We start from the raw sequence: 57671 nt of genomic DNA on the forward strand, positions 1-57671 counted from the left end.
GCGGCTCGAGAAAGTCATGTGGGATGCGAAGAAGATGTTCCCGAATCTCGACTGGTTCAGCGCCGTCTCGTACCACCGCATGGGCGTGCCCACGGCCATGTTCACGCCGCTCTTCGTGATCGCGCGAACGGCCGGGTGGAGCGCGCACGTCATCGAGCAGCGCGACGACAACAAGATCATCCGCCCCAGCGCCAATTACACCGGACCGGAAAATTTGAAGTTCGTGCCGCTAAATAGGAGAAAATAGCGTCCGCTGTGCGCTTCCGGGGCGCGCGCAGTGCAACCGGCGGCCGCAAACCGGACTTCTCGCGCGGCCGCGCACTGTCCAACTGATTTGAAATATAGGAAAGGTTTAGCTCCATGAAAAAACTGCTGATCGCCACCGTGATCGGGGCGCTGTCCTCGACGATGCTGGTGGCCGCGCCCGACGCTTTCGCGCAGGCTTCCGCGCCTGCCGCGGCAAAAAAAGCCACGGCGAAGAAGCCGACGCCTCACCGCCGGGCCCGCGCGCGCGCGCCGGAACCCCGCCATCGCCTCGTCCGGCGCTCGACCAGGGTCGCCGCGGGCGACCCGATTCCGGAAGGTTCGGTGCGGTGGACCTGCGAGGACGGCCTGTCGTTCCTGCTCAAGGGCGACATGAAACGTGACCAGATCGTGACGGTCCACTGGGGCGACAGGAACTACAACCTGCCGCGCGAAACCACGACGACGGGTGCCGACCGCTTCCACGACGCAGCGAGCGGCCTCGACCTCGTCGTAATCCCGACCAAGGCCATGCTGCTCTCCGACAAGGACGACACGCGGCTCGCCGACGAGTGCAAGACCGCCGAGATGCTGCAAGGCTCGCCGGCGCCGACGCAGTCCAACGAGCTGAATCGTACCGGCCAGTAAGCCGCCCACAGGCCGGCCCCGGGGGGAAGTTCCGGGGCCGGCCGCCGATCAACCCAGGAAACCCCGATGTCCGCACCGATTTCCAACGTTCGTCCGAGTCCCGATCAGGTCCTCGTCGACATCGTCGACTACGTGCTGAACTATCGCGTCGACAGCGCGCTGGCCCTGCATACCGCCCGCCTGTGCCTCATCGACACGCTCGGCTGCGGCCTCGAGGCGCTTTCCTACCCCGCCTGCACCAAGCTCCTCGGGCCCATCGTGCCCGGCACCGTCGTGCCCCACGGAGCGAAAGTCCCCGGCACGCCGTTCCAGCTCGATCCCGTCCAGGCCGCCTTCAACATCGGCGCCATGATCCGCTGGCTCGACTTCAACGACACCTGGCTCGCCGCCGAGTGGGGACACCCGTCCGACAACCTGGGCGGCATCCTCGCCACGGCCGACTGGCTCTCGCGCACCGCGATCGCCGCCGGCAAGGCGCCGCTCACCATGCGCGAGGTACTCCTCGCCATGATCAAGGCCCACGAGATCCAGGGCTGCATCGCGCTCGAGAACGCCTTCAACCGCGTCGGCCTCGATCACGTCATGCTCGTCAAGCTCGCTTCCACGGCCGTGGTCGGCCAGCTCGTCGGCCTCACGCGCGACGAGCTCGTCAACGCCGTCTCGCTCGCCGTCGTCGACGGACAGTCCCTGCGCACCTACCGCCACGCGCCCAACGCGGGCTCGCGCAAGTCGTGGGCCGCCGGCGACGCCACCTCGCGCGCCGTGCGCCTCGCCCTCATCGCGAAGACCGGCGAGATGGGCTATCCGTCCGCGCTGAGCGCGAAAACCTGGGGCTTCTACGACGTCTCGTTCGGCGGGCAGCCGTTCCGCTTTCAACGGCCTTACGGCACCTACGTCATGGAGAACGTGCTGTTCAAGATCTCGTTCCCGGCCGAGTTCCACGCCCAGACCGCCGCCGAGGCCGCCATGACCCTGCACGCGCAGATCGCCGCGAAGGGCCTGCGCGTCGAGGACGTCGCGAAGATCACGATCCGCACCCACGAGGCGGCCGTCCGCATCATCGACAAGAAGGGGCCGCTCTCGAACCCGGCCGACCGCGACCACTGCATCCAGTACATGGTCGCCGTACCGCTCCTCTTCGGCCAGCTCACGGCGGCCGACTACGAGGACGAGCGCGCGCGCGACCCGCGCATCGACGCACTGCGCGCGAAGATCGTCTGCGTGGAAGACCCGCAGTTCACGAAGGATTATCACGACCCCGAGAAGCGCTCGATCGCCAACGCGATCACCGTCGAGTTCGCCGACGGCACGAAGCTCGACGAGGTCGGCGTCGAGTACCCTATCGGCCACCGCCGCCGCCGCGACGAAGGCCTGCCCCTGCTCGTCGAAAAGTTCCGTACCAACCTCGCGCGCCGCTTCCCGCAGAAGCAGCAGCAGGCCATCCTCGACGTCTCCCTCGACCAGGCTCGCCTCGAGGCCATGCCTGTCGACGAGTACGTCGACCTGTACGTGATTTGAAGCATCTGCCCGCCAGTCCAAGGCACAGAGAAACGTGTAGCAACGTCATTTCCGCGATTAACGAAGGAAAACACCATGGCCCACAACCTCCACAAAACGCTCAAGGAATTCGATAGCGGCTCCGGCAAAGGCAAGTTCTACTCGCTGCCGCAACTCGGCAAACAGCTCGGCGTGAAAATCGACCGGCTGCCCGTGTCGATCCGCATCGTGCTCGAATCGGTACTGCGCAACTACGACGGCAAGAAGATCGCGGAAGAGCACATCGAGCAGCTCGCGAACTGGAAGCCGACCGCCGCGCGCGTCGACGAAATTCCGTTCGTGGTTTCGCGCGTCGTGCTGCAGGACTTCACCGGCGTGCCGCTGCTCGCCGACATCGCCGCAATGCGCGGCGTCGCGAAGCTCGCCGGCAAGAACCCGAAGGCGATCGAGCCGCTCGTGCCCGTCGACCTCGTCGTCGACCACTCGGTGCAGATCGACTACTTCCGCCAGAAGGACGCGCTCGACCTGAACATGAAGCTGGAATTCCAGCGCAACAACGAGCGCTACCAGTTCATGAAGTGGGGCATGCAGGCGTTCGACACGTTCAAGGTCGTGCCGCCGGGCGTGGGCATCGTCCACCAGGTCAACCTCGAATACCTGGCCCGCGGCGTGCACAAGAAGAGCGACGGCGGCGACACCGTCTACTACCCCGACACGCTCGTCGGCACCGACAGCCACACGACGATGATCAACGGCATCGGCGTGGTCGGCTGGGGCGTGGGCGGCATCGAGGCCGAAGCCGGCATGCTCGGCCAGCCCGTGTACTTCCTCACGCCGGACGTCGTCGGCGTCGAGCTGAAGGGCAAGCTGCGCGAAGGCGTGACCGCGACCGACCTCGTGCTCACGATCACCGAGCTGCTGCGCAAGGAAAAGGTCGTCGGCAAGTTCGTCGAGTTCTTCGGCGAAGGCACGGCCTCGCTCTCGCTGCCCGACCGCGCGACGATCGGCAACATGGCGCCCGAGTACGGCGCGACCATGGGCTTCTTCCCCGTCGACGAAAAGACCATCGACTACTTCAAGGGCACGGGCCGCACGAAGGCCGAGATCGACGCGTTCGCGAACTACTTCAAGGCGCAGGAGCTGTTCGGCATTCCGAAGGCCGGCCAGATCGACTACACGAAGACGCTCACGCTCGACCTCGGCACCGTCGCGCCGTCGCTGGCCGGCCCGAAGCGTCCGCAGGACCGCATCGAGATCGGCAAGGTCAAGTCGACGTTCTCCGACCTGTTCTCGAAGCCCGTCGCCGAAAACGGCTTCGCGAAGAAGGCCGCCGACCTCGACGCCGGGTACAAGACCTCGGACGGCATCACGGTGAAGAACGGCGACGTGCTGATCGCCGCGATCACCTCGTGCACGAACACGTCGAACCCGAGCGTGCTGCTCGCGGCCGGCCTGCTCGCGAAGAAGGCCGTGGAAGCGGGCCTCACGGTCGCGCCGCACATCAAGACCTCGCTCGCTCCCGGGTCGCGCATCGTCACCGAATACCTGACGAAGACGGGCCTGCTGCCCTACCTCTCGAAGCTCGGCTTCGAGCTGGCGGCCTACGGCTGCACGACCTGCATCGGCAACGCGGGCGACCTCACGCCGGCGCTCAACGAGGCGATCACGAAGAACGACATCGTCGCGGCCGCCGTGCTTTCGGGCAACCGCAATTTCGAGGCGCGCATCCACCCGAACATCCGCGCGAACTTCCTCGCCTCGCCCCCGCTCGTCGTCGCCTACGCGATCGCCGGCAACATCACGCGCGACCTGATGACCGAGCCGGTCGGCAAGGGTAAGGGCGGCAAGGACATCTTCCTCGGCGACATCTGGCCGACGAGCGACGAAGTCAACGCGCTGCTCAAGTACGCGCTCGACGCCGACGCGTTCCAGAAGAACTACAGCCAGCTCACGAAGAAGGGCGACCTGTGGAGCAAGATCGAGGGCGAAGCCGGCCAGGTCTACAACTGGCCGAAGTCGACCTACATCGCCGAGCCGCCGTTCTTCGGCAAGGACTTCTCGATGCAGCCGGCCGACTCGATCCCGCAGGTGAAGGGCGCACGCGCGCTCGGCATCTTCGGCGACTCGGTGACGACCGACCACATCAGCCCGGCGGGCTCGATCAAGGAGGATTCGCCGGCCGGCAAGTGGCTGAAGGCGAACGGCGTGCAGAAGGCCGATTTCAACAGCTACGGCTCGCGCCGCGGCAACCACGACGTGATGATGCGCGGCACCTTCGCCAACGTGCGGATCAAGAACCTGATGATCCCGGTGAAGGCGGACGGCACGCGCGTCGAGGGCGGCCTGACGATCCACCAGCCGAGCGGCGAACAGCTCTCGATCTACGACGCCGCGATGAAGTACATCGCCGATGGCACGCCGACCGTCGTGCTGGCCGGCGAAGAGTACGGCACGGGCTCCTCGCGCGACTGGGCCGCGAAGGGCACGCAACTGCTCGGCGTGAAGGCCGTCGTCGCGCGCAGCTTCGAGCGGATCCACCGCTCGAACCTCGTCGGCATGGGCGTGCTGCCGCTGCAGTTCAAGGGCTCGGACAGCATCCAGTCGCTCGGCATCACGGGCGAGGAGACGTTCGACGTCGAAGGCCTCGGCGACGACTTCAAGCCGCAGCAGGAAGTGACGCTCGTCGTGCACCGCAAGGACGGCAAGACGCAGCGCGTGCCGGTGCTGCTGCGTATCGACACGCCGATCGAGGTGGACTACTACAAGCACGGCGGGATTCTGCCGTTCGTGCTGCGCTCGCTGCTGGCGGCGTAAGCCTTTGCAGGCGCTGCCTTCTTTCGGGAAGGCAGCGACACTTGGAAGCCCGACACGTTTGTGTCGGGCTTTTTTTTCGGGCCGCCGGGTCGGCCGGCCCGGAGCCGTCTTGCCGGAAAAACCGGACCGTTATCTGGCCTTGCCTTATCGGGTATTCGGATTCAGCGGTTGACGTTCGCCATGCATGCTGCATCGCGAAAATCAGGCATTGTAGGAATCTGCAGAACATTCGGCGGTTGCCGACCCATAGCGGTCTGTCAGTCTTCTCAATAACGGACGGTCGGTGACAACAGATTTTCATTCAGCGCACGGAATTCTGGCCACATTTGGCTTGTTCTACGATGTCGATATAATGATGCTGCGGTGGGGGGAAGGACACTCCCGCAAGGGACACCAGTGGGTAATGCTGACCGCGCCCAGGGCCTTGGGCACCGTCTGCGTAATAGTCAGGCGCAGACCTTGCCCCGCCACACCGCTCGATTCAAGCTTGTCACTACCGTATCCGGTAAATCTTGGTTTTCCAGTCGAGCAGGAATTCTGCAACTCGCTTGGAACGCTCCGGATTCCCGTTCAGTCCCATCCTCTCAGTCGCAACGTTATCCAAGTATGCTGCGATGGATGAAACGCCTACTCCCTCCTGCAACATCGAGAATACTTTCGGCAAATACCTTTGGTATTCGTCACGTGTAACGGGATTGGGTGCAACGCCAATAGGGTCCCATACGTAGTACAGAACCTCATCCACTCTTCGGTATAGTTCAAGCTCGGTATCGCCCAGTTTCTGTCCCATAGTGCCTCGTTTCACTTTTCCTTGATCGCTCTCCCTGCGAAGGGGTATGTCATTGCCAACGATCTAGATTTTGTCGACGACTGAGCGTTCTTGGCCGGGCGACCTCACGGCTGGGTCCGAAGTGGTCTCTCGTATTTCTTGAATCCGCTCAGATCGACGGCCTGCCTCGTGCATCTTGCCAACTAACATACGCAGCGGTATCCATCGCGTCAATGTTCGGCATTTCATTAGTTTGAACGTGCTGGAAAAAGTCCAAACAATGGCCCCAGAATGATTTTTCCGGATTGGGCTCAATCCAGCACGAATACCCCAATCGACTCCAATCTAACGACCTGTCGTCATTGCAGCGCCGTAGAAGCTCCTGTGCGATTGCCTCACACCAAGCCAAAGCATCTTCTACCGCCTCTGCTTCGATGAAAACCCCAGTCGTTGATTCGTAGTCTTCGATCACTCCACGCTCGAATAGCTTTCGCGGCTCGGGCTCGTGATACTGGAAAATTACGAGGTATTCATGTGGCATGTTGAGGAGAGGAGTTTAGTGACTTCTCGGACATGTTCGTCGCTACGGATTGTCGATGATCTTGGCAGATACGTCGACCGTCCCTTCATGGCCGACTACAGACCGGGTCTCGCGGATAAGCCTCCAGGCATACCGCCAGAATTTCCGCGCGCAGCCAGCGATGAGCCGGGTCATGATCGAGACGCGGATGCCAAATCGCCGAGACATTGAAAGCGGGTGTCGACAAGGGCAGCTCGAACCATTGCAAGCCATTTAAGGCAGCGTAATCGGGTGCGAACGTGTTGCCCACGCAGGAGTGCGGGATGACGGCGAGCAGGTCGGAGCGACGGGCCAACTGCATCGCGCTGGTGAAGGACGGCACGACTATCGATACCCTCCGTTGCATGCCGCGATCGGCCAACGCCACATCGACAGAATTTAAGCTCTCTCCGGGTCGCGCAGTCAGTATGTGACCGGACTCGACCCAACGTTCCACGGACACACCAACGCTGCTCAAAATCGGATGGTCGACGCGGCACACGCCGACATACCGATCGCGAAGAAGCAGGCGCGTCAGCATCTCGGGAGCGGAAGTTCTCACGGTGCCGATTTCGAGGTCAATTTTGCCGTCACGCAGCGGTTGCGCATCCCAGTCCGGCTTGGGCGTGAAGCGGAGTTGCACGCCCGGCGCTGCGCGACTGATCCGGGCCATCAGAGGAGCGCCGACCAGATCGATGAATCCTTCACCCGCTCGCACGGTAAAGCTGTGCTCCAGGGCCGCAACATCGAACCGGTACTCCGGCGGCCTGAGTAAAGCCTCCGCTTCGCGGGTCAAGGCGGGAAGGCGTTGGCGCAACTGCTCTGCATAGGGCGTGAGGACGAGCGAGCGGCCTGCCTGCAGCAGCAACCGGTCGCCCGTGACCGTGCGCAGGCGTGCCAGCGTACGACTCATGGCTGAAACGCTGAGGTTTAGACGCTGCGCGGCTGCTGTGACGCTTCGCTCGGTCAACAGCGTGTCAAGGGCAGTGAGAAGGTTGAGGTCGACGCGTGACATCTGTCCAGCATAGCGGATCGCGGCGTGGCATGGCGTTCCGTTCAATCGTGGTTTGCAGGCAGGGCGTCTGGTGCAAATCCGGTGCGGGTCTCAGAATTGAAACCATCGCATCGACCAGCAAAGAGAAGACTCATGTCCCACGCTGCAATCCCGGTTCGCACTCCAACGATTCTGATCATCGGCGCTTCGCGCGGTCTCGGCTATGCGATGGCCGTAGAGTTTCTGGCAAAAGGGTGGCACGTCGTGGGCACCGTCCGGGCCACCAACGGCCCTACGTTGCTACACGCTTTGGCTGACTCACATTCGCAGAGTGTCGAGGTCGAAACGGTGGACATCACCCGGCCTGACGAGATCGATGCGTTGCGGGTTCGTTTGTCGAACCGGACGTTCGACATCCTGTTCGTCAACGCCGGCACGACCAACCCCGATCCGACGCAGACCATCGGCGAAGTATCGACCGTGGATTTCGTCGATCTCATGATCGCCAACGCGCTCAGTCCGATGCGGGTTGTTGAACGTCTGTCCGGCCTGGTTCCCGCAGATGGTCTGATCGGCGTGATGTCGTCCGGGCAAGGCAGCATCGCCGACAACGAGTCCGGGCAGCGGGAAGTCTATCGCGGCAGCAAGGCAGCACTGAACCAGTTCATGCGAAGCTTCGCGGCACGCCAGGCCAAAACGAAACGCGCGATGCTGCTGATGGCGCCCGGGTGGGTACGTACGGATCTGGGCGGACCCGACGGGCGACTATCAATTGAAGAGAGCGTACCTGGAGTCGTGGAGACGCTCTTGGCCAAACAGGGTCGTCCCGGCCTCGAATTCCTCGACTACCGCGGTAGAACCGTCCGATGGTGACGGACGCCGCGCAAGACAATCGAAGCGAGCGTCCGCGCTTGACGGTTCGATGTCAAAGGAACAGAAGACGTTCGAGCGTCTGCAAGCGGCTCGCGTCGCATGACGACTTCTGGCCGCACTTGGCCACTTCTACGCCCCCAGAATGAAACATCGCTATACGCAGCAACTGCCGCGGCGCACAAACAGAAATCAACCACAGAATCTGATACCCGCCTTATCCGGCCATTGCCTAGCCGTTCAACCCGAAGTCGACGCGCGTCGTCGCGCCCTTGTCCTGGATGCCCTTCGCGTCGAGCTTCGGCGCGACGACGAACACGCGGCTCGCGTCGACCTTGCCCTGGAAGTATTGCTGCACCGCCTGGGCGCGACGCTGCGCGAGGTCGCGCAGCGCGGCCTCGTCGACCGGCGCGTGGGCCTCGAGCGCCTGCTTCATGTCGGCCGCGGGCAGCGTCTTCGTCATGCCGACCAGGTTGCGCGGCTTTTTGAAGTCAGCTCCTTTATAGGCCTTCGTCAGGTACTCGTCGTATTCCTTCGGATCGACCGTCACCGTCGAGAGATCGACGCTCTCGCCGTTGCCGACGACGCTCTTCACCTTCTGCTGCCGCACCAGACTGTCCACGTACTGCTCGCGCAGCGCCGGGCTGTCGACGGCCGGATCGACGCGGCCGATCAGATCGATCTTCACCGCGGGCTTGTCGGCGAGCGCGCGGGCGATCGTGTCGAGCTTCTTGTCGTCCGCGTCGCTGAGCGTCGCCGAACCGGGCGCGAATGCCACGTAGCCGAGATCCTCGCCGCCGCCCCCGCTGAACGCGTTCGCGAGCAGCGAGAACGGCGCCGTCACCGCCCGCTCGATCAGGTTCAGGAACGCATGCCAGATCAGCCCGCCAACGCTGAACTGCGGGTCCGAGAGCGAGCCCGACACGGGAATGTTCACGTCGATCTGGCCGCGCGAGTTCTTGAGCAGCGAGATGGCGAGCCGCACGGGCAGCTTCGTCTCGGTGCTGTTCACGACGTGGTCGCCGAACGTGAGCTGGTCGATGAAGATGTGGTTGTTGGCCGTGAGCTGGTTGTTCGCGAGCTGGTAGTGCAAATCGACGTTGAGCTTGCCCTTCGTGATCGGGTAGCCCGCGTACTTCGCCGAATACGGCGTGAGGTTGGTCAGCTCGATGTCGTTCGCGCTCGCGGTCAGATCGAGCGACGGCTGGGCGATCAGCGGATCGACCGTGCCCTTGATGGACAGCGGACCGTTCGCGGAAAGCTGCGCCGACACGTCGACGGGCGCGGGCGTCGTGGACTGCGTGCCGAACGCGCCGACGCGACCGTGGATGTCGACGAGATCGGCCGAGTAGTTCGGCGTGATGAAGTGGTCGGTGTAATTCACGCTGCCGTTCTGCAACACGAGCTCGCCGAAATGCAAACGGACGGGGGGATGCGCCGCCGCTGCCGCCGCAGCGCTCGCCGCAGCCGGAGCTGACGCCGGCACCGAAGCCTGGGCGGCGGCCGAAGCCGTGGCCTGCGTGCCGGCGGTACTGGCCGCGATGGCGGCACTGGCACTGCCACCGGCGCCGGCGACATTCGCCGGCGTGCCCAAAGCCGCCCGCGGCGTCAGCGACACGGCCTCCTTGCCGCTCGAATCGCGCGTGAGCGACTGGGGCGCGCTGCCCTGGCTCGCGACGACGCCGGTCAGGTTCAGCCGGCCCTGCGGGTCGAGCAGCACGCGCCCGTAGAAACCCGCGAACGTCACGCGCGAGGCGCTGACGTCGGTGCCGCGCCGCGCGTCGTAAGTCGCCCTCAGGTTCGAGAGCGCGAGCGAGCGCCAGCCCGCGAACGAATCCGAGGTCGCCTTGTCGAGCATCCGCACGTCGACGAGCGCCGCGTTGCCGCGCCAGTTCGCCCGCATCGCGCTCCCGCCGTCGAACGCGAGCTGGCCCCGCGCATTCAGGAGCGCGCTCGCGATCGTCGCGTTGAGCTGGCTGCCGAAGTACGGCTCGAACGCGGCCACGTCGAGGCGGTTCGCGTCGATGCGCAGCGTCGTCGCGAGCGGCGTCGGCTTGATCTCGCCGTTCAACGCGAGCGTGCCCTTGCGGTTGAGCGTGGCCTTCAAGTCGATGGGCAGTGGATGGCCGAGGTCGTCGCTAATCTGCTGGACCTTCAGTTGCAGCGGCTTGATGCTGAGCTTCGCCGGCCGCGGCGTCGTGCGATCGACGAACTCCACGTCGCCGTCCTGCACGCTCACCTCGTCGACGCGGTAATGCCACGGCGTCGGCGCGGCCGGCGCGGCGGACCGTGCCGCTTCGCGGGTCTCGCGAGTCTCGCGCGCCCCGTGCGTTTCCCGGGTCCGCGCATGCGCCGCTTCGCGGCGCGGCGGCGCGGCCAGCTCGGTCAGGTCGATGCTGCCGTCCTTGCGCCGCTCGACGTTGATTTGCAGGCCGGTCGTATCGACGGCCGAAATCTCGGCGGTGTGGGCGGCCAGATCGACCTGGTTCACCTGCACCTGTCCCTGGCCGAGCGCGATGGCGGGCGTTTTCGTGCCGTGCGCCATGACCTTCAGCCCGGTCAGCGTCAGCACGCTCTGGCCGACCTGCACGGCGGCCGGCGAGTTCGCCCAGTTCGCGCTGAGGTTCACGTTCGCCCCGAACTGGCCGGCGCCGATCTGCGCCGACGTCGCGCCGTCGAGCCACGGTTGCAGCGGCGGCAGCGACAGCGCCGTCACGTCGATCTTCGCGTCGGCATGCTTCGCGGCCATGCCGAACGCGCCGGACACGGCGACCGATCCGCCGCTGTCGAGACCCGTGCCGAACGTGTACCGCGCGTCCGTTTTCGCCGTGCTCGAGAAGTTGTCGAGCGTGGCGGCGACGTTCGAGAGCCCGAAGTCGACGGGCTTCGCCGGCGTTTCGTCGTGCAGATGGACGGTCCCGCCCGTGATCGCGAAATGGCGGATCGCGAGGTCGAGCGGCGCGGCCTTCGCGGCAGTAGCGGCGGCAGGCGCCGCGCCCGAAGCCGCCGCGCTGGCCGCTGCCGGCGCGCCCGCCCCCTGCGAGGCGAACATCCGCTCGACGCTCAGCGTGCCCGTTTTATCGCGCGAAAGGCTGAGCGACGGGCCGTCGAGCTCGATGTCGTCGAAGCGATAGACGCTGCGCAGCGGCTCGAGCGTCGCCGCGGCCACGTGCAGGCGGCGCGCGCCGAAGAACGGCGCGTTGTCCGGGCCGCTCACGTCGAGCCCGTCGAGATCGGTCGTGCCCGACACGCGCAGCGACGGCGTCTCGCCCGACATCACGAAGTCGAGCTTGAGGTCGGTCGAGAGCTTGCCGGCGCCGACCGTCACCGGCAGCTTTTCCGGCGCATAGGAGAGCAGGCGCGGCACGTCGAGCCCGTCGATGCGCAGCTCGACCTCGGATTCGCGCGAGGCGGCGAACGGCTTGGTCTTGCCGTCGAGCTCGATCGGGCTGCCGTCGACGCGCATGCGCAGAAGCGGCTGCACGAAGATGTCGGTCTTCGAGGGCAGCGTCGCGATGAACGGAATGCCGACCGACAGGCCGTCGATTACGTGCTTTTCGTGCAGCAACTGGTCGTCGAAATCGATTCGGCCGTTGTCGATGCGAATGTTCGAGACGGAGAACGGCGTCGACTTGCCGTTGCCCGGCTTCGAGGGCGTCGAGAACTTCTCGATCAGGTCGGTGAAGTTGAAACGCTGCGCGCCGAGCCGCACGATCGAGACATGCGGCGACTCGAGCTGCACCTCGTTGACGATCGGCGCCATGCGCAGCAGCGAGAACCACGAGGGCCGCACGACGAGGCGCGCGGCGTCGAAGAAACTGCCGTTGCCGCCGGGCTCGCCGATGTGCACCTGGTCGGCCTCGAGGTTCAGCGTATAGGGGTTGAGCGCGATCCGGCCGATCGTGACGGGGCGGCCGAGCAGTTGGGAGAGCTGCTTGTCGGCGGCGTTGCGGATCAAGGGCGGCGCGGCGAAAAAGCCGAGCAGTCCGAACACGACGAGAAAAATCGCGATGCCGACGACGATGCGCCGCGTACGGGGCGCCCGCACGACGGCGCGGGCGGTTTGCAACGAGGAACTCAGCGCGGTTTTGTCGAGACTTGCCATGCTTGCTTGCCGGTGACGCGGCAAGAGGCAGAGGCCCGCCGCGATAGTGGGACTATGAATGGATTGGCTGGCGCCGGAACAGACAGCCCGAAGTATAGGCCCGAAGGCGCGCGGCGCGTGTGCAACTGGTCTGCCTGCTCGGAACCGACGCCGCGCGGCGCCGGCCCCTGCCTTTTACTGGCGTTCGACCGCGGGCGGCAGCCAGCTACCGTCGGTCGCCTGCGGCTTCGGCGCGTAGAGCCTCAGCACGAGCTGGAAATCGCCTTGCGGCGCCCTCACCCCGTTCGCGCCCCTCGGGCGCTCCGCCGAGACCCGCACGTCGAGCGAGCCGTCGCGATTGCGGCGCATGCCGTTGCGCTCGCCGTAGGCGACGCGCACCGGCGCGTCGGCGTCGAGCGCGCCGTCCGTCGTGTAGGCCGTGATCGACCAGAAGCCGCGCACCGGCGGCAACTGGTCCGGCGCGAAGTGGATCACGTAGCGGTTCGCGCCGTTCAGCGCGTGGCCGTCGCTGTCGACGGCCACGCGCGCGCGCACCTCGTCGTCGCGCGTGCCGAGGCCCGGCTCCGACGAGGCCGCGTAGGCGCGCAGCACGTAGTCCTGACCATAGCGGCCGGCCTCGTCGCCAACCCAGGTCCAGCCGTTGCCGGCCAGCAGATCGTTCGGCGGCGTGGCCACGCGAGCCTGGCCGTCCGTGAGCCCGGCGCTTACCGCCGTCGTCGCGTCGTGCGGCAGGTCGACCGGCTCGCCCGGCTGCACGCCGATGTCGGACAGGACCTTCAGCGCGTGCGCATCGTCGGGCGACGGCGGGTTGTCGGCCAGCGCCTGCGCGAGCCGGTCGAAATAGCCGTTCGCGTCGAGCGCCGCCACCTGCGCGACGGGCGTGCCCGACGGCGCCGGATCGCCGCTTTCGCCGGCGCCGCCCGCGGCCGGCTGGGCGTCGTCGTCGTCCGGGGCCGACAGCGGCGCGACGCGAATCGCGCGCTGCAGCCGGCGGATCGCCGCCGCGTCGCCGCCGCGCGTCTCGATGCGCGCGAGGACCCAGACGTAGCGCGTCGGCACGTCGACGCGCTGCACGTGCGCAGGCAGGTCGCCCTTCCAGCCCGCCGGCGCGAAGGCGATCGTCTGCGACTTGAGACCGCCGGATCGGGCCGTGATCTGCGCGCCGCTCGACCAGACCACGTTGGTCCACATGTCGAGCGCCCGCGCGTCCATGTAGCGGCCGCGCGAGTTGGGCAGCGAGACGAGCACGGGTCCGTTCGAGAGATCGAGCCAGCCGCTGGAATCGAGCGTGTCGAGTCCGGGCGTCGGCGGATTCGCGGCGCCGACGGGCGGCAGCGCCCCGGCGCTGCGCAGCGTGTTGGCCTCGGCTTCGCCGGGACCGGTGCCCGTGGAATCCTCGCGCGCCACGTCCATCAGCACGAGCGGATAGCCGAACACGTAGGAGTCGGACACTTCGTCCTTCACCCAGCCGTTGTCGGTCTTCGGCGCGACGCCCGGCGCGGACGCGCAGCCGGCAACGAAAGCCGCGAGCGCGAGCGCGAACGCGGCGCAGGCGCGATGAAGCAGGGGTCGTCTTTGGCGTCTCTTTATCATCTGTCGAGCCTGCGGATACGCACGGTTCATGAGGAGCGTCACCGGCACCGCGCTTCGCCGCCGGCCCCCCGGCTCCTTGCGAACGCGCTTCGTCAGTCCCGATCCCGCCGGGTGGTATCGTATCGTCCGCGCCGGACGGTGAAAAGGCATTCGGCGGAAATCCATCGGAAATTATGCGTTCCCGGATCGGGGCATAGCGGGTAAAGTTTGCAGGGCGAACTCATTCCGACCGGAGCGCCCGCCCATGTACGTCCCCGCCCATTTCGAGGAAAACCGCCGCGAGGTGCTCCACGCGCTGATCGAGGCGCATCCGCTCGGCGCGCTCGTCACGCACGGGCCGGGCGGGCTCGACGCCGACCATCTGCCGTTCGAGCTCGACCGTTCGGGCGGCACGCACGGCATCCTGCGCGCCCACGTGGCGCGCGCCAATCCGCTCTGGCAGACGATCGCATCGGCATCCGGCGCGCCCGAGGCGCTCGTCATCTTTCAGGGTCCCGACGCCTACCTTTCGCCCAACGGCTACCCGGGCAAACACGAAACGCATCGTCAGGTGCCGACCTGGAATTACGTCGTGGTCCATGCGCACGGGCGTCTCGCCGTGCGCGACGACGAAGCGTTCGTGCGCGGGCTCGTGGCCCGGCTCACGCGCAAGATGGAGTCCCAGGTCGGCGAGCCACGCCCCTGGAAGATGGGCGACGCGCCCGCCGACTACATCGCGCAGATGCTGGCCGCGATCGTCGGCATCGAGATCGAGGTGACGCGGCTTACCGGCAAATGGAAGCTCGGCCAGAACAAGGCGCCGGCCGACCGGCGCGGCGCGGCCGAGGCGCTCCTCGCCCGCGGCACCGACGAGGCCCGCGCGGTCGGTCTCGCCATGCAGGCCGCGTTGTCCGGCGACGGCGCATAACGCCGCAGGCGCACGGCCGATCCTGCCCCGGATCGGCCCGCCGGCCGTTCCCGCGCACGACGTCCTGCCCGGATGGCATGGATAGCCATCGTCCGTCTCTATTCCGGTAATCCGCGCAATAAAACACCAAAGTGATGGCCGCCCCTGCCCGCCCTTGACCTTCCCATCATGGGAAGCCAGATACTGCCTCACATCGATCCGATTGCGCCCTCAAGGGCCGCCCCGACCATGAGCACTTCCACCCTCGCCGATCCTGTCGCCGCTCCCCTCGACGCCTCGTCCGTCGCCGAGTTCGACATCCACGGCATGACCTGCGCCGCCTGCGCGACGCGCGTCGAGAAGGCGCTCGCGAAAGTCCCCGGCGTCACGCGCGCTGCCGTCAATTTCGCCACCGAAAAAGCTACCGTCGAAGCCGACGCCCCGGTTACACCGGCCGCGCTCGTCGCCGCCGTCGAGAAGGCCGGCTACGAAGCCGCGCCCGTCACGACCGACACGGCCGAGCTCGCCATCGGCGGCATGACCTGCGCGGCCTGCGCGAACCGCGTCGAGAAAGCGCTCGCGCGCGTGCCCGGCGTGACCGGCGCGGCCGTCAATCTCGCGAACGAAAAGGCCACGGTCAACCTGCGCGGGCCGCTCACCGGCGAGCAGATGGACGCGCTCGTCGCCGCTGTGACGAAGGCCGGCTACGAGGCCACGCCGGTCCTCGCGGACGCGAGCGCGCCGGAACCCGCCCGCGCGCGCGACGCCACGCGCCGCGAGCTCGTCGCCGTGCTCGCCTCGGCGGTGCTCACGGTGCCGCTCGTCGTGCCGATGCTCGCGCACCCGTTCGGCCTGCGCTTCGAGCTGGTCCCGCTCGCGCAACTCGCGCTCGCCACGCTCGTGCAGGCCTGCTTCGGCGCGCGCTTCTATCACGCCGCCTGGAAAGCCGTGCGTGCCGGCGCCGGCAACATGGACCTGCTCGTCGCGCTCGGCACGTCGGCCGCCTGGGGCGTGAGCCTCTACGAGACGTTCGCGCATCCCGGCGACACGGCCCACCTCTATTTCGAGGCCTCGGCCGTCGTCATCACGCTGGTGCGCTTCGGCAAGTGGCTCGAAACGCGCGCGAAGCGCCAGACCACCGACGCCATTCGCGCGCTGAACGCGCTGCGTCCCGAACGCGCGCGCGTGCGCGCGGACGGCGCGGAGCGCGAGGTGCCGCTCGCGCAAGTGCGCGTCGGCACGATCGTCGTCGCGCATCCGGGCGAGCGCCTGCCCGTGGACGGCGTCGTGCTCGAAGGCCGCAGCCACGTCGACGAATCGCTGATCACGGGTGAAAGCCTGCCCGTGCCGAAGGAGCCCGGCGACGCCGTCACGGCCGGCTCGATCAACGGCGAAGGCGCGATCGCGGTGCGGACCACGGCCATCGGCGCGGAGACGACGCTCGCGCGCATCATCCGCCTCGTCGAGAGCGCCCAGGCCGGCAAGGCGCCGATCCAGCGGCTCGTGGACCGCGTGAGCGAAATCTTCGTGCCGGCGATTCTCGTCATCGCCGTGCTCACGCTCGTCGGCTGGCTGCTCGCCGGCGCGCCCGCGGAAACGGCGATTCTCAACGCGGTCGCCGTGCTCGTGATCGCCTGCCCCTGCGCGCTCGGCCTCGCGACGCCCGCCGCGATCATGGCCGGCACCGGCGTCGCCGCGCGTCACGGCGTGCTCATCAAGGATGCCGAAGCACTCGAGACGGCGCACGGCGTCACCGTCGTCGCCTTCGACAAGACCGGCACGCTGACGCTCGGCCAACCGTCGCTGAACGCGTTCGAAACGGCCGAAAACGTCGATGCCGACGCGGCGCTCGGCTTTGCCGCCGCCGTGCAGCGCCAGAGCGAGCACCCGCTCGCGAAGGCCGTGACGAAGGCTTTCGAGGCCGCGCATCCCGGCACGCAGCCGCCGGCCGCCGCCCACGCGCGCGCCGTGCCGGGACGCGGCGTCGAGGCGCGCATCGGCTCGCGGCGCTACGCCGTCGGCAGCCGCCGCTGGCTCGACGAACTCGAGCTCGCCGTCCCGCCCGAACTCGCCGCGCGCGCGCGGGAACTCGAAGCGGCCGGCCACACGATCTCCTGGCTGACCGGCCCCGCTTCCGACGAAAATGCCGATGCCGATGCCGATGCCGATGCCGTGCTCGCGCTGCTCGCGTTCGGCGACACCGTGAAGCCGACGGCGCGCGCGGCCATCGAACGGCTCGCGAAGATGGGCGTGCGCAGCGTGCTCGTGACGGGCGACAACGCCGGCAGCGCCGCCGACGTGGCGGCACAGCTCGGCATTAAGGAAGTGCACGCGCAGGTGCTGCCCGACGACAAGGCGCGCACGATCCGCGACCTGAAGATGCAAAGCGGCGGCATCGTCGCGATGGCCGGCGACGGCATCAACGACGCGCCCGCGCTCGCCGCCGCCGACATCGGCATCGCGATGGCGACCGGCACCGACGTCGCGATGCATGCAGCCGGCATCACGCTGATGCGCGGCGACCCCGCGCTCGTCGCAGCCGCGCTCGACATCTCGCGGCGCACCTGGAACAAGATCCGCCAGAACCTGTTCTGGGCCTTCGTCTACAATCTGATCGGCATACCGCTCGCCGCCTTCGGCCTGCTCAACCCGATGCTCGCGGGCGCCGCGATGGCGTTTTCGAGCGTGAGCGTCGTCACCAACGCGCTGCTGCTGCGCCGCTGGCGCGAGCGCGGCTGAACGCTCTCCCCGCCTCCCCCTCCCCGCCGCCCGCGCGCGACCGGTCCGCTGCACCGGCCGCGCGCTCAAGAATCCCGTCCGCCTGCCGTAAAACGTCCTAATCGACCGTATTCCGCAAACGATTGCGGAATACGGACGGTCCCCGTTTTATTGCAGCCGAATCGATACCATGAATTTCTCCCTCCTGCGCCGCGCAAGCGTCGGCGGACGGCTGGCGTTGCTCTCGTGCACGCTCGTCGCCGTTCTGCTCGCCGCCTTCGCGTGGGCGCTCACCGCCGCGGCCGGCCACCTCGTGGACCGCCAGGTTCGCGCGCGCATCACCGAGAAAGACCAGTCCATCGCCGCGACGATCAAGCTGTTCGACCAGACGCTCACCGCCGAAGTCGGCCGCTCGATGGCGCTGTTCGCGAGCTTTCTTCCCGCCGACTACACGCTCGACGACACGCAGAAAGTCGACATCGGCGGCGTCGCGACGCCCACGCTCAAGGCCGGCGACCAGGTGCTCAATCTCGACTTCCAGATTCCCGACCAGTTCCTGCAGCGCAGCGGCGCGATCGCCACCGTGTTCGCGCGCACCGGCGACGACTTCGTGCGCGTCACCACCTCGCTCAAGAAGCAGGACGGCTCGCGCGCCGTCGGCACGCTGCTCGACCGCGCGAGCCCGGCCTACGCGACGCTCCTCGCGAACCGGACCTACACCGGCCTCGCGACGCTCTTCGGCAAGCAGTACATCACGCAGTACCGGCCCGTCGACGACGCGAGCGGCCGCGTGGTCGGCGCGCTCTTCGTCGGCATCGACATCGGCACGCAAATGGCCGCCATCGAGGCCGGCATCGGCGCGCTGAAGATCGGCGCGAGCGGCTACTACTTCGTGATCGACGCCTCGCCGGGTCCCGCGCGCGGCCGCTTCGTCGTGCATCCGGCCGCGGCCGGCCAGCGTTCCGACGACGCGAACGCGCCCTACACGAAGATGCTCGACGCGGGCGAGGGTCAGCTCGAATACACGTCCGCCGACGCCACGCTCGGCGAAACGCATGCCCGCGCGAAGCTCGTCTCGTTCGTCACCGTGCCCGAGTGGCAGTGGCTCGTCGGCGGCGTCGCGCCCGAGGACGAGATCATGGCGGACGTGACGGCGACGCGCGACCGCTTCTTCGCGCTCGGCTTCGTGCTGGTGCTCGTGTTCGCGGCGCTGTTCGCGCTCTTCGCGCGCCGGCTCGTGAGCCGCCCGCTCGACGCCGCCGCGCACGCGGCCGGACAGATGGCCGCCGGCGACCTCAGCGTGCGGATCGGCGCCGAAGCCGGCGCGCATACCGATACGAAAGCCGGCACACGCCCGGCGCGCGCCGACGAGATCGGCCGGCTGACGCACGCGATCGACGGCATCGGCGAAGGGCTCGCGCGCATCGTCGCGCAGGTGCGCAGCGCGTCGGCGCAGATGCGCGACGGCACCGGGCGGATCGCGGCGGGCAGCGGCGAAATCGCCGCGCGCATCGCGAGCCAGGCGGGCAGCCTCGAACAGACGGCGGCCAGCATGGAGCAGATCACCTCGACGGTCCAGCAGAACGCCGACCACGCGGCGCGCGCGAACACCGTCGCGACGGGCGCGGCGCAGGCCGCGCTCGACGGCGGACGCGCGGTGGAACGCGTCGTCGCGACGATGACCGACATCGGCACGGCATCGCGCAAGATCTCGGACATCACGGGCGTGATCGAGGGCATCGCGTTTCAGACCAACATCCTCGCGCTGAACGCGGCGGTGGAAGCCGCGCGCGCGGGCGAGCACGGCCGCGGCTTCGCGGTCGTGGCGGCCGAGGTGCGCGCGCTCGCCCAGCGCAGCGCGGCGGCCGCGAAGGAGATCGGGACGCTGATCGCCGAATCGACGGCCACGGTCGATGCCGGCTACCGGATCGCGGAGGAAGCGAGCGCGACGATGCAGGGCATCGTCACGCGCGTCGAGGAAGTGCGCACCATCATCGGCGAAATCAGCGTGGCCTCGCGCGAGCAGTCGGGCGGCATCGAGCAGGTCAACGCCGCCGTGACGCAGATCGGCGAAACGACCCAGCAGAACGCGCAACTGGTCGTCGAGGCAAGGCATGCCGCCGCGACGCTCAACGAGCAGGCGGCGCATCTCGCCGAGCTCGTCAGCGTCTTCAGGGTCGGCGACGCGGACTGAAACGCACCGGCAAAATCAGGCGTGCAAGAGCAGTTTCTGCACGCGCCAGTTCAGCAGTTCGGCGACGTAGAGCACGTTCTCGTGCGGGCAGGCCATCTCGTGAATCCAGCCGAACTGCCCGAGCTCCTTGCCCGACTCGCCGAGCACGCCCAGCACCTTGCCGTCGAGCGTCAGCTTGTAGATGCGGCCCGGATACGCGTCCGCGCTATAGAGCACCGGGTTCGGCCCCGGCGAAATGCAGATGGCCCACGGCGAGCCGGGCGCGAACGTGCCTTCCTCGAGCGCCGCCTCGTCGGGCGCGTAGCCGATGGCCGGACGCGCGTTCGGCGGCACCGGCACGTCGATCGTGAACTGGCGCAGGAAGTTGCCCTCGCCGTCGAACACCTGGATGCGCCGGTTGCTGCGGTCCGCGACGTAGACCTGGCCGCGGTGGTCGAGCGCGATGCTGTGCGGCGTGTGGAACTGGCCCGGCCCCTTGCCGCGCTCGCCCCACGACTTGAGCCAGTTGCCGTGCTTGTCGACCTTCGCCACGCGCGAGTTGATGTAGCCGTCGCTGATGTAGGCGTTGTCGTCGGCGTCCCAGGCCACGTCCGTCACCTGGCGGAAGTAGCCCGGCACGGCGGGCAGCGGCGGATTCGGATGCCTGAGCGGCCCGGTGTTTTCGTCCGCCGCTTCCTGCTTGCGGCCGAACACCATCGCGACGCGACCTTCGGGCGTGAACTTGATGACCATGTCCGAGCCCTTGTCCGTCACCCAGATGTTGTCGTACCGGTCGATCTTGACCGTGTGCGCGAACGACCACGCGTAGAGGTTGCGGCCGATCTCGCGCAGATAACGGCCGTCGGGCCCGAACTCGAGTAGCTGGGCCGCGGCCGCGCCGTAGGCCGGCCCCGACGAGTTGCCGCGCGACAACACGAAGACGTGCCCCTTCGAATTGACGGCGACGCCCGAGCACTCGCCGAAATAAATGTCGAGCGGCAGGCGCAGCGGGTTGGGCACGGAATCGAAGGCAATGGTCGGCACGTCGGCGCCCGCCGACCAGGCGAGGCCCGGCGTCAACGCGAGCGCGGCGGCGCTCTCGCCCGCCATCGCGAGAAAGCGGCGCCGGCTGACGCCGCGATGTTGAAGGCCGCCGCAGCACGGACAGGACAAGGCCGGATAGTCGGAACGCATGGGTCGTCTCCCCCTTATGATTCGCCGTCGATGTCGTCCATGCCGGCCGGCGTAACCGGACCCTCGTGCCGACGCGGCGACCGCCCGGAAATCGGGCCGCCCGGTCAGGGGCCGTTTCAGTGTAGTGCATACCGGACGGGGCAAAGCCAGGGCTTGCCCTTCTTGGCACGGCCGGAATTTTTCGCTTCGGCGCGGATACGGCAAAACGGCGGCCGTAAGGAAACCGTACGGAACGGGTCGGCGGCGTGCGCGTCGCGGCAGCACCGGCGCCGCCATTCCGCGTCCACGGATAGGCGTCCGTGAATAGAATATCTGCCGCATCGCACCTGATACCGACGCACCGAGGGAGCCCGGCGACATGACCCACGTCGAGTTTTTCCATTACCTGCTGCTGCTCATCGCCGGCGCGGCCGCGCTGACCTGGCTCGCCGAGCGGCTCTCCCTCGCGCCGGCCATCGTCCTGCTGCTCGGCGGCTCGGCCGTCGCCCTCACGGGCCGGCCGGCGCCCGGCATGGACCCCAACCTCGTGCTCGAAGCCGTGCTGCCGCCGCTCCTGATGTCGAGCGCCTTCTACACGGCCTGGAAGGACTTCCGCCGCGAGCTCGCGCCCATCCTGTCGCTCGCGCTCGGCGCCGTGCTCTTCACCACCGTCGCGGTCGCCGCCGTCGTGCACGCGGTCGAGCCCGCGCTCGGCTGGGCGCCCTGCTTCGCGCTCGGCGCCATCGTCTCGCCGCCCGACGCGGTCGCCGCGAAAGCCATGCTCCGGCGCTTCCCGCTGCCGCCGAGGCTCGTCACCGTGCTCGAGGGCGAAAGCCTCGTCAACGACGCGTCCGGCCTGCTGCTCTACCAGATGGCCGTCGCGGCGGCCGTGGCCGGGCAGCTCACGCCGGGCCACGCGGCCGTGGTCTTCTCGATGCTGATGCTCGTCGGCGTCGCCGTCGGCGCGCTCGCCGGCTACGGCATGGTCTGGCTGATCGCGCGGCTGCGCGAGCCGCTCTTCTGCATCGTGCTGACGTTCCTGATGGCCTGGGCCAGCTACAGCGTGGCCGAGGACCTGCACGGCTCCGGCGTGCTGTCGGTCGTGACCTGCGGCCTCGTGCTCGGCATCCGCCAGCACGAGGTGTTCGACGCGCACGTGCGCATCAAGGCGGAGGCCACCTGGGAGGCCGTCGTCTTCGTGCTCGACGCGCTGGTGTTCATCCTGATCGGACTCGCGCTCAACGGCATGGTCGCGAAGATGGAGCGCGGCGGCACCCTGCTCGCGGCGGGCCTCGGCGTCGCGCTCGCGGCCACGGTCGCCGCCATTCTCGCGCGGCTTGCGTGGGTCGCCGCGGCGGTCTGGTTGCCGTCGAAACTGCGGTCGAAATTGCGATCGAAGCCGGACGAACGCGCCGGCCGGAGCGCGCGCGCCTGGCACTTCGGCGAAGCCGTCGTGCTCGGCTGGGCCGGCATGCGCGGCGTGGTCAGCCTCGCGGCGGCACTCGCGCTGCCCGCGGATTTTCCGGGCCGCGACGTCATCGTTTTCAGCACGTTCCTCGTCATCTTCGCGACGCTCGTCATCCAGGGCAGCACGCTCGCGCCGCTGATCCGCCTGCTGCGGCTGCGTTCGCCACAGCGCACGACGATGTCCGAACTCGAGGCGCGCTCGCACACGTTCCGCGCCTCGCTGCACGAGCTGGAGAAGATCGCGCGCGCGGCCGACGGCGGCAACGACGACGAGCGCGACATCGTCGAGCGGCTGCTCGGCGAATACCGGGTGCGCGTGCACAACAACGAAAAAGCCCATGCGGAAGGGGCCGAACACGTCGAGCGGCGCGCGAAGCACCTGCGGCTCGAACTCGACCTCGTCTCCGCGTCGCGCCAGGCGCTGCTGCTTCTGCATCAGGAAAACCGGATTCAGGACACCGTCCTGCACCGGATCGAGGCCGAACTCGATCTCGAAGAATTACGCCTGCACCGGCTGCTGGAACCCTGAGACGAAAACGGCCGGCAACGAGACGGGCCCCACCCGGCATCGGCCCCCGTCGCGTCTCCCGAATGCACCACATACGCGCATGTCCCGCCGCCGGTTTCACCTGATAGCACAACCGGTTTCGCCAGATAGAACTGCCGTCGTCGCGACGACGCTATTACGCCCGCAACGCTCAAGAGCGCGCCGTCGCGGCCGTTAACTGGACGGGCATTCGCCACAACAGGCCTCCTGAAAATCGCACGCGGCCTGTCCGTGCAGCCACGACAAAACCCGGACGGACCTATCACCATGCACACTCCCTCGGTCGGCAACCGCATTGCGCTCACTCTCAACCAGAAGCTGGCCTCGACGATCGTCGTCCTATGGATCGGACTCCTCGCTATCGGTGCCGTCGGCATCTGGCAGACTCGCGAGGCCATCATCGAGGAACGGCAGCGGCAGCTCTCGGCCGTCATCGACCAGGCAATGAGCGCGATCAACCGCTTCCACGAGGCCGCCGAACAGCACACCATGAGCGAGGCCGACGCGAAGGCGCAGGCCATCGCGGTGCTGGCCTCGCTGCGCTACGGGACGGACGGATACATCACCGTGTGCGATTCGCAGGCCGTCATCGTCATCAATCCGCTCAAGCCGGAAATCACGGGCAAGAGCATGGCGAACATGACGGACAGCAACGGCGAGCACTTCTACACGGACCTCATCTCGGCGGCCGGCAATCCGCAGGGCGGCTTCGTGACCTACTACTGGCCGAAGCCTGGCCACACGAAGCCCATCGAGAAGCTGGCCTACGCCCGGCGCTTCGCCGACTGGGACTGGACGCTCTTCACGGGCGCCTACATGGACGACATCGACGACACCGTCGTCGCCTGCGCGCTGCGCTGGCTGGCCGGCATCGCCATTGCGGGCGGCCTCGCCACGCTCATCATGGCGCTCACGCTGAGAAGCGCCCGCCGCTCGATCGGCGGCCAGATCGAGTTCGCCGTGGAAACCGCGCACCGCGTCGCCGAGGGCGACCTCGCGGTCCACGTGCCGGTCGCGCGCGGCGACACCCAGAGCCTCATGTACGCGCTGCACAAGATGCGCGACGGCCTCGTCAGCGCCATCTCGGGCGTGCGCACGAGCGCCGAGAACATCACGCTCGGCACCTCGGAAATCGCCGCGGGCAACGCCGACCTCTCGCGCCGCACCGAGCAGCAGGCGTCGGCGCTGCTCGAAACCGCGTCGAACATGAACCAGATGACGGAGAACGTCAAAAGCAACGCCGAGAGCGCCGCGCTGGCGTCGCGGCTCGCCGGCGACGCCGCCGGCATCGCGATACGCGGCAGCAGCGTGGTGAGCGACGTGGTCCAGACCATGGACGCCATCACCGCGAGCTCGCGGAAGATCAACGAGATCATCACCGTCATCGACGGCATCGCGTTCCAGACCAACATCCTCGCGCTGAACGCGGCCGTCGAGGCGGCGCGCGCGGGCGACCAGGGACGCGGCTTCGCCGTCGTGGCCGCCGAAGTGCGCAGCCTCGCGCAGCGCTCGGCGACGGCAGCGCGCGAGATCAAGCAGTTGATCGAAGATTCGGCCACCACCGTCGAGCAGGGCGCGGGCCAGGTGTCCACGGCCGGGAGCACGATGGAGGAGATCGAGCGCGCGGTCCGCCAGGTCAACGACATCCTGCGCGAGATCAGCGAGGCGTCGCAGGAGCAGAGCGCCGGCATCGAGCAGGTGAACGTGGCCGTGAACCAGATCGACAAGGTCACGCAGCAGAACGCCGCGCTGGTCGAGGAAGCCTCGGCCGCCGCCGAGTCGCTGAAGGATCAGGCGACGACGCTGCGCGAAGTGATCGGCCGCTTCTCGCTGCCCGGAGCGGTGGCCTGACGCGGCGGCGTAATCCGGCGCCCGGCGCCCGGCGCCCGGCGCGCCGACCCGCGGCGGCCTCACCAGGCGAGGTCGTCGCGCGCGCGTTCCTCGCGCAGCCGCTCGCCGTCCTCGCCCGGCGGCATGCCGAAGAGCCGCCGGTACTCGCGGCTGAACTGCGAGGGACTGCCGTAGCCCACGGCGAAGCCGACGGCGGCGACGTCTTGCGACGCGAGGAGCCGCGAGCGGGCTTCCTGCAGTCGCACCTGCTTCTGGAACTGCAGCGGGCTCAGCGTCGTCACGCGAAGGAAATGCCGGTGAAACGACGTGACGCTCATGCCGACGCGCGCGGCCAGTTCCCCGATCCGCAAGGGCTCGGCGTAATGCTCGCGAATCCAGCGGATGGCGCGGCCGATCTGCGCCACGCGGCTGTCGGCGAGACCGATCTGGCGCACCATCGGGCCCTGCTCGCCGTTGACGAGCCGCCACAGCATCTCGCGCTCGATGGCCGGCGCGAGCACGGGAATATCTTCGGGACGATCGAGTAGCCGCAGCAGCCGGACGACGGGGTCGAGCAGGTCGTCGGTCAACTCGCTCACGGCGATGCCCGGCGCCTCGGTCCCGGCCCCGGTCGCACCCAGGCGCGGGTTCGGACGCGGCGCGCCTGCCTCGACGAGCAGCGCCGCGATCCGCTCGGGCCTGAGCGTCAGGCTGACACCGAGAAACGGCGTCGCCTCGCTGGCCGCGACGACGTGACCGGAGAGCGGCAAATCGACCGAAAAGGTCAGGTACTGGCCGGCCGCGTAATCGAACACCCGGTCGCCGAGCGACACGCGCTTGGCGCCCTGCGCCACGAGCGCGAAGGCGGGTTCGGCCACGTGCCCGAACGGCGGCGTCGGCGCATCCGAGGCCGCGATCCGCACGCCCGCCAGCGCCGGATGCGCGAATGCCGGCCCCGCGTGGCGGGCGATCAGCGCCCTCAACTCGCTCATGAGACGGACATCGGGTTGTTTCAAGCCGGTTCTCCCTCGTTCGGCAATTCGGCAGTCGGTCCGGAGCCTATACCGATCCCGCCGATTCTGGAAGGATTGTGCAACAGGCTGGCAGCTTCGATCTACCGCTTGCCGCCCGCAAAATCGTTCAATAGGAAATGGCGGCACGCATCGGCGCGCGCCGTCCGTCACTTTCCTGGAGATCGACATGCCGCTCAATTCCTTCGTCACGCTGGGCCGTTCGGGACTGCGCGTGAGCCCGTTCTGCCTCGGCACCATGACCTTCGGCGAGGATCACGGCTGGGGCGCCAGCGTCGCCGATTCCGAAGCGATGATCGCCGCCTACCTCGAGCGCGGCGGCAACTTCATCGACACCGCCAACATCTACACGAACGGCCACGCCGAAAAGATCGTCGGCGACTTCTTCGCGCAGGGCAAAGGCGTGCGTGAGCGCGTCGTGATCGGCACGAAGTTCTACTGCAACCTGTTCGAGGGCGACCCGAACGGCGGCGGCGCCGGCCGCAAGGCGCTGATCCAGCAGTGCGAGGCGTCGCTGCGCCGGCTGCAAACCGATTACATCGACCTCTACTGGCTGCACAACTGGGACCGCACGGCACCGATCGAGGAAACGCTGCGCGGGCTCGACGACCTCGTCGCCGCGGGCAAGATCCGCTATATCGGCTTCTCCGACCTGCCCGCCTGGAAGATTGCGGAGGCACAGACCATCGCGCATTTCCGGGGCTGGGCGCCCGTCATCGCCGTGCAACTCGAATACTCGCTGCTCGAGCGCACGGCCGAGGGCGAGCTGTTTCCGATGGCCGCCGCGCTCGGCATGGGCGTCATGCCGTGGTCGCCGCTGAAGAACGGCTTCCTCTCGGGCAAGTTCCGCCGCGGCAACGCCGCGCCTGTCGATACGGCGCGCACGGGGCTCGTCGGCGTGCCGGAGGAACGGCACTACGTCGTCATCGAGGCGCTGTGCGAACTGGCCGACGAGATCGGCGCGACGCCGGCCGCCGTCGCGCTGGCCTGGGTCCGCAGCCGTGCGGGCGTGGCCTCGACGCTGATCGGCGCGCGTCGCCCCGACCAGCTCGCGGCCAACCTCGCCGCGCTCGACCTCGTGCTGACCGACGCGCAGATCGCGCGCCTCGACGCCGTCTCGAAACCGACGCTCAACTTCCCGGCCGATCTCAACGCGCACTGGGCGCCGATGCTGGGCTTTCCGGGCACGACCGTCGACGGCATTGCGGCGCCGTCGTCGCCGCTGCTGGCGGCAAGCGCCGCGCGTTACTGAGGACGCACGGGGGGGCATCGCGGAAGCAGGAACGGCCGGTCACGGCAGCACAAAGTGCCGGCGAGAGCCGGAAAACCCAGATCGAGTCCCAACTGGAAAGCCTGCAAAGCGAGTTGGCCCAACTGATGCTCGCCAACGGACAAACGACGGGCCTCGTATCGACGAGCGCCTGATCCGGCGACGGCCAGCCAGCGCCGGCCCCGTTCACACGCCCAGCGCGGCCTTCGCCATCAAGCCGAGCGCGATGACGATCAGCGCGACGGCGAAACCCATCTGCACGTGCGCCGGCGCCAGCCGACGCGAGACGACGCGTCCGGCCACCATCCCCGCCGCCGTCATCGCGCTGAACATCAGCGTCAGCGCGAGCGGCGGCGAGGCGCCCTGAACCAGCGTCGAGGCGATGCCGCCGCCGCCCACGAGCGCGATCACCATCAGCGAAGTCGCGACGATGCCGTGCATCGGGATGTCGGTGAGCTTGCGCAGCATCGGCACGATGACGAAGCCGCCGCCGACGCCGAGCAGCCCCGTCATCAGCCCGGTCAGCGCGCCGGTCCCGGCGAGCGCGGCGGCCACGGACCAGGTCCACGCGAGCCGTCCCGTGCCCGGATCGAGGTGGCCGACGCAGAAGCCGGACGCCGGATCGGGCGCGCCGCCGCCCAGTGCCTGGCGCAACAGGCGCAGCGCCACGACCAGCATGACGGCGGCGAACAGCGCCATCAGCAGGCGTTGCGGCAGGACGTGCGAGAGACGCACGCCGAGCGAGGTCAGCGGCACGCCGGCCGCCGCCATCAGAAACGCGGCGCGATACCGGACGAGGCCGCGCCGGAACGCCTCCAGCGCGCCGAGAGCCGCGCTGCCGGCGACGGCCACGAGCGCCACCGGCGTCGCCTGCTGCATCGGCCAGCCCATGCCGACGACGAGCGCCGGCACGGCCAGGATGCCGCCGCCCGCGCCGGTCAGGCCCAGCACCGCGCCGACGAGCGCGCCGAGCAGAAGCGAAGTCAACATGGGCGAATCCCCGGACGACGCGCGCAGCGAACCTCGCGGCGCCCAATGCCCGGGCCGGTCCGCGCCGTCATGCGTTCAAAGGCCATCGACCGGAATCCTGAGGTAGGAAATGCCGTTTTCCTCGGCCTCGGGCAGCCGCCCGGCGCGCATGTTGACCTGCACCGCGGGCAGCATCAGCACCGGCATGTCGAGGGCCGCGTCGCGCGCGGTGCGCATCGCGACGAACGCCGCCTCGCTCGTGCCGTCGCGCACGTGGACGTTCCGCTCGCGCTGCTCGGCGACGGTGGTCGAGAACCGCACGGGACGGCCGTCGGGCTGATAGTCGTGGCACAGGTAGAGCGTCGTCTGCGCGGGCAGGCTCAACACCCTGCCGATCGAGCGGAACAGCGTGCGCGCGTCGCCGCCCGGAAAATCGCAGCGCGCCGTGCCGTAGTCGGGCGAGAACAGCGTGTCGCCGACGAACGCCGCCCGCTCGACCCCGTCGCTCACCACGTAGGTCATGCAGGCGGGCGTATGGCCCGGCGTGTGCATCGCGCGCGCCGTCAGCGTGCCGATGCCGAATTCGGCGCCGTCCTCGAACAGCCGGTCGAACTGCCGCCCGTCGCGCGCGAAGCGCGGGCCTTCGTTGAAGAGCGCGCCGAACGTCTCCTGCACGCGGACGACCCCGGCGCCGATCGCGATCTGCCCGCCGAGCGCCCGCTTCAGGTAAGGCGCGGCGGACAGGTGATCGGCATGAACGTGCGTTTCGAGCAGCCAGCGCACGCTGGCGCCGAGCTCGCGCACGCGCGCGACGAGCCGCTCCGCGCTCGTCGTGCGCGTGCGCCCGGACTTCGGGTCGAAGTCGAGCACGCTGTCGATCAACGCGCATTCGCCCGTGCGGGCGTCGAGCAGCAGATAGCTGATCGTGGACGTGACCGGATCGAAGAAGCCTTCGACGACCATCGGACTCGTGGCGCTCATGCCGTCTCCATGGATCAGAACGACTGCATGATATCGCCACGAAATGACGACGGGCGGGCAAACGGGTCGGCGGCGTCGACGATCCGCTCAATACACGTCCGGCCGGCGGTCCCGCAGCACGTGGTTGAAGCTGTTCAACTGACGGTTGCGCCGCGCGGCGACGAGATTCAGGCGGGCAACCAGCACGGCCTCTTCGTGCGCGCCGGCCGGACCGGCCGCGGGCCAGCCGAAGTGATCGACGATCAGGCTGTTGCCGAGGAACGGCTGGCCGCGTTCGGTGCCCACGCGGTCGGCCGCGAGCACGAACATGCCGTTGCTGTGCGCGCCGGCCATCGCCAGCGTGTTCGCCATGACGGGCAGGTTGGCCGGCTGCGCGGGCATCGGCACCCAGTTGGTCGGCACGCACAGCGCGTCGGCCCCGGCCAGCGCCGCCATGCGGAAAACCTCGGGAAACCAGATGTCGTAGCAGATCGCGCAGGCGAGGCGGCCGAACGGCGTCTCGAAGAGCGGCACGCCGAGATTGCCGGGCTCGAAGAACAGTTGCTCTTCGCCCCACAGATGGAGCTTGCGGTAGCGGCCCGGCGCGTGGCCCGGCCGCAGGATCGCGGCGGCGTTGTAGAGCCGGTCGCCGGCGCGCTCGGCGAAGCCCGCCACGATCACCACGCCGAGACGCTCGGAAAGCGCCTGCCAGGCGCGGATCGTCTCGCCCGCTTCGAGCGTCTCCGCGAGCGCGAACGCCTCCTCGCGCGACTCGAACACGTAGCCGGAATTGCAGAGCTCGGGCAGCACGACGAGCCGCGCGCCGTCCGCGTGCGCCCGGCCGATCAGCTCGACGGTGCGCGCGACGTTCTCGTCCTTGCGGCCGATTTTCGGCTCCATCTGGATGCAGGCGGCGCCGATCACGCTTTCTTCTCCGGTTTTCATGAGGTTCTCCGCGGTTCGCCGGGCAGCGTCGGCCGCGCGTCGTTCCAGCGATGCACGCCCTCGTAGGCGTGCGCCACGCGCAGGATCGTCGCTTCGTCGAACGGCCGCCCGGCCAGTTGCAGGCCGGCGGGCAGCCCGCGCGCATCGAATCCGCACGGCAGCGACAGGGCCGGCATGCCGGTCAGGTTGAACGGATAGGTGAGGCGCCACGAGGCCGCGAGCGGGCTTTCCTCGATGCCGCCCGTGACGACGCCCGGCTGTCCGCGCTTCCAGGCCGTGACCGACGAGCCCGGCGTCGCGATGACGTCGACCTTTTGCAGCACGGCTTCGAAATCGCGGATCAGTTGCACGCGCAGTTGCTCGGCCTTCAGATAATCGGAGGCGCTGACGAGCCGGCCGATCTCGACGAGCGTGCGCACGTCGTCGGCCATCGCGGCGGTCGCGCCGTCCTGCAGCGCGCGGTCGTGCCAGGCGCTCGACGACGCCAGCTCGATCGCGTAGATGGCGCCGAGGCCGTACTTCAGGTTCGGAATCTCGAAGTCGACGATCTGTGCGCCGAGCGCCGCGAGGTCGGCGATCGCCGCTTCGACGAGACGCTCGACGTCGGCTTCGTTGCGACCGAAAAAGTGATTGCGGCATACGCCGACGCGCAGGCCCGCAATGCCCGCGTCGAGGTCCGCGCCGAAGTCGGGCACCGGCGCGGCGGCCGTCGCCGGATCGCGCGGATCGGGGCCGGCGAGCACCTGGAGCATGAGCGCCGCGTCGCGCACCGAAAGCGCGAGCGGCCCCGCGTGATCGAGCGACCAGCTATGCGGCACGACGCCCGCGCGGCTCACGCGTCCGAAGGTGGGCTTCAGGCCGACCACGCCGCACAGGCTGGCCGGAATGCGGATCGAGCCGCCCGTGTCGGAGCCGAGCGCGCCGAACGCGAGCCGCGCCGCCAGCGCCGCGCCCGAGCCGCCGCTGGAACCGCCCGGAATCCGGCTCAGGTCCCACGGGTTGCGCGTCGGCGGCGTTTCCGTGCCCCATGCGAACTCGTGCGTGCGCGTCTTGCCGATCAGCACCGCGCCGGCCGCGCGCAAGCGCGCGACGGCGGTCGAATCCTCGAGCGGAAACGCGTAGCCGGGCGCCCGGCTGCCGGCCGTGGTCGGCATGTCCGCGCTCAGGTAGTTGTCCTTCACCGCGATCGGCACGCCGTGCAGCGGGCCGCGGCACACGCCGCGCGCGAGTTCGTCGGTGAGCCGGCGCGCCGTTTCGCGCGCGTCGGCGTTCACGTGCACGAACGCCCCGACGTGCGGATCGACGGCCTCGATGCGCGCGAGCACCGCCTCGGTCACGTCGAGCGGCGAAACCTCGCCCGCGGCGAGGCGCGCGGCAAGACCGGTCAGGTCGTCGGCGAACAGGTCGTCAGCCATGCGAGGCCCCTTCTTCCGGTTCGCGGCCGCGCAGCGGATCGAACACGATGGCCGGATGCAACGCCGCAAGATCGAGCTCGCGCAGCCGCGCGATCTCGCCGGCGATGTCGCGATAGACGGCGAGGTTGTGCGTCACGCGCCCGGGGGCGAAGCGCGTGCCCATCCAGCGGGCGAGCACCGCGCTGTCCGCGGCCGGGTCGCCGTCGGGCAAGCTCGCGCCCGGGCGTTCGGCGGGCGAGGCGAGCAGCATCGCCGTCACGTCGGCCGGCGGCGCGCGGCCCGGATCGTCGCGCGTCGGCATGCCGGCGACGAACGGCGCGAGCTGATGCCGCGCGACGCCGAACACGCGGCGCAACTCGGCCACCGGGTCCGGATGCTCGTCCACGCGCAGGTCGAGCAGCGCGTACTCCTCCTCGCCCACGACCTTCAGCGCGGCGGACTGCCGGCCTCGGCGGTCGCCGCCCGCCGCCTGGCCCGCTTCGAGCGCGGCCATGAGCCGTTGCGCGAGCGGCGCGTCGACGCTCGCCTCGAACGCCCCGGCCATCGCGTCCAGCGTCTCCGGGCCGACGAGCATGTTGCCCTGGACCGTGTAGCCGGGACCGCGCCGGTCGCCGGCCCAGCCCGTGCAGGACGGCCCCGTCCACGCAACGCCGCGGCCCGCGCGATCGACGATGCCGAGCTGCCTCAGGTCTGCCGACGGATCGGTGCGCAGCACGTGTCCGAGCGCCGCCTCGGCGCTGTCGCCGGCTTCGAGCCGCTCGAGCGCGCGCAGCGCGAGATAGGGGTTGACCCAGGACTGCGTCGTCACGGCCCCGACGTTCGGCCTGAGATACGGACACATGGCGCCGACCGCGGGCACGGCGGTGCTGACGGCGACGCCGAGCTGGCCGGTTCTCGCGCAGCGCGCGACGATCGAAAAGGTCATCGTGGAACTCCGCTCGCATTCACAGGGAAAGATAGCGCGACACCGTGGCGCTCGCGAGCGCCTCCGAGGTCTCGCCCGAGGCGGGAATCTCGCCGAGCTCCATCACGGCGTAGCGGCTGGCCACCGAGAACGCGAACGGCACGTGCTGCTCGACGAGCAGCATCGCGGTGCCCGATTCGTCGCGCTCGCGGCGCAGGATGCCGCCGAGCCGCTCGATGACGGACGGCTGCATGCCCTCGGTGATCTCGTCGACGAGGATGAGCTTCGGACGCCGGATCAGCGCGCGCGCCACGAGCAGCATCTTCTGCTCGCCGCCCGAGAGCGTGCCGGCCTTCTGCTTCAGCCGTTCCTTGAGGAACGGAAACAGGTCCTCGATGCGCGCGAACATCGGCCGGAAATCGCGGTCTCGCCGCAGCGCGAGCTTCAGATTCTCCTCGACGCTCAGGTCCTGGAACAACGCCTTTTCCTGCGGAATGTAGGCCACCTCGCGCCGCGCGATCCGGTTCGGCGGCAGGCCCGCCGCCGGCTCGCCGAAGAGGGCGATCTCGCCTTCGGCCGGCCGGATGTAGCCCATCAGCGTCTTGAGCAGCGTGGACTTGCCCATGCCGTTCTTGCCGAGAATCGCGAGCACCTCGCCCGGCGCGAGCGCGAGGTCGATGCCCTTGAGCACCATCGCGTCGCCGTACCCGCTCTGCAGCGCGCGAGTGGCGATGACCGGGGTCGTCACGGCATTCGTCGGCGCGTTCATGCGTGCGCCTCCTTGCCGTCCGTACCGGCCGCGGCATGGCCCGCATAGACGGCACGCACGAGCTCCGAATGCACGACCTCGTCGACGCTGCCGTCCATCACGATACGCCCCTGGTGCAGCACGATGATCCGCGAGCTGATCTGCTGGACGAACTCGAGGTCGTGCTCGACGAGCAGCAGGCACATCCGGTAGCGCGTCGCGAGCGAGATGAAGATCTCGCCGATCTGCGTGCGCTCCTGCTTGGTGAGGCCCGCCGTCGGCTCGTCGAGCAGGACCGTGCGCGGCTCGAGCGCCAGCACCATCGCGAGCTCCAGCGCCTGCTTCTGGCCGTGCGAGAGATAGCGGCACTCGCGCGCCGACATCCGGTCGAGGCCCGTCAGGCGCAGCACGTCGAGCGCCGGCTGCGGAAGTTCGAGCGCCGGCTCGCGGCGCCAGACCGATGCCGGCGCCGCGCGAAAGCGCGCGATGCGCAGCGCCTCGCCGACCGTCAGCGAATCGAACACCGTCGCGGTCTGGAACTTGCGGCCTACGCCAAGCGCCACGCAATCGTAGGGCGCGCGCTTGCCGATCTCCGTGCCGCCCACGCGCACGCTGCCGGCCGAGCGCTCGGCGCCGTCCGCGATGCAGCGCATCAGCGTGCTCTTGCCCGCCCCGTTCGGGCCGATCAGGCTCAGCAGCTCGCCCGCGCGCGCCTCGAACGTGATGCCGTCGAGCACCTTCAGCGCGCCGAAATGCTTGCGCACGTCTTCCACGGCCAGCTCGGGGCCGGCGGTTTCCGCGCCGCCGGAAGCGTCGGAAGCGCCGAATGCGCCGGTCCTGCCGGATGCCTGGGCCGGCACGAAGCTCACCGGCACGGCCGCATCGCGGCGACGGCGGCGCGGCAGCACACTGCGCGCCGCCATGCCGACGACGGGCGCGAGACCGCGCGGCATCGCGACGATCACGACGACGAACGCGACGCCGACGAGCAGCATCCAGATGTAGGGCAAGTCGCCGCTCAGGTAGGCGCTGCCGACGTCGATCAGCAGCGTGCCGACGATCGGGCCGATCAGCGAGCCGCGCCCGCCGAGCGCTACCCAGATCACGAGTTCGGTGCCGAACACGAAGTCTGCGTACTCGGGCGCGACCACCATCTGCACGCAGGCAAAAATGAAGCCGGCGAGCGAGGCGACGAGCGCCGCGACGTCCGAGAGGCGCCGCTTGTAGCGCGACACGTTGATGCCGAGGTATTCGCAGCGCGCCTCGTTCTCGCGGATCGCGACGAGCAGCCGCCCCGCGTCGCTGTGCACGAACATCCAGGCCAGCACGGCGACGACGACGAGCAGTCCGCCCGCGATGACGAACCAGCCCTCGATCGGCAGATCGAAACTGTCGAAGCCCGACAGCCCGCTGCTCGAACCCGTGAACTCGCCGCCCGCGTAGATGCCCTGCACGAGCACGATGGGCAATACGAGCGTCACGACCGAGGCGTAGAGCGGCGAGGCGCCGTGATAGAACGCGAGCCAGCCGACGGCGCGCGAGACGAGCCAGGCGGCGACGAGGCTCGCCGCGAGCGCGCCGAGCGCGAGCGGCACCGAGAAGCCGACGTGCGTGAAGATGAGCCCGGCCGCGTAGGCGCCGACGCCGAAGAACGCCGACTGGCCGAAGGTCAGGATGCCGGTGTAGCCCCAGAGCAGATCGACGGTGACGGCGACCACGGCGTAGAGGAACGACCGGATCAGGTTGTTGACGAGGAACGAAGGCAGCAGCACGCTGCCCGCCGCGATCAGCACGAGCGCCGCGACGCCGGCCGCCACCGGCATGCGCCAGGCCGGCGCGGTCGCGCCCGGCAGGCGCAGGGTCGTATCGGAATCAGCCACGGGCGAAGCCCTCCGGACGCAGGCGCAGCAGCAGCGCCGCGAGCACGGCGATGGTGAGCCCGCCGAGCACGGGATTGACGTAGGTGCTGACCGCCACCTGCGCCCCGCCGAGAACGAGGCAGGCGACGGCCAGGCTGACGAGCGACGAACCCGACACCATGACGAGCATGAAGGCGCCGACGATCCACGGCACGCCCATGTTCGGATCGACGCTCGAGAGCGGCGTGATCAGCGTGCCGGCGGCCGAGGCGAGCGCCGCGCCCATGCAGAACGTGAGAAAGCGCACGCGCGCGCTGCTGATGCCGAGCCCGCGCGCGAGCGCCTCGTTCATGATGACGGCGCGCGTCTGCAAGCCGAGGCGCGTGCCGTTGAGCAGCGCGCCCAGCGCGAGCGCCACGACGAGCGCGACGCCGACGAGAATGAGGCGATACGCCGAATACTCGGTGCCGAGAAAGTGCAGCGCGCCGTTCACGGGGCTGTCGACCATCTGCACGCCGCGCCCGAATGCGAGCGTGATGATCTGGCCCACGATGATGCCGAGCCCCCACGTCGCGAGAATCGCGTCGAGCGGCCGCGCATAGAGCGGCCGCACCACGAAGCGCTCGACGAACATCCCGAGCGCGAACCCGATCGCGAGCGAGAACGGCAGGCTCCACCACCAGTTCAGTCCGAATTGCGCGACGATCACGCTCGCATACCCGCCCACCGTCAGAAACGCGCCGTGCGAGAAGTTGATGATCTTCATCACGCCGAAGATGATCAACAGCCCCGACGACACGATGAACAGGATCGCCGCGGTCGTCACGACGTCCAGCGAGAAGTTCAGCATGAAAGTCGCGCCGCTTCGTTTATTTCAGGCCCGGGCACTGCTCGCCCGGATCGACGTTCGGATCAGACTCGATCACCTTCAGCGAGCCGTCCGGCTGCACCTGCGCGAGATACATGGTGAGCGGCGTATGACGCTCGCGGTCCATGCGGATCGTGCCGCGCGGGCCGGCGAAGCTCACCTGCGCGAGCGCCGGGATCACCTTCGCCGTATCGAACGAACCGGCCTTCTCGACGGCCGCCTTGTAGAGGTAGATCGCCTCGTACTCGGGCACCGAGAGGTCGTTCGGCGTCTTCAGGTCCGCGCCGAAGCGCTTCTGCATCGCGGCGAGGAACGCGTGGTTCGCGGGCGAATCGATGTTGGTCACGTACGAGCCCGAGATGTAGATGCCCGAGGCGTCCTGGCCCATGCTCTTCGCCGTGCCCTCGTCCACGGCCAGGTTGCCGTACGGAATCTTGACGCCGGCCGCGCGTAGCTGCTTGGTCAGCGTCACGTTGGGCGCGCCGCCCGCCGTCGAGGTGATCAGCGCGTCGGGCTTCGCCGCCTGCAGCTTGCTGATGATCGGCGTCCAGTCCGAACCGTCCATCGGCAGGTACTCGTTACCCACCACCTTGCCGCCGTGCTTCTCGATGTAGTTCTTCGTGAAGTCGAGCATGCCGCGACCGAACGCGTAGTCGCTGCCGATCAGGAAGAACGTCTTCGCGTGGTACTGCTTCATGAAGTAGTCGACGATCGGCGCGACCTGCTGGTCCGGCACCCAGGCGTCGACGTACATGTAGCGGTTGCACGAGTGCCCTTCGTAGAACGACGTGTAGATGTAGGGAATCCGGCCGCGCGTGACGATCGGCAGGCCCGCGTTGCGCGCGGCGCTCGTCTCCATCGAAATGAGCGCGTTGACCTTCTTGTCGAAGATGAGCGAGTCGAACGCCTTCTGCGCGCCGGCCGCGCCGCTGCCGTCGTCGGCCACGACGAGCTCGACCTTGCGGCCGAGAATCCCGCCCTTCGCGTTGATTTCGTCGACGGCGAGCTGCGCCGACTGCACGACCGACGGCGCGACGACGCTGTTGGCGCCGGACAGGCCGACGGGCACGCCGATCCTGACCGTGTCGTCGGCCGCGAACGCGGCGTGACAAGCCGAGGCCATCGCCGTCGCCAGCGCGACGCGCGCGCCCAATGTCCTGAAAGAAGCAGGCAGGGAAGGGAAGAACGCTTTCATTGTGGTCCGGACTCCTCTTGACGTGGGTGGGGATCCTCTTTGCAACGCCGCCTGCGGCTTCTTCCTCGGCGAGCCGCTTCCAGCGCCGTGCACTAAATTCAAGTCTCTGGAATGACATGCAAGCAGCGTGCCACTCGAACGGTTGCCCTCGCCGGCCGTTCTTCGCGGTCGCTCCGGATTCCGCCGCCGCCCGTTCCGGAGCCCATGCGCGTCGTGCCATGCCGCGGCGCATGGGCTCGTCCCGTCGCAGAACGACATCGGGCGCGACGCACCACGGCAACGCGCAGCGCATTGCGTTGGTGCGTTTCGGCTGACAAACGCACCGCGAACGTCACTTCGGCGGACGCTTATATCGGCCACCCTGCACCGCCGAACCATCGCGCGAATCCGGGCCGCCGCTTCCGCTGCGATGCGGCATCGGGCGGCTTTCCCCGCCTCGACCCTGCCCGCCCCCTAAAATGGTGGTACATGCCTTGCTTGCACAAAATTCAAACGACTTGAATACGAGTCAAACCCATGGAACCGGGCAGGGAAGCGTCCCGCAAGACCCGCGCACCGCTCGAAGGACGAAGATGAACCACGCCGCCCCCACTCCCGACGCCGCCGCCCGCGCGCAGGACACCGTCGACCCCGACCGGCTAAACACCGCCATCGCCACGCTCGCCGCCCTCGGCGGCCGCGCCGACGGCGGCGTGGCCCGCGAGACGCTCACGCCGCTCGACCTCGACGCGCGCCGCCTGCTGATTGCCCGGGCGCTCGCGCTCGGCTGCGAGGTGACGGTGGACCCGTGCGCCAACCTCTTCTTCCGGCGCGCCGGATCGCGGCCCGATCTGCCGCCGGTGCTCACGGGCAGCCACATCGACACGCAGCCCGTCGGCGGAGCGCTCGACGGCGCCTACGGCGTCGTCGCCGCGCTCGAAGCGCTGCAGGCGCTCAACGACGCCGGCATCGTCACCAAGCGCCCCATCGAAGCCGTCGTCTGGACCAACGAGGAAGGCTCGCGCTTCAGCCCTGGCGCGATGGGTTCGAGCGCCTACGCCCAGCCCGAACGTCTCGCGCAGTACCGGAACGCGCGCGACGCACAGGGCGTCGTGTTCGGCGACGCGCTCGACGCGACGCTCGCCGCGCTGACGGCCTTGCCCGGCGTCTCGACGCGCGAACTCGGCACGCTCGGCGCAAGCGTCGATAGCTGCGTCGAGCTGCACATCGAGCAGGGGCCCGTGCTCGAGCACGCCGCGACGCCGCTCGGCGTCGTGACCGGCATCCAGGGCGTGCGGTGGTTCTCCGTGACGGTGGAAGGCCGCGCGGCGCACGCGGGCACGACGCCCGTCGAGACGCGCCGCGACGCGATGAAAGCCGCACAGCGGCTCGCCGGCCAGCTCTACGCGGCGGCCGACGACCTGGCCGGGCGCGGCCTGCGCGTCACGCTCGGCCGCTGGCGCGTCGCGCCCAATTCGATCAACACCATTGCCGGCGAAGTCGAGTTCACGCTCGACACGCGCGCTGTCGACGAGGACGTGCTCGAACGCTTCGAAGCCGCCGTCGTCGCGGCAACCACGGCGCTCGACGGTGAGGACGGCTATCGGGTGCGCGTCGAACCACTCTTCGCGCGCGGCACGACGCGCTTTCCCGACGCAATGGTCGAAGCCGTCGAGCGCGGCTGCGCGCGCGCTTCTTCGCGCGCGCACGAGCGCGCGCCGCTGCGGCTCACGTCGGGCGCGTTCCACGACGCGATGTACCTCGCCGACCTCTGCCCGACCGCGATGATCTTCGTGCCGAGCCGCGACGGAATCAGTCATAATCCGGCCGAATACACCGAGCCCCGGCAACTGGGCCTGGGCGCGCAGGCGCTGGCCCACGTCGTGACCGAGCTGGCGAACCGCTGAGCACCTGCCGCCCGGCGCCGAACCCCACGCCCCACCGATCTTGAAGAAAGCGACCCGCACCACCGCCTCCCGGACCAAAACCGCCGCCGCGCCCGCCGAAGCGCCCTCGCCGTCGTCGTCGCCGCAGGCGCTGCTCGGCCGGCGGCTGCGCCATGCGCGCCTCGCGGCCGGGATGACGCTGCTACAGCTCGCCCGCAAGGCCGAGTGCTCGGAGAGCCTGATTTCGAAGGTCGAGAAGGGCACCGCGGCGCCCTCGCTCGCCATGCTGCACCGGCTCGCCGTCGCGCTCGACACCAACATCTCCACGCTGACCGCGCCCGTCGAGCCGGTGGCGGGGCCCGTCATCCGCCAGGGCGAACGCCTCGTCATCCGCGGCGGCGGCATCGCGCTCGAACGCGTCGTGCTGCCAAGCCGCAACGGCCTGTTGCAGGCGAACATCCACATCCTCGAACCCGGCGCGGGCAGCGACGGGCTAATCGAGCACACCGGCGAGGAAGTGGGCCTCGTGCTCGAAGGCACCGTCGAGCTGATCCTCGGCGAGAACCGCTACACCCTCCATGCCGGCGACGCGTTCTCGTTTTCGAGCGACACGCCGCACGGCTACCGCAACGCGGGCAGCACGACGACGCGGATCTTCTGGGTCAATACGCCGGCGACGTACTGAGCGACGTATAGAGCGACCTACTGGGCGGCGCCCGGCGGCGCGGCGTCCGCCCACCCGCCGGCGCGGCGTTGCGCCATACTATGCGCTGAAGCGCGGGCCGCACGGCGCCCCCTCCGGCGCTGCGCCGCCCGCAACCGACCCGTCGCCACCGTCCGTCCGCCCCATGTCTTCGCCCGTTCCCCTGCACGCGCCCGCCCACGACAGCACGCTCGTCGGCTTCTACGATCATCCCGACGAGGCCGACGGCGGCCACTGGGTCGTCAGCCGCTCGGACCGGCCGCACATGTACCGCATCCAGCATCGGCGCGCCGACGGAGAAACCGACGTCGACACGGTCGTCGATCCCGACAATCTCGAAGCAAAACTGCACAAATGGCGGCGCGAGGGCTTCGTTCGCCGCGCGGAGGCCGGGCAGCCGGCGGCGGAGCCGGCCGGCCGCGAGCACTTCATGCGCGACCTGCGCCAGGCGGCGGCGAGCGCGTCGAACCACGACGACGAAACCCGCGAGGACGGCAAGGACTACGCGCGCATCGGCGGCGTCGCCGTGCCGACGGGCAGCGGCGGCCCGCTCGTGCCGGCCGTCAACGCGGCGTATCTGTTCTCGGCCCAGGCGGAAAACGTGGCGCGCGACGTCGCCGGGAACCGGCGGCTGCTGCTCATCGGCCACACGGGCACGGGCAAGACGAGCCTCATCGAGCAGATCGCGGCCCGCGCGAACCAGGGCGTCCTGCGCTCGAACATGAACGGCCAGACGACGGTCGGCGACTTCGTCGGCTTCTGGACCGTCAAGGGCGGCGAGACGATCTGGATCGACGGCGTGCTGCCGGCGGCCATGCGCGCGGGGCTCTGGCTCATCGTCGACGAGGTCGATTTCGCCGAGCCCGCCATTCTCGCCGTGCTCACGGCCGTGCTCGAACCGGGCGGCCGGCTGCTGCTCAAGGAAAAGGGCAACGAGACCGTCGCGCCGCATCCCGCGTTCCGGCTCTTCGCCACGGCCAACGCCGTGGGCATGATGGGCCGCTACCGCCATCTTTACCAGGGCGCCAACCTGATGAACGACGCGTTCCTCGACCGCTGGCGCGTCTATCACGTCGACTATCTCTCGCCCGCCGACGAGGCGCAGGTGCTGCGGCAGACATTCGGCGAACGCGTCACCGCCGCGATGGCCGACACGCTCGCGGCGATCGCCGCGGCCTGCCGCGAGGCGTTCCTGCGCGAGGACCTGGCCGGCGCGTTCTCGACGCGGCGCCTGCTCGACTGGACCGAGCTGATGCTGCACACAGGCGACCCCGAGACCGCCGCGGGCCCGACGATCTACGCGAAGGTCGGCGCCGAGGATGCCGAGCTGATTCGCGGCATCGTCCGGCATTACATCGCGCTCGACGGATGAAGGCGATGGCCGGCGCGCGCGAGCTCGACGAGGACGCCCTGGCCGAACGCCTCGGCCGGCTCGCGCGCGCGCTGACGGGCCGGCCCGACATCGAGGTGCGGCTCGCCGGCGACGACGCGAAAGTGGAACGCCACCGCATCGTCATCCCGGCGGATGCCGCCCGGCGCGGCACGCCGGCCGACGCGCTGACGGGCCAGCTCGACCGGCTCGCGGCCCGCGCACGGTTCAGCGATGCCGCGCAAATCGGCCGGCTGGCCTCGCCGGCGGCGCGCGCGCTCGCCCAGATCGTCGACGACCGGCTCGCCTGCGCGAGGCTGGCCCAGGACTACCCCGGCACGTCGGCCTTCCTCGCGCGGCATCGGCTCGCCGAAGCACAACGGCTGGCCGCGCGATGGCCGCGGCTCGCCTGGCGCGACCGCTTCGCCTGGCGCGTCGAGCGCGCGCTCTGGGACGAAGCGCCGGCCGCCCACGAACGCAGCCCGTCGCTCGACGCCGCGCTTGCCGCCGTGACCGACCTGCTCGCGCAGGCCCGGGCCGCGCGCTCGACGGCCGACAGCGTGCGCGCCGCGCTGGGGCTCGTGGAACGCGTGCGCATGCTGACGGCAGGCAACGTCAACAACATGATGTTCTCGGCCGATGCGGACGATACGCCGGATACCGAAACGATCCGGCGCGAGATCGATTTCGACGGGGACGGCGCGGAAGCCGGGCCAGACGCCTCGAGACCGGAAGCGGCCGAATCGACCGATGCCGCGTCGGCAGCCGACACGCCGTCCGACCCGGAGGCCGAGCCGAGCGGCGAAGGCGCGCCCGGCGCGCGCGTCCAGGCGGTCAGCCTCCAGCCCGTCCTCTCGATCCCGTTGACGACGGCGTTCGACCTCGTCACGGACCTGACGGGCCAGGGCGACCCGACGCGCTGGCGCAAGCTGCGCGGCGCGGCGCGCGCCGAGACCGCGCCGTTGAAGGCCCGGCTCGAACGCGCGCTGAAGGCCGACGAGCAATCGCACTGGAAGCGCGAGCAGGAGCGCGGCGAGCTCGACCGTCCCGCGCTCGCGCGGCTCGCCACCTCGCCCGGCTACCGGACGCCGTTCCGCGTGCGCCGCGTCGCGCCGGGACGGGACGCGGCGGTGAGCCTGCTCATCGACCGCAGCGGCTCGATGGCCGGCCGCAAGATCGAGCTTGCGCAACGCTGCGCGGCGGCGCTGGCCGATGCGCTCGTCCAGCTCGGCTTCGCCTGCGAGGTGCTCGGCTACAGCTCCATCGAAGACCCGGCCATGCGCGCTTACCACGCGCGCCGGCTGGCGGACGGTCAATCGCTCGAGGGCTACAACCGCTTCGTCGAGCGGCTCGATCTGCAGGTCTACAAGCGCTTCGACTCGGACGACCTGAGCGGGCTCGCGCGCATCGAATGCGGCCACGAGAATCCGGACGGCGAGGCGCTGGCGTGGGCCGCGGAGCGCCTGCTCGCGAGGCGGGCGCAGCGCCGCATCCTGATGGTGCTGTCCGACGGCTATCCGGCCACGGGCGACGGCAACCCGGCCATCCTGCGCACCGACCTGCGCGCGCGTATCGCCGCGCTCGGCGCGCGCGGCGTCGAGCTGATCGGCGTCGGCATTCTCGACGACGCGGTCGAGACGTTCTACCCGACGAGCCGCGTCGTCGAGCAACTGCAGGATCTGCCCGGCGCCGCGTTCGACATGCTGGGGCAGGCGCTGCTCAATCGCCGAAACGGCGGCGCCCGGCCAGGTCGTTCGGCATCCTGACGGCCGTTCCGGCGGGCCACCGCGGCGAAAGCGCGCAGCCCGTTCTCCGATCCGGCCCTCTCGCCATTCCATGATTCACGTCAACTCGCCGTGCCGAAACGGTGGCGTCCCCCGGCTCTAAACGGCGATGATCGCGGGTTTCGGCGCAAGGCTCCGCCTATCGTCGCCAGCCAGTCGTTCGTCAGTCGGTCCCCGCTCCCGCCGCCTCGATCCGCCCAGCCCGCGCGCCCCCTTTTTCGTCAATGTCGGCCGGTTTTCGCCAGTCGACCGGCACCAGGAGCGTGTTCCGTGCGCATCGGCATATCGGCCTTGAGCCACGAAGGCCAGAGCATCTGGCAAAACGGCCTCGGTCAGAACGTCCTCTTCTTCGCCCTCGCCCTCCGGCGTCTGCCGTTCGTGCGCGACGTCGTGCTCGTCGACGTCGGCAGCGAGCGCCGCCTGCCCGACCTCGCCTGCGATCTCGCGCCGGACCTGCGCATCGTCACGCAGCGCGACGCGACCGATCTCGTCGACGTCGTCGTCGAGATGGCCGGCGCGCTCGACGAACGCTGGCTCGACCTAATGCGCGCGCGCGGCCGCAAGGTCGTCTTTTTCTGCTGCGGCCAGCCCTACGCCATGGTGATCGAGCCGGCCGTGTTCGGGCGCCCGGTGCATGTGTCGCGCCCCGAGCGCTGCGACGAAGTCTGGCTGCTGCCCAAGGACCGCAAGCTCGCGCCGATGATGCGCACGCTGCATCGTTGCCCCGCGCACGTCGTGCCCTACGTCTGGCATCCGATGTTCGTCGAGGCGCGCATCGCCGAAGTTGCCGGCCACGGCCTGCATTACGGCTACGAAGCGGGCCGCGCCGCGCGCGAGGCGGCAGGGGGCGCGCTGCGCGTGGCGATTTTCGAGCCGAACATCTCGGTCGTGAAGACCTCGAGCATTCCGATGCTCGTCTGCGACGAGGCGTATCGGGCGAGGCGCGACAGCGTGGCCGCGATGCACGCGCTCAACACGCAGCACATGAAGGACCATCCCACGCTGCTTCATTTCGCCAACTCGCTCGATCTCGTGCGCGAGCATCGCGCGGCCTTCCACGGGCGGCACGACATCGTGGGCTTCATGAGCCAGCACGCCGACGCCGTCGTCGCCCATCAATGGGAAAACGACCAGAACTACAGCTATCTCGACGTGCTCCACGGCGACTATCCGCTCGTCCACAACTCGCCATGGCTCGCCGGCGCGGGCTACTACTACCCCGACTTCGACGCGGTCGCGGGCGCCGCGAGGCTGCTGGACGCCCGGCGCGATCACGACGCGCAACTCGACGACTACCGCGCCCGCTCGCGCGCCGTGTTCGACGCCGTGAATCCGTTCAGCGAAGCGAACCTGCAGGCCTATGCCGCGCGTCTGCGCGCGCTCGCCGGCGCGCCGCGCGCGCCTTTCTGAAAACCCCGCGTCCGGGACACCGGCGCCACGTCCGGCTGCACGGCAAAGCGCTCGAGGCGCCCCGTCCGTGAACGAACGTCAAACGTCAATGGAGTCGTATCGCCATGAAATTTCGATCCCGCATTTTCCGTATCGGCCGGCTGCGGTCCGCCGGCCGGCTCGCCGTCGCGCTTCTCGCGCTCGCGAGCGCCTGCGTCGCGGGCACGGCGTTCGCCCAGGGCGTGCTTTCGCACGACGGCGCGCCGCCGCCGAAACGCAATCCCGTCGTCGCCGCCGCGTCGAACGTCGGCGTGCGCCAATGCCTGCCCGCGCTCGCCGCGCTCTCGTCGATCGGCGTGCGCGACGCGCGCAACAGCGACGTGCTGTTCGACTGGGACCGCCGCCGTCCCAACGAAGGCCCCGTGTTCTCGCTGCTCGGCCTCGAAACCGCCGGCGGCAACGCCGCGATGTCGGTGAACGCCGTGCCGGCGGCCGGGGGCGCCTGCTCGGTGCTGGCCGAGCGGATCGAGTTCGAAGCGCATCCCTGCCAGCAGATCGCGCAACGCGAGCTGCACGGCTATCAGGCGACCCGGCTGCTGCCGCACATGACCGTCTACGCCACGCAGCAGGAACCCGGCTCCACGGTGTCGCTGATCGATTCGGCGCCGGGGTGCCTGAGCATCCGCCGCTACGTCAACTTCGCCGCCGGCAACGCGGCGGGAGGCGGCGCGCAATGAGCACGACGAACGCCGGCGGCCTGCGCATCGGCATCACGATCGGGCTGCATCAGCCGGACGAAACGCTCTGGAACAACGGCATCAAACAGAACGCCGTGTTTCTCGCCGAGACGCTGCGCCGCTGCCCCAACGTCGCCGCCGCGACGCTCGTGAACACGACGGCGATACCCGTCACGTCCGCGCTGCCGTGGGACCTCGAACGCTGGCCGACCCGCACGTTCGACGAGGCGAAGGACGCGCTCGACGTCGTGATCGAACTGGGCGGCCAGCTCGACGCCGGACGCACGGCTTACCTCAAGGCGCGCGGCGCGCGGCTCGTGTCCTACTGCTGCGGCTTCGAATATATCCACGCCGCCGAGGCCGTGCTGTTCGACAAGCCCATGTGGGGCGAGCACCTGTTCGTCAACCCGCGCTACGACGACATCTGGATCATTCCGCAGGTCGCGGGCAACAGCCGGTCGTTCTTCGAAGTGCTGCGGCGCATTCCGGGCCGCGTAGTGCCGTTCGTCTGGAGCCCCGTGTTCGTCGAGGAACGTGCCCGGGCGTTGCCCAACGCGGGCCTGTTCGAGCCGCGTCCGGGGCCGGTGCGGCTCTCGGTGCTGGAGCCGAACATCGACATCGTGAAGTTCTGCCTCTATCCGGCGCTGATCGCGGAACTCGCGTATCGCGAACGGCCCGGCGACATCGCGCTGCTACAGGTGACGAACGCGCTGCAGATCGCGCAGCGCAACGCCGACTTCATCGCGCTGATGAACCAGCTCGACATCGTGCGCGACCACAAGGCCGTCTTCCTCGGGCGCCACGACACGCCGGCGTTCCTCGCGCAGCACACCGACGTCATGGTGTCCCACCAGCTCGAGAACCCGCTCAACTACATCTATCTGGAAGCGTGCTGGCAGGGCTATCCGCTCGTCCACAACGCGTCGCTGTGCCCCGAGCTCGGCTATTACTACGAGGCGAACGACGCGCATGCGGGCGCGCGCCGCCTGATCGAAGCCATCGATACGCGCGGCGACGCGCCGGCCTACCGGGCCCGCCAGCGCGCGCGCATCGGCCGTTTCCTGCCCGAATGCAGCGAGGTCGTGACCGCCTACGCCGCGTTGCTCGACGCGCTGATGCGCCGGCCCGTCCGGTAGCGGCGCGCGCTCGACCCGCCGCTTACGGCTTACGGCTCACTGCCCCGACTGATCTCCGTTGCCCGACGTATCAGACGTATCCGACGCGCCGTCCTCCGGCACGTCGGGCGTCGGCGTCGGCTCGTCGGGCGCCGTCTCCTCCGACGGGAACGGCATGGCCGGCTGCGCGCCGGACGTTTCCGGCGCGGGCGTCGGCGCGAGAAGCGGCGGCTCCGCCGTCACGGGCGCCGACGCGCTAGATGGGGCTGACGCAGCCGCGGCAGCCGATGCGGCCGGCGCCGCGGACGCAGCCGATGCCCCGGACGTCGACGGCAGAATCGGCGGCAGCGCCTCGCCCGAGGCCGGCTGGACCGGCGCCGGCGCGCTCGCGGCCCGTTTCGGCGCGGGCCGCGGCGGCGGGGTCTCGACCTTCGGCGAGCGCGCGAACACGTGCCCGATCCAGGCGCGCAGCCGCTCGCGGAACGTCTCGAACGCGCCCGGCGTCGGCGCGGCGGTGACGAAGCGCGCATGCGGATCGACGATCCGCGCGCGCAGCGCGTGCTGGAAGAACGTGCCGACGATCGGCAGCGCCGTATGCGCGCCCTCGCCGTTCAGCGTCACGCGGCCGTCGTCGAAGCCGACCCAGGCGCCCGCCACCAGTTGCGGGTCCATCAGGATGAACCAGCCGTCCGAGTTGTTCTGCGTGGTGCCGGTCTTGCCGGCCACGTCCGCGCGAATGCCGAAGCGCGTGCGGATGCCGACGCCCGTGCCTCGATTGACGACGCCGCGCATCACGTCGAGCAGCGTGCGGTCGGCCGCGACCGGCAGCGCCTGCTCGGGCGACGGCGGCGCGAAACTGGCCAGCACGCGGCCGTTGCGGTCGTCGATGCTCGTCACCATGCGCGGCTCGAGGTATGCGCCGTCGTCGGCGATCGTGCTGTAGGCCGACACCATCTCCTTGAGCGTCACCGGGCTCGTGCCGAGCGCGAGCGAGGGCACCGCGTCGAGCTGGCTGTCGCGCACGCCCATCGCGCGCGCGAGCCGCACCACCGGCTGCGGCCCGACCTTCTCCATCAGTTGCGCCGTGATGCGGTTGCGCGAATACGCGAGCGCGTCGCGCAGCGTCATCGGACGGCCGCTCGGCGGCACGTCGTCGCTGGGCTGCCAGACCTCGCCGCCCGGCAGCGGAATCGAGACCGGCTGGTCGATGAACGTGTCGTCGGGCGTCGCGCCCTCGGCGAACGCCGCGCCGTAGACGAACGGCTTGAACGTCGAGCCCGGCTGGCGGCGCGCCTGCTGGACGTGATCGAACGGCTCGTCGCTGAAGTCGGGGCTGCCGACCCACGCCTTGATCTGCCCGTTGCGCGGATCGATGGCGAGAAAGCCCGCCTGTACCGTGGTCTTGTCGGTGCAGAGCTGATGCATGAACGCACGGTCGGCGGCGAGATGCTTCAGTGCGTCCGCATCCGGCTGCCCGGCCGAGCGCGCCGCGCGATAGTCGGGCGACTCGCGCATGAACGTGCGAAACAGGTCGTTGCCGGGCGTGCAGCCCGACCAGCCGTTCCAGGTGCCGCTCATCGCGGCCTGCAGCCGGTTCGTCTGCTGGCGCACGGCCTCGTTCGCCAGCGCCTGCAGCCGCGAGTCGATCGTCGTGTGCACGACGAGGCCGTCCGCGTAGATGTTGTAGCCGTTGCGGTCGGCCCAGGCGATGAGCCACTTGCGCAGTTGCTGCGCGAAGTGCGGCGCGGGACCGGGCGACTCGGTCTGCGGTTCGAAGTCGACGCCCAGCGGCTGTTTCCGGAGCCGCTCGTAGGCGGCGGGCGAGAGCCGCCCGTACTTGACCATTTGCCCGAGCACGATGTTGCGCCGCGCGAGCGCGCGCTCGGGGTTCAGCACCGGGTTGTAGTAGCTGTTGCCCTTGAGCATGCCGGTGAGCGTCGCGCTCTCGAGGATGTCGAGCTGGTCCGCCGACTTGCCGAAGTAGGTGCGCGCGGCCATCTCGATGCCGTAGGCGTTGTAGAGGAACGGCACCGTGTTCAGATAGGTTTCGAGAATCTGGTCCTTGCTGTAGACGGCCTCGATCTTGAACGCCGTGATCGCTTCCTTGAGCTTGCGCGTGAGCGTGGGCGCGCGGCCGATCTGGTCGGGATAGAGGTTGCGGGCGAGCTGCTGCGTGATGGTCGAGCCGCCCTGGCGATCGCCCGAGAACGTATGCAGCGCGGCCGAGGCCGTGCGCCGCCAGTCGATGCCGTGGTGCTCGTAGAAGCGGTGGTCCTCGGTCGAGATCAGCGCATCGACCATGTACGGCGAGATTTTCGAGAGCGGCACCCACTCGCGGTTGCCGGGCTGGAACACGGCGAGCAGCTTGCCGTCGGCCGAGAGAATCTGCGCGGGCTCGTCGACGCGGGCCTTGCGGATGTCGCCGATGCTCGGCGTGAACGGGATCAGCGCGAGCGTGTAGAGCCCGAGGAGCACGGGCACGGCGACCAGCGTCAGCGCAACGCCGCGTCGCGTGGGGTGCCGCAGGCGATGGAGCGCGGCGGCAACGAAGGGCCGCGCGCGGGCGACGACGGCCGGGAGAGCAGACTGGACGCGCGCCGCGCATTGCGCGGCGCGGTCGCGGACGAACGAGAGGAATCGACGCTTCACGCGGGCGGAAAACCGGCAGGAAAAGCGTGCATCGTATCAAACTCGCCGTCGCGTCCCGCAACCGAAGCGGGAATGCGCGACCGGACCCGGGCCGGTGTCGGGCCCGCGTTGGAGCGGATGTCCGCCCCGGGGTCGCCTTGGTGTCGGCCCGGGGTGGACCCGGGGTCGGCGCCGATGCCCGCGCAGTCAGGCCTTCGGCCGGAACATCCGGAACATCTCGCCGATGTTCGCGTAGTCGGCCAGATAGCCGGCGCGCATGACGGGCTGCGCGGCATGCGTGTCGAACAACCCGTCCTTCAGGAAGGCCGGCTGGATGTGCACGCCGACCACCTGCCCGAGCGCGAGCCAGTTGTCGAGCGGGGCGCCGTCGAGCGTATGCAGCCGGATCACCTGAAGCAGCCGGCATTCGAGCGCGGCGGGCGCCTCGCCGACGTGCGGCACCGAGACGTTGCGCCCCGGCACGGCCGTGAGCCCCGCGAGCGCGAACTCGTCGACCTCGGGCGCGACGGGCGCCGAAGTACGGTTCATCTGTTCGGCGAGCGGCCGCGAGACGAAGTTCCAGACGAACTCGCCGGTCGCCTCGATGTTGCTCACGCTGTCCTTGCGGCCTTCGCTGCAGAAACCGATGATCGGCGGGAACGTCGCGAACGCGCCGAAGAAGCTGTAGGGCGCGAGGTTCGCAATGCCGTCCGGCGAGCGGCTCGAAATCCAGCCGATCGCGCGCGGCGCGACGATCGCCTTGAACGGGTCGTGCGGCAGGCCGTGGCCTTCGAGGGGATCGTAGAAGTAGGTGTCGGTCATGGTCGGAAAGAAGGAGCGTTCGGGTAGCCGGCGGCGGCGCGGGGTCTTCGTGTCACGGCTTATGATATTTCGCTTTCGAAACCGCGTGCGCCGGGTCCGCTTGCGTGGAGCGAATGCAGCCCGGACGCAATCCGGATGCAGCCCATCGACTCCGGCCCGCGAACCCATCCAGGAAGAACCCGTCATGCCCAACCCGCAGAACGACCGCCCGCCCTTGCCGACCGACTACCTCGCCTGGACCTGGCAAAAGCCCGGCACGCCCGACGCGCTGCAACTGCAGCGCAAGACGCTCCGGTTGCCGGCGGCCGGCGAAGTGCTGATCGCGAACCGCGTCGCCGCGCTCAATCCCGTGGACTGGAAAATCGTCCAGGCCGGCCATCCCGCGTGGCAGCCGGGCCGGGTGCCGGGCGTCGACGGCGTCGGCACCGTCGCGGCCGTGGGCGACGGCGTGACGCTCGCCGTCGGCGCGCGCTACGCGTACCACCAGGGTCTCGCGCACGACGGCAGCTTCGCGCAGTACACCGTCGTGCGCGCCGACTGCCTGCTGGCCGTGCCCGACACGCTCTCCGACGAGCTCGCGGCCTGTCTGCCCTGCCCCGGCCTGACCGCCTGGCAGGCGCTGCGCAAGGTGCCCGATACGCCGGACACGCCGGGGCGCGACGTGCTCGTGAGCGGCGCCGGCGGCGCGGTCGGGCTGATCCTCGTGCAACTGGCGCTGCGGCACGGCTGGCGCGTCTGGGCGACGGCCTCGCCGAAGCATCACGACCAGCTCGCGGCGCTGGGCGCGGCCGGCGTCTTCGATTATCGCGAAGCGGGCTGGACGGCGCGCCTGCAGACGGCGCTCGGCGCGCGGCGCCTGTTCGCCGTGTTCGACACGGTGAGCGGCACGCACGCGCGCAGCCTCGCGCCGCACGTCGGCTACAACGGCCACCTCGTCTGCATTCAGGACCGCCTCGAAGCGGCGCCGCTCGCGCCGTTCACGACCGCGATCTCGCTGCACGAAGTCGCGCTCAACAGCGCCCATGCGCACGCGAGCCCGCAGGACTGGCAGTCGTGGCGCGCCGACGGCGAACGCCTGATGGCGCAGCTTCGGATCGGCAACCTGGCATTGCCGGAAATCGCGACGCACGCATTCGACGCGCTGCCCGCCGCGCTCGCCGCGCTACGCGCGGGCACGAACGAGGGCAAGCAGTTGATCCGGATCTGAGGGCCGGGTCGGAGAGGTCGGCGCCGCCGTGCGCCATCCTGGAGCAGGGTCACTGGTATTTATCCACAGTTTCTGTTGACAGCAATGTGGACAAGCTGCGTACACGCCGGGCAAACCGCTGACGCGCAACGGTTTTCGCCCGGGATGCGACGGGTGGGCAAGCCTCGCCCCATGGCGGGGCTACGGTATCGCCGCATGGCGCCCGGCCTTGCGCCGTAAACGCGACGGGGCCGGCTCTCTTTCGAGAGCCGGCCCCGCCATGCGATCAATCCGCCCCGCTACGCCAGGGGTAGCGGGAGGCGATCCATCAACGCGGAAGGCCCGAACGCGAAGCCTGCTGCGCGCGGCGGATGCGCTCCGCTTCGGTGCGATACGGAACGTAAGCGTACTTGGCGCTCATCGGCAGGAAAGGCGCGGCGAAGAGGTCGCTCACCTTTTGGAACAGTGCGAGGATGTAGTTCATGGCGACTCCCGGTTGACCAGACATTGATAAGGGTTTTCCCTATGAACAAATTATAGGGTTTTCCCTGAGCCATGACTAGCGTGTCAGAATAATTAACCTGCGACATCCGGACGCATCCATGCGGAATGGATTTATGCGTTGCGTCATGGCAACACGTAGGGTCATCACGCTTCTTTTCCGCCTGTCCCTTTAGCACGTGCTTTAACGCGTCGCCGTCCGCGGCCGGTGCCGACGCCCCCTCGTTGCGCCATGCTGGACCGGCCGATGGGCCGCGAGCGCCGACGCCGCGTCCGGCACGGCCGCCGGCGCGGGCGGCCGTGCCGCCACGCGCGCGAGCGCGTCGGCGAACGCCACCTGCTGATCTCGCATCGTCTGCTCGACGCGCTGCTGCTGGACCGCCGCCTGCCGCGCGAGACGGGAAAGCAACAGCGTCTGCGCCACGCCGATCCCGGCCGTCACGACGAGGACGGCGACCGCGATCGAAAGAATCCCGTTCATCCGCCTCGCGTGGGCGGCGCTCGTGCGCCGCTGGTCCGCGATCACGCCGTAGAGCGCATCGACGGTATCGGCGAAGGCCGTGGCGCGCGCCCGGTCGAGTTCGGGACGCGCGCCGCCCGCGGCGACGGCCGGCGGCACGGGCGGCACCGCCGTCCGGGCGGCCATGTGGGCCGTCGAGGCCGCACCGCGCGCGATCCCGGCCGACGGCGACGCCGCAAAACGGCCGATGCCGGGCGACGATGGCGAGGCGGCGCCCGTCCCGGGACGCGGGGAACCGGAAGCCGGCGACGTCGGGCCGGCGGCGGACGCGACGCTCGCCGTGCCTGTCCGTTCCGGCAGACCCGTCGGCTTCGCGGCGGCCGGCGCGCTTTCCGGCGGCGTCTCGACCGGAACGGGATGATCCGCCGCCGGTTCTTTCATGTCCGCCGCCGCTGCAACCGTAGCGGCGGCGAGCGCGGCCTCGCGCGCGGCACGCGCATGGTCTGCCTCGCCTTTCGCCGTGGATGCGTCCCAACGGGGCTCAGCCGTAACGGAAACCGGGCCGGCCGGCGGCACCGTCCCGTCGTGCGAGTGCGCATCGGCATCGGCATCGGCATCGGCATCGGCATCGGCATCGGCATCGGCATCGGCATCGGCAAAAACGACAGTCGCTCCGACCGCGCGTTCCTCCGATGCCATCGCCGCCGCCGCCCGGGCCGCGCCTGCCAGAGCCGCTTCCGACGACGCACGGCCGCCCGCTCCTTCCGCTCCCGCGTCAACCTCAACCGGCAACCGCGCATCGTCGCCCGCTGGCGCCGCGATATCGCGCTTCGCCGGCCGGGCCGGGCGCCGCGCCGGCGCCGCCGAAGCCGGCCCGACGCCCCGCTGCGCCGCATCCTGCGCGGCCTCGACAGCCGAGCGCACTACCTCCGGCAACTCGAAGCCGGACAGCGTGCCCTGCCTCACGTCGATCGTCATCGACTCGACGAGCGCGCGCGTCGGATCGTCGGGAAACAGGTCGAGCGTGCCGTCGTCGCGCGGCACGTCGCTCAGTTGTGCGAGACGTTGCGCCGACTGCACGGCGCGCGCGAGCTTGTCTTCGGTTTCGGCCGACACGGGCGAGGCGTCCGCGGCGCGCCGCTTTGTCGAGGCGCCGCGCGGGGAACGGGATGCTGGGGAATCTGCCATGGGGGAAACGGGGCGGGTATCGCGGCATGGGCGGTCCGCCTGAGCGCCACGCCTGCCGGTATGCGTTTTTTCGAGATCGAATTGTCGCATGCCCGCCCCGCGCTGCCGACACGTTTTTGGCCAGCACGCCGACGCGCCGTTTTCGTCCGCCGCTTCAACCGCTGTCTTTACCCGCTGCCTTCAACCGCCGTTCTCGTCTGCCGTGTTTTCGTTCGCCGCCTCAACCGGCCTAAACCGGCCTGTTTTCGCTCCGCCTGCGTCGAAACCGGCATGCCGGCGCGCGAGCAACCGGTGCCGATCGGCTCTGCGCCCCGCCCAGCGTACAATCGCGAGTCTTCGTTTTTTTCCCGCTGAGCCAGGCAACCGGCGCAATGCGCCGACCGGCCGCCTGCCGGCTTGCATCCCATGAACGCCATTTCCTGCGCGGCCCCGCTGCGCGAGCATTTCGGACAAACCGTGCTGCCGCTGTGGCGCGGTCCCGGCTTCGACGCCGCGCTGCGGCTGCCCTACGAGGCGCTCGACGCCAACCGGCAGCCGTTGCCCGTCGTCCGCTATCGCGCGATGGCCTGCGCGCGCCAGTTGTTCGTGTTTTCGCAGACGGGCGACGCCGACCACGCGCATACGCTGTTCGACACGCTGCTGCGCCATTTCGAGGATCGCGGCCACGGCGGATGGTTCTACAGCGTCGATGCGCAGGGCGCGCCGCTCGATACCACGAAGGACCTCTACACGCACGCGTTCGTCGTGTTCGCCTGCGCGGTCTACGGCCAGCGCTTCGGCTCGGCCGACGCGCTCGCCGTCGTGCATCGCACCACGGCGCTGATCGTCGATCGCTTCGCGACGCCCGACGGTCTCTTCAGCGCGGCGCTGCCGGCCGACTTCGCGGCGGTCCCCGGCATGCCGCTGCAAAACCCGCTGATGCACCTGACCGAAGCCTGGCTCGCGGCGCGCGAGGCGACCGGCGACGCCGCGTTCGACACCGCCATCGCGCAACTCGCCGAAGGCATCGCGCGCACGTTTCTGCACGAACCGACGGGCTGCATCGCCGAGTTGCCGATCGGCGCGCCAGAGAACCGGCTCGAACCGGGCCATCAATTCGAGTGGTTCTATCTGGCGGGGCGCGCGGCCGGCTGCCTCGGCACATCGGGCCTCGACGCGGCGCTCGCGCGCGCGTTCCCGTTTGCCGTGCGGCACGGCATCGACCGGGAAACGGGCGCGGTATGCGCCGCGCTCGACGAGCAGGGCCGCGTGCTCGATTCGACCCAGCGCATCTGGGCGCAGACCGAATATCTGCGCGCCGTCGCCGTGCACGACGACGATGCCGTGCGCGCCGGTCTGCCCGGCCAGGCCGAACGGTTCGCCGCGCGCTTCCTGAAGCCGTACGGATGGGTCGAATGCTGCAGCGCCACCGGCGAGGTGACGCGCGCCGACATGCCGTCCACCACGCCCTATCACCTGCTCGGCGCGTACATGGCCATGCCGGCCTGAGCGAATCCGTCCGGCATCGGAACTCCATGCCGGACCGCCGCTTCGACATTCCCTGCGCATCCCGCGCGGCCGTCGTCCGCGCCGGCCTGCAATTCGACTTGCGCTGCGGCGCCCCGCTTCCTACATTGTGGTGGACACCGTGCGGGCGAGATCCCGGGGAATCCGACCATGACAGATCTGGCAGATCGGGCACGCGGCGCCTTGCACGCGCAGCCCTTCAGCATGCTGCTCGGCGCCGAGCTCGCGCACGTCGGCGAGAACGAGCTGACCCTGCGCCTGCCCGTGCGCGACGAACTCAGACAGCAGCACGGCTTCGTGCACGGCGGGGTCGTCAGCTATCTCGCCGACAATGCGCTCACGTTCGCGGGTGCGCTCGCGCTCGGACCGCGCGTGGTGACGGGCGAATACAAGATCAACTATCTGCGGCCCGCGCTCAACGGCACGCTGATGGCGCGCGCGCAGGTCGTACATGCGGGCCGGCAGCAGGCCATCTGCCAGTGCAGCGTATTCGTGATGGACGGCGGCGGCGAGCGGCTCGTCGCGCTGGCACAGGGAACGGTCAGCCGGATGAACGACACCGAAGAACGGGTCGCGCTCACGCGCGTCGTCTGACGCCGGCAGGCCACGCCGAACGCGGCGCAACATGCTTCTCGCATCCACGCACGGCGAACCGGACGATCGCATGCCGCGTAACGAACGGACACGCATCGCGCCTGTCCACGCGGTGGACACGACCCGGTAGAGCCCCTATCATAGGCCTCAGCTTACAAGACTTCATCATAATAGCCGCCGGGGCGCTTCCTGGTGGACCACAGGACCACACCCCGAGTCGTTCATGGCAGCGAAAAACGTCGAATCCCCCCCCGCTAATTCTCTCGGCAGCAAAATCCGCGCATTGCGAAAACGATTAGGGCAGACGCTCGAGGACACCGCACAGCGTGCCCAACTTTCCAAACCGTTCCTCTCCCAGGTCGAACGCGATCTGGCCAGCCCGTCCATCACCTCGCTCGTGGGCATCTCAAGCGCGCTGGGCGTGCCGGTCAGCTATTTCGTCGACGCACCGACGGAAGAAGGCTGCGTCTGTCGTCAGGACAACCTGAAATTTTTCCGCTTTTCCGATTCGGCCGATCTATTCGCACGCCTGACCAACCCGACGGGCGGCCGGCAGCTCGAGGCGATCCTCGTGCGCATGCCGCCGGGGCAGCGCCCGAGCGAAGTGACGACCCACGCCGGCGAGGAATTCCTGCACGTGCTCTCAGGCGAAGTCACGCTGACGCTGGAGGGCAAGTCGTTCGTGCTCCGCCATGGCGACAGCGCCCACTACGAATCGACGGTTCCGCATAGCTGGACCAACACGGCCGACGAAGAAACGGTACTCGTGTGGGTCGGCACGCCGCGGCTTTTCTAGCCGCCGGCGTTTTCGGACACGGCGCCTTCGCCGCGCATCGGCACCGGCCGCCGCGCCTTTCTTTTCTGCGTTTCCTTCATTTCCCGGGCGTTTTTCCGGCCGCCCGCCCGCTTCGATATTTCCCCTGTTCGTGACAAACGTCGGGCACGCAACCCCGGATTCCGCGCGTCCCCGCCCGCCTCAGACCGCATTTCCCTGTTGTCTGCGATTCGACGCGCCGATTTCACCGATTGCACCGGAATCGACCGGCGGCTCGTCCGCGGGGTCCGCGCCGTCGTCGCCCGCCGTTCGCGGCGCGCTGCTGCCGAGCCGCGCGATGGCGCGGTACGCGACGGGCACGAACACGAGGCCCAGCACCGTCGCCGCCAGCATGCCGCCGAACACGCCGGTGCCGATCGAGCGCCGGCTCTGGGCGCCCGCGCCGTCGGCGAACACGAGCGGCAGAACGCCGAGCACGAACGCGGCCGAGGTCATCAGGACCGGCCGCAGGCGCGCCGCCGCCGCTTCGCAGACGGCCCGCCGCAACGGCGCGCCGCGCCGGCGCAGGTCGTGCGCGAACTGCACGATCAGGATCGCGTTCTTCGCGGCGAGCCCGATCACGGTAATCATGCCGACCTTGAAGTACACGTCGTTCGGCAGCCCCCGCAGCGTCGCGGCCGCGAGCGCGCCGAACACGCCGAGCGGCAGCACCGTCAGCACGACGAACGGAACGGTCCAGCTCTCGTAGAGCGCGGCCAGCGCCATGAACACCGCGAGCACGGAAAGACCGACGAGGAGCGGCGTGACCCGCGCGGCCTCGGTCTGCTCACGCGCGGCGTCGACCCAGTCGTAGGCGATGCCGAGCGGCAGGTTCGCCGCGGCGAGCCGCGCGAGTTCGGCCATCGCCGCGCCCGAGCTGTAGCCGTCCGCCGCGCGCGCCTCGAGGTCGAGCGAGGGATAGCCGTTGTAGCGCGTCAGCATCACGGGCCCCATGCCCCAGTGCGGCGTGACGAACGCCGAGAGCGGCACCATCTGCCCCGTCGCGTTCTCGACGGCCATGTCCATCAGATCCTCGCTCGTCATCCGCGTGGGCGCGTCGGCGGCGATCAGCACGCGATACATCTGCCCGCCGGCCGGGAAATCGTCCACGTAATTCGAGCCGAACGTGTTGCCGAGCAGATTCGCGAGCCGGTCGAACGGCACGCCGAGCGCATAGGCCTTCGCGCGGTCGACGTCGAGCACGAGGCGCGGCGCGTCGGGCAGGTCCTCGGCATAAACCTGGGCCAGCATCGGGTCCTTACTTGCCGCATTTTCCAGTTGCTGGCGCGCCGCCTTGAGCACCTCGACGCCGACGCCGCCGCGATCCTCGAGGCGCAGCGTGAAGCCCTCGGCATGCCCGACGCCGGGCACCGAGGGCGGCAGCATCGTCATCACCTGCGCGTCGAGAATGCGGTCGAACTGCCTGTTGAGCCTGTCGCGCAGCGCGGCGGCGCCGATACGCCGCGACCAGTCCGTCAGCGTAACGAACACCATCCCGACGTTCTGCCCCGAACCCGCGAAGCTCCAGCCCAGCACGCTCGTCATGTTCGCGACGCCGGGCTGCGCGCGCAGGATCTGCTCGGTGCGCTCGACGACGGCCTCGGTCCGCGCGAGCGTCGCGCCGGCCGGTAGCTGGATCATCACCTGCAGTTGCCCTTCGTCCTCGGTCGGCAAAAACCCGCCGGGCAGCTTCCAGTACAGCAGACCGCCCAGCGCGAGCAGCACGGCATACACGACGAACGCCGGCCCCGGACGACGCGCCGTGCGCACGTTGAGCCGGCGGTAGCCGCTCGCGAGCCGCGCGAGCGCCGCCGCGAAACGATCGCCGAATTTCGCGCCGAGACCCCGGAGGCCGCCGGGCAGGTGCAGCGCAGTGCCGGACCGCGCGCCGGGCGCTTTCAGATGGTTCGCGCACAGCGCCGGCGCCAGCGAGAGCGCCATGAACGACGAGACGAGCATG

Annotated in this window: 43 protein-coding genes (1 of these 43 running past the window's edge); 22 read left to right on the top strand and 21 right to left on the bottom strand. The window is 69.3% G+C overall.

What is annotated here, in order from left to right:
• From CY652_RS18490 to acnA, 4 genes are all read left to right on the top strand, one after another.
• On the top strand, window positions 1-247 hold a 247-nt coding region (locus CY652_RS18490), incomplete at its 5' end, for a citrate/2-methylcitrate synthase (protein ID WP_308410395.1).
• 113 nt (window positions 248-360) lie between these two features.
• A complete protein-coding gene (locus CY652_RS18495; RefSeq protein WP_102132175.1) occupies window positions 361-891 on the top strand; it encodes a hypothetical protein in 531 nt (176 codons plus the stop codon).
• A gap of 66 nt (window positions 892-957) precedes the next feature.
• Window positions 958-2409, top strand: a complete 1452-nt coding sequence (locus CY652_RS18500; RefSeq protein WP_102132176.1) for a bifunctional 2-methylcitrate dehydratase/aconitate hydratase — start codon at window positions 958-960, stop codon at window positions 2407-2409.
• Between the two features lie 75 nt (window positions 2410-2484).
• Window positions 2485-5202, top strand: coding sequence for an aconitate hydratase AcnA (gene acnA, locus CY652_RS18505; RefSeq protein WP_102132177.1), 2718 nt, complete (start codon window positions 2485-2487; stop codon window positions 5200-5202).
• 493 nt (window positions 5203-5695) lie between these two features.
• Here the strand turns inward: acnA and CY652_RS18510 are convergent, their stop codons facing one another.
• The 3 genes from CY652_RS18510 to CY652_RS18520 form a co-directional block, all read right to left on the bottom strand.
• Window positions 5696-5992, bottom strand: coding sequence for a hypothetical protein (locus CY652_RS18510; RefSeq protein ID WP_102132178.1), 297 nt, complete (start codon window positions 5990-5992; stop codon window positions 5696-5698).
• Window positions 5993-6140: 148 nt separating this feature from the next.
• The gene (locus CY652_RS18515) at window positions 6141-6443 is read right to left on the bottom strand and encodes a hypothetical protein (protein ID WP_258002361.1); all 303 of its coding nucleotides are present in this window, start codon (window positions 6441-6443) and stop codon (window positions 6141-6143) included.
• A gap of 154 nt (window positions 6444-6597) precedes the next feature.
• The gene (locus tag CY652_RS18520) at window positions 6598-7545 is read right to left on the bottom strand and encodes a LysR family transcriptional regulator (protein ID WP_102132180.1); all 948 of its coding nucleotides are present in this window, start codon (window positions 7543-7545) and stop codon (window positions 6598-6600) included.
• 132 nt (window positions 7546-7677) lie between these two features.
• On the opposite strand from CY652_RS18520, the gene CY652_RS18525 reads away from it, so the two are divergent.
• Window positions 7678-8397 carry an SDR family NAD(P)-dependent oxidoreductase gene (locus tag CY652_RS18525; RefSeq protein ID WP_102132181.1) on the top strand — a complete coding sequence of 240 codons (720 nt, stop codon included), beginning with the start codon at window positions 7678-7680 and terminating at the stop codon, window positions 8395-8397.
• A gap of 229 nt (window positions 8398-8626) precedes the next feature.
• Here CY652_RS18525 and CY652_RS18530 read toward each other — a convergent pair whose 3' ends face one another.
• Both CY652_RS18530 and CY652_RS18535 read right to left on the bottom strand, forming a co-directional pair.
• Window positions 8627-12499 (bottom strand): DUF748 domain-containing protein, encoded by a 3873-nt coding sequence (locus CY652_RS18530; protein WP_102132182.1) that lies wholly within the window; start codon window positions 12497-12499, stop codon window positions 8627-8629.
• Window positions 12500-12673: 174 nt separating this feature from the next.
• Window positions 12674-14092, bottom strand: coding sequence for a DUF1254 domain-containing protein (locus CY652_RS18535; RefSeq protein WP_102132183.1), 1419 nt, complete (start codon window positions 14090-14092; stop codon window positions 12674-12676).
• A 244-nt stretch (window positions 14093-14336) separates the two neighbouring features.
• Here CY652_RS18535 and CY652_RS18540 point away from each other — a divergent pair, with 244 nt between their 5' ends.
• The 3 genes from CY652_RS18540 to CY652_RS18550 all read left to right on the top strand — a co-directional run bounded on the left by CY652_RS18540 (window position 14337) and on the right by CY652_RS18550 (window position 19890).
• Window positions 14337-14999, top strand: a complete 663-nt coding sequence (locus tag CY652_RS18540) for an FMN-binding negative transcriptional regulator (RefSeq protein WP_102132184.1) — start codon at window positions 14337-14339, stop codon at window positions 14997-14999.
• 228 nt (window positions 15000-15227) lie between these two features.
• Window positions 15228-17717, top strand: a complete 2490-nt coding sequence (locus tag CY652_RS18545) for a heavy metal translocating P-type ATPase (protein WP_102132185.1) — start codon at window positions 15228-15230, stop codon at window positions 17715-17717.
• Window positions 17718-17886: 169 nt separating this feature from the next.
• Window positions 17887-19890: a methyl-accepting chemotaxis protein gene (locus tag CY652_RS18550; RefSeq protein WP_102132186.1), complete on the top strand. Its 2004-nt coding sequence runs from the start codon at window positions 17887-17889 to the stop codon at window positions 19888-19890.
• Between the two features lie 15 nt (window positions 19891-19905).
• Here the strand turns inward: CY652_RS18550 and CY652_RS18555 are convergent, their stop codons facing one another.
• Window positions 19906-21063: a peptidyl-alpha-hydroxyglycine alpha-amidating lyase family protein gene (locus CY652_RS18555; RefSeq protein WP_102132187.1), complete on the bottom strand. Its 1158-nt coding sequence runs from the start codon at window positions 21061-21063 to the stop codon at window positions 19906-19908.
• A 358-nt stretch (window positions 21064-21421) separates the two neighbouring features.
• On the opposite strand from CY652_RS18555, the gene CY652_RS18560 reads away from it, so the two are divergent.
• Both CY652_RS18560 and CY652_RS18565 read left to right on the top strand, forming a co-directional pair.
• On the top strand, window positions 21422-23038 hold the full coding sequence (locus CY652_RS18560) for a Na+/H+ antiporter (protein ID WP_102132188.1): 1617 nt from the start codon (window positions 21422-21424) through the stop codon (window positions 23036-23038).
• 285 nt (window positions 23039-23323) lie between these two features.
• Complete coding sequence (locus CY652_RS18565; RefSeq protein WP_102132189.1) at window positions 23324-24907, top strand: methyl-accepting chemotaxis protein; 1584 nt, start codon at window positions 23324-23326, stop codon at window positions 24905-24907.
• Window positions 24908-24966: 59 nt separating this feature from the next.
• On the opposite strand, the gene CY652_RS18570 is transcribed toward CY652_RS18565, so the two are convergent.
• The gene (locus CY652_RS18570) at window positions 24967-25902 is read right to left on the bottom strand and encodes an AraC family transcriptional regulator (RefSeq protein WP_258002362.1); all 936 of its coding nucleotides are present in this window, start codon (window positions 25900-25902) and stop codon (window positions 24967-24969) included.
• A gap of 184 nt (window positions 25903-26086) precedes the next feature.
• On the opposite strand from CY652_RS18570, the gene CY652_RS18575 reads away from it, so the two are divergent.
• Window positions 26087-27169, top strand: coding sequence for an aldo/keto reductase (locus tag CY652_RS18575; RefSeq protein ID WP_102132191.1), 1083 nt, complete (start codon window positions 26087-26089; stop codon window positions 27167-27169).
• 204 nt (window positions 27170-27373) lie between these two features.
• Here CY652_RS18575 and CY652_RS18580 read toward each other — a convergent pair whose 3' ends face one another.
• From CY652_RS18580 to CY652_RS18620, 9 genes are all read right to left on the bottom strand, one after another.
• Complete coding sequence (locus CY652_RS18580; protein WP_102132192.1) at window positions 27374-28177, bottom strand: sulfite exporter TauE/SafE family protein; 804 nt, start codon at window positions 28175-28177, stop codon at window positions 27374-27376.
• A gap of 75 nt (window positions 28178-28252) precedes the next feature.
• On the bottom strand, window positions 28253-29137 hold the full coding sequence (locus CY652_RS18585) for an MBL fold metallo-hydrolase (protein WP_102132193.1): 885 nt from the start codon (window positions 29135-29137) through the stop codon (window positions 28253-28255).
• A gap of 87 nt (window positions 29138-29224) precedes the next feature.
• On the bottom strand, window positions 29225-30061 hold the full coding sequence (locus CY652_RS18590) for a nitrilase family protein (RefSeq protein ID WP_102132194.1): 837 nt from the start codon (window positions 30059-30061) through the stop codon (window positions 29225-29227).
• Window positions 30058-31476: an amidase gene (locus CY652_RS18595; RefSeq protein ID WP_102132195.1), complete on the bottom strand. Its 1419-nt coding sequence runs from the start codon at window positions 31474-31476 to the stop codon at window positions 30058-30060. Before CY652_RS18595 ends, CY652_RS18590 begins: the two co-directional genes overlap by 4 nt.
• Entirely contained in the window at window positions 31469-32401 is a 933-nt protein-coding gene (locus CY652_RS18600) for a DUF1028 domain-containing protein (RefSeq protein ID WP_102132196.1), read from the bottom strand. Before CY652_RS18600 ends, CY652_RS18595 begins: the two co-directional genes overlap by 8 nt.
• Before the next feature lie 19 nt (window positions 32402-32420).
• Window positions 32421-33149, bottom strand: coding sequence for an ABC transporter ATP-binding protein (locus tag CY652_RS18605; protein ID WP_102132197.1), 729 nt, complete (start codon window positions 33147-33149; stop codon window positions 32421-32423).
• Complete coding sequence (locus CY652_RS18610) at window positions 33146-34951, bottom strand: branched-chain amino acid ABC transporter ATP-binding protein/permease (RefSeq protein ID WP_102132257.1); 1806 nt, start codon at window positions 34949-34951, stop codon at window positions 33146-33148. The genes CY652_RS18605 and CY652_RS18610 overlap by 4 nt, the downstream gene beginning before the upstream one ends.
• 49 nt (window positions 34952-35000) lie before the next feature.
• On the bottom strand, window positions 35001-35837 hold the full coding sequence (locus tag CY652_RS18615) for a branched-chain amino acid ABC transporter permease (RefSeq protein ID WP_102132198.1): 837 nt from the start codon (window positions 35835-35837) through the stop codon (window positions 35001-35003).
• A gap of 19 nt (window positions 35838-35856) precedes the next feature.
• Entirely contained in the window at window positions 35857-36978 is a 1122-nt protein-coding gene (locus CY652_RS18620) for a substrate-binding protein (RefSeq protein WP_102132258.1), read from the bottom strand.
• A gap of 644 nt (window positions 36979-37622) precedes the next feature.
• Here CY652_RS18620 and CY652_RS18625 point away from each other — a divergent pair.
• The 7 genes from CY652_RS18625 (at window position 37623) to CY652_RS18655 (ending at window position 46033) form a co-directional block, all read left to right on the top strand.
• Window positions 37623-38936: a M20 family metallo-hydrolase gene (locus tag CY652_RS18625; RefSeq protein WP_102132199.1), complete on the top strand. Its 1314-nt coding sequence runs from the start codon at window positions 37623-37625 to the stop codon at window positions 38934-38936.
• Between the two features lie 40 nt (window positions 38937-38976).
• Complete coding sequence (locus CY652_RS18630) at window positions 38977-39600, top strand: helix-turn-helix domain-containing protein (protein ID WP_374703674.1); 624 nt, start codon at window positions 38977-38979, stop codon at window positions 39598-39600.
• 163 nt (window positions 39601-39763) lie between these two features.
• Window positions 39764-40990, top strand: coding sequence for an AAA family ATPase (locus CY652_RS18635; RefSeq protein ID WP_102132201.1), 1227 nt, complete (start codon window positions 39764-39766; stop codon window positions 40988-40990).
• Window positions 40987-42753, top strand: coding sequence for a cobaltochelatase CobT-related protein (locus CY652_RS18640; protein WP_102132202.1), 1767 nt, complete (start codon window positions 40987-40989; stop codon window positions 42751-42753). Before CY652_RS18635 ends, CY652_RS18640 begins: the two co-directional genes overlap by 4 nt.
• Before the next feature lie 288 nt (window positions 42754-43041).
• Complete coding sequence (locus tag CY652_RS18645; protein ID WP_102132203.1) at window positions 43042-44181, top strand: DUF2827 domain-containing protein; 1140 nt, start codon at window positions 43042-43044, stop codon at window positions 44179-44181.
• A gap of 104 nt (window positions 44182-44285) precedes the next feature.
• On the top strand, window positions 44286-44897 hold the full coding sequence (locus tag CY652_RS18650; protein WP_102132204.1) for a hypothetical protein: 612 nt from the start codon (window positions 44286-44288) through the stop codon (window positions 44895-44897).
• Window positions 44894-46033 (top strand): DUF2827 domain-containing protein, encoded by a 1140-nt coding sequence (locus tag CY652_RS18655; RefSeq protein WP_102132205.1) that lies wholly within the window; start codon window positions 44894-44896, stop codon window positions 46031-46033. The genes CY652_RS18650 and CY652_RS18655 overlap by 4 nt, the downstream gene beginning before the upstream one ends.
• Before the next feature lie 36 nt (window positions 46034-46069).
• Here CY652_RS18655 and CY652_RS18660 read toward each other — a convergent pair whose 3' ends face one another.
• Together CY652_RS18660 and CY652_RS18665 are read right to left on the bottom strand one after the other, a co-directional pair.
• Window positions 46070-48661: a penicillin-binding protein 1A gene (locus CY652_RS18660; RefSeq protein ID WP_102132206.1), complete on the bottom strand. Its 2592-nt coding sequence runs from the start codon at window positions 48659-48661 to the stop codon at window positions 46070-46072.
• Between the two features lie 186 nt (window positions 48662-48847).
• On the bottom strand, window positions 48848-49462 hold the full coding sequence (locus tag CY652_RS18665) for a flavin reductase family protein (RefSeq protein ID WP_102132207.1): 615 nt from the start codon (window positions 49460-49462) through the stop codon (window positions 48848-48850).
• A 184-nt stretch (window positions 49463-49646) separates the two neighbouring features.
• Between CY652_RS18665 and CY652_RS18670 the strand changes: the two genes are divergently transcribed.
• Window positions 49647-50669 (top strand): zinc-binding dehydrogenase, encoded by a 1023-nt coding sequence (locus CY652_RS18670; RefSeq protein WP_102132208.1) that lies wholly within the window; start codon window positions 49647-49649, stop codon window positions 50667-50669.
• Window positions 50670-50976: 307 nt separating this feature from the next.
• Here CY652_RS18670 and CY652_RS24545 read toward each other — a convergent pair whose 3' ends face one another.
• Both CY652_RS24545 and CY652_RS24160 read right to left on the bottom strand, forming a co-directional pair.
• Window positions 50977-51132 carry a hypothetical protein gene (locus tag CY652_RS24545; RefSeq protein ID WP_180970661.1) on the bottom strand — a complete coding sequence of 52 codons (156 nt, stop codon included), beginning with the start codon at window positions 51130-51132 and terminating at the stop codon, window positions 50977-50979.
• 201 nt (window positions 51133-51333) lie between these two features.
• Entirely contained in the window at window positions 51334-52725 is a 1392-nt protein-coding gene (locus CY652_RS24160; protein ID WP_146010145.1) for a hypothetical protein, read from the bottom strand.
• Between the two features lie 477 nt (window positions 52726-53202).
• Between CY652_RS24160 and CY652_RS18690 the strand changes: the two genes are divergently transcribed.
• From CY652_RS18690 to CY652_RS18700, 3 genes are all read left to right on the top strand, one after another.
• On the top strand, window positions 53203-54285 hold the full coding sequence (locus CY652_RS18690) for an AGE family epimerase/isomerase (protein WP_102132212.1): 1083 nt from the start codon (window positions 53203-53205) through the stop codon (window positions 54283-54285).
• A 168-nt stretch (window positions 54286-54453) separates the two neighbouring features.
• A complete protein-coding gene (locus CY652_RS18695) occupies window positions 54454-54897 on the top strand; it encodes a PaaI family thioesterase (protein ID WP_102132213.1) in 444 nt (147 codons plus the stop codon).
• Window positions 54898-55120: 223 nt separating this feature from the next.
• On the top strand, window positions 55121-55693 hold the full coding sequence (locus tag CY652_RS18700) for a cupin domain-containing protein (RefSeq protein ID WP_102132214.1): 573 nt from the start codon (window positions 55121-55123) through the stop codon (window positions 55691-55693).
• Between the two features lie 180 nt (window positions 55694-55873).
• Here CY652_RS18700 and CY652_RS18705 read toward each other — a convergent pair whose 3' ends face one another.
• On the bottom strand, window positions 55874-57671 hold the 3' portion of the coding sequence (locus CY652_RS18705; RefSeq protein ID WP_102132215.1) for a multidrug efflux RND transporter permease subunit. It continues 1427 nt past the right edge of the window; only the last 1798 of its 3225 coding nucleotides appear in the window; its start codon lies off the right edge, out of view; its stop codon occupies window positions 55874-55876.

Origin of the sequence: Burkholderia sp. WAC0059 (genome assembly GCF_002870125.1) — a bacterium.
Classification (GTDB): Bacteria; Pseudomonadota; Gammaproteobacteria; order Burkholderiales; family Burkholderiaceae; genus Paraburkholderia.

Coding starts and splice junctions, on each gene's coding strand:
- CY652_RS18585 (WP_102132193.1), bottom strand. CDS start 29,137: ATGAGCGCCACGAGTCCGATGGTCGTCGAAGGCTTCTTCGATCCGGTC.
- CY652_RS18605 (WP_102132197.1), bottom strand. CDS start 33,149: ATGAACGCGCCGACGAATGCCGTGACGACCCCGGTCATCGCCACTCGC.
- CY652_RS18655 (WP_102132205.1), top strand. CDS start 44,894: ATGAGCACGACGAACGCCGGCGGCCTGCGCATCGGCATCACGATCGGG.
- CY652_RS18565 (WP_102132189.1), top strand. CDS start 23,324: ATGCACACTCCCTCGGTCGGCAACCGCATTGCGCTCACTCTCAACCAG.
- CY652_RS18530 (WP_102132182.1), bottom strand. CDS start 12,499: ATGGCAAGTCTCGACAAAACCGCGCTGAGTTCCTCGTTGCAAACCGCC.
- CY652_RS18495 (WP_102132175.1), top strand. CDS start 361: ATGAAAAAACTGCTGATCGCCACCGTGATCGGGGCGCTGTCCTCGACG.
- CY652_RS18560 (WP_102132188.1), top strand. CDS start 21,422: ATGACCCACGTCGAGTTTTTCCATTACCTGCTGCTGCTCATCGCCGGC.
- CY652_RS18695 (WP_102132213.1), top strand. CDS start 54,454: ATGACAGATCTGGCAGATCGGGCACGCGGCGCCTTGCACGCGCAGCCC.
- CY652_RS18625 (WP_102132199.1), top strand. CDS start 37,623: ATGAACCACGCCGCCCCCACTCCCGACGCCGCCGCCCGCGCGCAGGAC.
- CY652_RS18580 (WP_102132192.1), bottom strand. CDS start 28,177: ATGTTGACTTCGCTTCTGCTCGGCGCGCTCGTCGGCGCGGTGCTGGGC.
- CY652_RS18575 (WP_102132191.1), top strand. CDS start 26,087: ATGCCGCTCAATTCCTTCGTCACGCTGGGCCGTTCGGGACTGCGCGTG.
- CY652_RS18650 (WP_102132204.1), top strand. CDS start 44,286: ATGAAATTTCGATCCCGCATTTTCCGTATCGGCCGGCTGCGGTCCGCC.
- acnA (WP_102132177.1), top strand. CDS start 2,485: ATGGCCCACAACCTCCACAAAACGCTCAAGGAATTCGATAGCGGCTCC.
- CY652_RS18590 (WP_102132194.1), bottom strand. CDS start 30,061: ATGAAAACCGGAGAAGAAAGCGTGATCGGCGCCGCCTGCATCCAGATG.
- CY652_RS18615 (WP_102132198.1), bottom strand. CDS start 35,837: ATGCTGAACTTCTCGCTGGACGTCGTGACGACCGCGGCGATCCTGTTC.
- CY652_RS18545 (WP_102132185.1), top strand. CDS start 15,228: ATGAGCACTTCCACCCTCGCCGATCCTGTCGCCGCTCCCCTCGACGCC.
- CY652_RS18640 (WP_102132202.1), top strand. CDS start 40,987: ATGAAGGCGATGGCCGGCGCGCGCGAGCTCGACGAGGACGCCCTGGCC.
- CY652_RS18700 (WP_102132214.1), top strand. CDS start 55,121: ATGGCAGCGAAAAACGTCGAATCCCCCCCCGCTAATTCTCTCGGCAGC.
- CY652_RS18555 (WP_102132187.1), bottom strand. CDS start 21,063: ATGCGTTCCGACTATCCGGCCTTGTCCTGTCCGTGCTGCGGCGGCCTT.
- CY652_RS18620 (WP_102132258.1), bottom strand. CDS start 36,978: ATGGCCTCGGCTTGTCACGCCGCGTTCGCGGCCGACGACACGGTCAGG.
- CY652_RS18595 (WP_102132195.1), bottom strand. CDS start 31,476: ATGGCTGACGACCTGTTCGCCGACGACCTGACCGGTCTTGCCGCGCGC.
- CY652_RS24545 (WP_180970661.1), bottom strand. CDS start 51,132: ATGAACTACATCCTCGCACTGTTCCAAAAGGTGAGCGACCTCTTCGCC.
- CY652_RS18500 (WP_102132176.1), top strand. CDS start 958: ATGTCCGCACCGATTTCCAACGTTCGTCCGAGTCCCGATCAGGTCCTC.
- CY652_RS18665 (WP_102132207.1), bottom strand. CDS start 49,462: ATGACCGACACCTACTTCTACGATCCCCTCGAAGGCCACGGCCTGCCG.
- CY652_RS18540 (WP_102132184.1), top strand. CDS start 14,337: ATGTACGTCCCCGCCCATTTCGAGGAAAACCGCCGCGAGGTGCTCCAC.
- CY652_RS18525 (WP_102132181.1), top strand. CDS start 7,678: ATGTCCCACGCTGCAATCCCGGTTCGCACTCCAACGATTCTGATCATC.
- CY652_RS18510 (WP_102132178.1), bottom strand. CDS start 5,992: ATGGGACAGAAACTGGGCGATACCGAGCTTGAACTATACCGAAGAGTG.
- CY652_RS18670 (WP_102132208.1), top strand. CDS start 49,647: ATGCCCAACCCGCAGAACGACCGCCCGCCCTTGCCGACCGACTACCTC.
- CY652_RS18520 (WP_102132180.1), bottom strand. CDS start 7,545: ATGTCACGCGTCGACCTCAACCTTCTCACTGCCCTTGACACGCTGTTG.
- CY652_RS18690 (WP_102132212.1), top strand. CDS start 53,203: ATGAACGCCATTTCCTGCGCGGCCCCGCTGCGCGAGCATTTCGGACAA.
- CY652_RS18535 (WP_102132183.1), bottom strand. CDS start 14,092: ATGATAAAGAGACGCCAAAGACGACCCCTGCTTCATCGCGCCTGCGCC.
- CY652_RS18600 (WP_102132196.1), bottom strand. CDS start 32,401: ATGACCTTTTCGATCGTCGCGCGCTGCGCGAGAACCGGCCAGCTCGGC.
- CY652_RS18610 (WP_102132257.1), bottom strand. CDS start 34,951: ATGCCGGTGGCGGCCGGCGTCGCGGCGCTCGTGCTGATCGCGGCGGGC.
- CY652_RS18635 (WP_102132201.1), top strand. CDS start 39,764: ATGTCTTCGCCCGTTCCCCTGCACGCGCCCGCCCACGACAGCACGCTC.
- CY652_RS18550 (WP_102132186.1), top strand. CDS start 17,887: ATGAATTTCTCCCTCCTGCGCCGCGCAAGCGTCGGCGGACGGCTGGCG.